A 55744-nucleotide genomic window follows, 5' to 3' on the forward strand; every position below is an offset into this window, starting at 1 on the left:
AGACGGCGAACTCGGCGAAATCCTTGTGGCCGACGATGGCGTAGTCGCGCCATTCGCCCTGGGCGACCATCCGGCCGTAGACCCGCAGGATCGGGTCCAGTTCGCGCCGGTCGAAGAAGACCGGTCCAGCCGTGGAGGGCGGCTCGTGCGGGTTCATGCTCATGGTCTGAACTTAGGCGCGACGGTCGTCAAAGCCAGAGGGGCGAAGAAATCGCGCCAGACACCAAATGGCCCTGTTTCGGTCCTTCGCCCGCCCGTTTGGACGGCGAAATATCGATCATCGGCTCGTCGGAGTTCGGAAGCGTCCGGATCCTGAACAGCCCCCCCCAGCCCCCTGGATGTTTCCATCAAGGGCTCCGGCGGCCGATGCTTCCTCCAAGCGAGCGCCCGCCTTGCCGATCCCCTCCCCCTCCCAGGCAAGGCGGGTGTTTCGCTGTCTGGAGCCAGGCTCGGGTCGGATGCGCCACGGTCGGCGCCCGACCCGAAGCCTCACCGGCCTTCAGGCCGGCAGGGGAATATCCAGTTTGACCGACGCCGTCTCGCCGTTGCGGGTGACCTCGACCTCGACCGCGCCGGCCGAACCGCGCAGGGCCTCTGCGGCCGCGCGGGCGTCGGACACGGCCTGACCGCCGACCGAGGTGATGATGTCGCCGGCCGTCAGTTCGCCCTGGGCCGCGGGCGTGCCGCCCTCGACCGCCGCCACCTGGACCGCGCCGTCGACGTCGCGCAGGGTCGCGCCATAGGCCAGGACCCGGTCGACGCCGATGTGGACGGCGCTGTTCACCGGGGTCTCGACCGGCAGGGTGGTGGTCGCCTCGTGCCCGCCACGCAGATAGACCACGTTCAGGTTCGTGCCCGGCGCGGCGATGCCGACCGTGGCGTTGACCGATCCGGCGTTGGCCACCGGCCGGCCCTGGATGCGGGTGATGACGTCGTCGTCGCGCAGGCCCGCCCGCTCGGCCGGAGAGCCGGGGGCCACGTCGGCGACCACGGCGCCGCGGACGATACCCAGCCGCATCCCGCGCGCCTTCTCGGCGTTCAGACTGGCGAAGATGGCGCCGGTCTCGCCGCGCTTGACCTCGCCCTGGGTCCGCAGCTGGTCGGCGACATACAGCATGATCCGGGTCGGCACGGCGAAGGCGATGCCGTCGTTGCCGCCGCCCATGCCGCCCGACAGGATCGAGGTGTTGATGCCGATCAGCCGGCCCCGGCTGTCCAGCAGAGGCCCGCCGGAATTGCCCGAGTTCACGGCCGCATCGGTCTGGATATAGTCCTCGACCGCATCGCCCAGGCCCGAGCGGTTCAGGCCCGAGATGACCCCCATGGTCAGGGTCTGGTCCAGGCCCAGGGGGTAGCCGACGGCGAAGGCCAGGTCGCCGGTGCGCAATGTGTCGGAATCGACGGTCTGGACCTGTTTCAGGTTCAGCGGGCGGCCGTCCGGCACGATCTTCAGCACGGCGATGTCGGTCGCCTTGTCCGCCCCGACCAGGACGGCGTCGAACAGGCGGCCGTCGGTCAGGTCGACGGTGAATTTGCGCCCGTTCTCGACCACATGGTTGTTGGTGATCAGTATGCCCTGGGCGGCGTCGACGATGACGCCCGAGCCGGAGGCGTAGGGTTTGGGATCCTCGGCGTCCGAGCTGGGGCCGCGCGACTGGCCCAGGGTCGTCACCTGGACCACGGCGGGCAGGGAGCCTTCCAGCCCCGAGGCGAAGGTGAAGACGCCGCGCCGGGCGTCATAGGGCAGGGACGTCGGGGCGGATTGCGCCAGGACCGGGCTTGCCGAGGCCAGCAGGGCGACGGCCAGAGCCATTGAAGAGACGGTCTTGGAGCGAAGCGTCATGAAGCATTCCCTTGATCGAACCCGGACCCTAGCCCGAGATTTCGCGCCTGACGATGGCGAGTTGAAACAGGGCTTGCGCGAAGTCGGTTCCCGCGTGACCATCGCGACTTCGCCCACCGGAGTTCGCCGCATGAGCCAGACCTCGATCGACCGGACCCGCGCGGGCGCGACCCCGTTCGACCGGCTGTTCCGCGACCATCCGCGCGAGGTGGGCGAGACCTATTTCCAGCATATGGCCGCCTCGGCCGCCTTCGGGTTCCGGCTGTTGCGTCTGGCCGGCGCGGCCTTCGCCCATGCGGTGGTTCCGGGGGTGCACAAGGCCACGGTCTCGACCGCCATTCGCGGCATGGCCCAGGAAATGGGCGGCCGTGCGGAGGAGGCGAAACAGACCCGGATGCGCGACGCCGGGGTCTGGGACGTGGGGCTCTAACCCCATCCGCAAAGCCCCGGTCATGCAATTGCCGGGGTTCGTGCTATATAGGCCGGCTCAATCTCATGCAGGATCGCCGCCTTGAGCATCACGCTCGACCTCTCCCGTGTCTCGAACGCGCCCCTTAAGGCCCCCGTCAACCTGTCAGGTCTGACGCGCGAAGGCCTGCGCCAGGCGCTGATCGACGCGGGCGTCTGCCCGCCCGAAAAGGCGAAGATGCGCGCCAGCCAGGTGTGGGGCTGGATTCACCACTACGGCGTCACCGACTTCGCGGCCATGAGCAATGTGGCCAAGGAGATGCAGGCGAAACTGGCCGAGCATTTCACCCTGGCCCGCCCCGAGATCGTCGAGCGTCAGGTGTCCAAGGACGGCACGCGCAAATGGCTGATCCGCACGGCGCCGGGCATCGAGATCGAGACCGTCTATATTCCTGACGTCGGCCGGGCCGGCGCCCTGTGCGTGTCCAGCCAGGTCGGCTGCACCCTGAACTGCACCTTCTGCCACACCGGCACGCAAAAGCTGGTCCGCAACCTGACCACGGCCGAGATCGTGGCCCAGGTCCAGGTGGCCCGCGACGACCTGGAGGAATGGCCGTCGCCGAAGGAAGACCGCCGCCTGTCCAACATCGTCTTCATGGGCATGGGCGAGCCGCTCTACAATCTGGATCACGTCGCCGACGCCATCGACATCATCTCGGACAACGAGGGCATCGCCCTGTCGCGTCGCCGGATCACGGTCTCGACCTCGGGCGTGGTGCCGCAGCTGCAGGCCCTGGGCGACCGGACGGCGGCCATGCTGGCCATCAGCCTGCACGCCACCAATGACGCCCTGCGCGACGTCCTGGTGCCGCTGAACAAGAAATATCCGCTGGACCAGCTGATGGCGGGCATCCGGGCCTATCCGGGCCTGTCCAATGCGCGCCGGGTGACGTTCGAATACGTCATGCTGAAGGGCGTCAACGACAGTCCGGAAGAGGCGCGGGCCCTGCTGAAGCTGATCGAGGGCATCCCGGCCAAGATCAATCTGATCCCGTTCAATCCCTGGCCGGGCGTCGAATACGAGTGCTCGGACTGGAAGACGATCGAGCGTTTCGCCGCCATCCTGAACAAGGCCGGCTACGCCAGCCCGATCCGCACCCCGCGCGGCCGCGACATCCTGGCCGCCTGCGGCCAGCTGAAGTCCGAGAGCGAGAAGATCCGCGCCAGCGCGCTCAGGAAGGCGGAGCAGGCGGCGGGGGCGGAAGCGGCTTAGACATCGTCCGGATCAGGAGCCAGCCGACCCCGCCTGCGACGACGCCTGGAAGAAGAAGCCAGGCGCCGTCCGCGAGGGGAAGGCCGAACGTATGGAAGACGTACTGGCCCGTGAGCGGGGCCAGCACCCCGCCGGCGAGACTTCCCAGCCATGGCGACCGCCAGCCGAGGTAGCTCAGCAACGCCCAGGCCGGCCATGCCACGAAGGCCATGCCGATCAGGAAGACTGGCAGGACGAAGAAGGCCAGGACAAACGGGAAAAAGGTGAGGGCGAAGGCTGCGGTCGCGGGGGTGATTTGCCCGGGATCCGCCAGTATCAGGACCACGATCGGAATCTGGAAACAGTGAACGAGTCCTCCTGAGATTCCGCCTGGAAGCAGCAGGCCGAGCGCGGTCAGGAGGGTGGGGGGCGCCCTATGCATGAGCAGCCTCGCTGAGACTGTCGCGCCGTTCCGTCATCCCCTCCGGCGTCCGCACGTTCCACGCCAGGCCCAGGCGTTCCAGCAGCTGGATGAAGCGGTAGCCCCAGTCGCTCTGGCCGGGATAGAGGCCGATCTTCGCCGAGCCGGGGTAGGCGTGGTGATTGTTGTGCCAGGCCTCGCCCATGGTCGGGATGGCGGCCCAGGGCACGTCGTGGGCCTGGACCCCGGCGTCGATCACCTGCCAGGTCTGGGGGCCGCGCCGGTGGGCCAGATGGCCGACGAACCAGTGGCCGATGACGCTGATCGAGACGCGGGCGCAGACGCCCCAGACCACGAAGCCCCAGCCGCCCATCAGCCACAGGACGGCCGCGACCGGCAGTTGCTGCAGCATCCAGGTCCGCTCCAGGAAGCGATGCACCGGATCGCGGCCGATCCGGCCCAGGTCGAAGGCGGGCGGGCGCTCCAGTTCCAGCCGGCCGTGCATCTGCCAGACCGCGTCGATCAGCATCGGCCGGCGGTGGGCCAGATAGTCGTGGCAGTCCGACTGGCGCTGGGCCCAATCGCGGATGTCGTGGGCGCGGATCATCCGGAACGGGCCGCTCATGCCGACCAGGGTGCCGAACCAGGAGAGCAGCCGTTCCAGCCACAGGGGGCAGTCGAAACTGCCGTGGATCATCCGGCGGTGGAATCCGACCGAATGGCCCAGCAACAGGGTCGTCCCGGTGGTTACGACGAAGACCGCCAGGGCGCCGGGACTGAAGGTCGCGGCCCCGAAGATCAGGGTGGTCGCCAGCATGGCGCCGTTCCACAGCGACGGGACCGGATCCCAGACGACGCGGCCTTCGACGGGGCTGCAGCCGGGCGTCTCGACCAGGTGATTCACGGCGCAGGGGTCGTGGTGATCCATATCCGTTGTCCATGTAGCTAATTAGGTAATCACTTAAACATTGAAATCTCCCACTGGCAAGCCGTTAGCAAATCGCTTAAATACCGTTCCATGCAACGCGTGTTTGAAGCCCTGTCCAGTCCGGTCCGCCGCAAGATCCTGGCCTATCTGGCCCATGCCGATCTGACGGCGGGCGAGATCGCGGCCAAGTTCGAGATCTCCAAGCCGGCTGTGTCCCAGCATCTGTCGGTGCTGGAGGTGGCGGGCCTGGTGACCAGCGAGAAGAAGGGCCAGTACGTCCATTACAGCCTGGCGCCGGACCAGCTGACCAACACCCTGAACGGCTATGTCCAGGAGGTCTGCCCGGTGGCCAAGCCGCTGAAACGCGAGAGCGCCGCCCTGGCCAAGGCGCGGGCGGACAACCTGAGCGACGGCGATCTGTAATCTTTCGTCACAAGGTGTGGCCGCGCGGCGCTTGCGGATTGGGGCGACAATCGGGCAAGGCGTCTGATCATGGACCCGTCCCTGTCCAACGTCCTGTCGAGCGCCGAGGTGCAGGCTTTCGCCTCGGGCTTCCCGGTCATGGTGATGCACCTGATCGTCACCCTGCTGCTGCTCGCGGCGGGGGCGGCCATCTATGCGATGCTGACGCCGTGGAAGGAGATCGCCCTGATCCGCGAGGGCAATCCGGCCGCCGCCGTGGCCTTCGCCGGTATCCTGGTCGGGCTGGCGATCCCGTTGGCCGTGTCCCTGTCGGTCTCGACCTCGGTGCGCGACATCGCCATCTGGGGCGTGGCGACCCTGGTGCTGCAACTGCTGGCCTTCCGGATCGTGGACCTGATGCTGCACGGCCTGCCGCAGCGGATCAAGGACGGGGAGGTCTCGGCCGCCGTGGTCCTGGTCGGGGCCAAGCTGGCCACCGCCGTCATCCTGTCCGCCGCGCTTACTGGCTGATCGGGCCGGCTGAACCCCATGCAGTTCCCCCGCCTGCCGGACTGGGCCATCTACAGCGCGGTCGCCGGCGTGCTGCTGGTCGTGTCCCTGGGGCGGCGCGAGAACGCCGACGCCCCACCCGCGCCCCCGCCGCCCGACGCCATCGAGGGCGCCCTGCTGGGGCCGATCACCCCGTTCGATTCCGCCGTCACCCTGGACGCGCCGGACACCCCCTTCACGCCCCGGTCGGGCACGGCCTTCTCCATCGCCGGACAGGGCCGCTGGGTCACCGCCCGCCATGTGGTCGAGGGCTGCAGGCGACCGGCCCTGGTGGTCGGGGGCGGTCGGGCCGTGGCCGCCGACGTGCGGCTGGCCCCCCGCGCCGATGTGGCCCTGTTGATCACCGACGGCGGACCGCCCGCCCTGCCGGTCGCGGCCGAGGCGCCGTTGCGCAAGGGCCAGCGGGCCTTCCATCCCGGCTTCCCGCAAGGCCGGGCCGGAGAGGTGACGTCGCGCCTGTTGGGGCGCGAGACGCTGAAGGTGTTCGGGCGCGGCGCCCATGACGAGCCGGTCCTGGCCTGGGCCGAGGTCGGGCGGACGAACGGTCTGGAAGGGACGCTGTCGGGCCTGTCGGGCGCGCCGGCCCTGGATTCGCGGGGGCGGGTCGTGGGGGTCACCATCGCCGAGGCGCCGCGCCGGGGGCGGATCTATACGACGGCGCCGGAATCCTTCGCCCCCGCGATCCGGGGCGAACAGAGGGCCGACGAGGCGGTGCTGGGCGAGCCGGTCACGGTCGACAACTACGGCCGGGTGGCGGACGCCCTGCGGCGGGATCTGCGCGTGGCGCAGGTGGTGTGTCTGTCGGTTTGAGTTTGGTGAGCCGTGCTAGTGCTGGTGAGCAAGGAGTGAACGAAGCCGAGGCTGCATTCCATCCTGCTCACTAGCACCAGCATTTTTCACTTCAGTCCTACTTCAGCGCGCCGCTGTTCAGGTTCAGCGCCCCGGCCTCGATGACTTCGAGGCTCGGGTGTTTGGCGCGCAGGTCGTCGAGGAACAGCGAACCGTCGCCGACGATGACCAGGCTGGCCTGGTTGACCGGCAGGTGTTCGGCGAAGGCGGCCTGGACCTGGTCCGGGGTGACGGCGCGGACGCGGCCGGCGTAGGCGGCGAGGTCGCTCATCGGCAGGTCGTAGAGGGCCAGGTTGGCGACCAGGCCGCCCAGACCGTCCACCGTCTCCAGCGACCGGCCGAAACCGCCGATCAGGGTGGCGCGACGCGGGGCCAGGTCGGCGGCCGTGGGCGTCTCGGTTCCCAGCTTGGCGATCTCGGCCAGGATCAGGTCGGCGACCTCGTCGGCGGTCTCGTTCTTGGTCTGGGTCGAGGCGGTGAAGACGCCCGCGTCGGCCCGCACGCCCAGCGAGGAGTTGGCGCCGTAGGACAGGCCGCGCTTGATGCGGATCTCCTGGTTCAGACGTGACGAGAAGCCGCCGCCCAGCAGTGTGTTGCCCAGGGTCAGGGGGAAGAAGTCGGCGTCGGTGCGCGACACGCCGCGAACGGCGGCCACGACCGCGGCCTGACCGGCGCCCGGCTGGTTCACCACGACGATGCGCGGGGCCAGGGCCTCACCGGCCGGATTGGCGGTCGCGGCCGGGGCGGCGCCGGTCGGACGCCAGTCGCCGAAGGCCTGTTGCGCCAGGGCGCGGGCGGCGGCGGGGGTGATGTCGCCCGAGAAGACCAGGGTGGCGTCCGACGGACGATAGCGGGCCGCATGGAAGGCGGCGACGTCGGCCGGGGTGATGGTCGGCACCGTCTGTTCCGTGCCCGAGCCGGGCGCGCCGTAAGGGGCGTCGCCATAGACGACGCGGCCCACGGTCATGCCGGCGATGGCGGCCGGCTGGCTGAGGGCGACGCGCAGGCCGTCCAGGGTCTGGGCCTGCTGACGCTCCAGTTCCTCGGCGGCGAAGGTCGGGTTCTTCACCAGATCGGCCATCAGGGCCACGGTGGCCGGGAAGGCGTTGACCGGGGCGTTGGCGTAGACATTGGAGAAGTCCACGCCGGCGCCGGCGCCGACCGAGGCGCCCAGCTGCTCGATCTGGGTGGCGATCTCGGGGGCCGACTTGGTCTTGGTGCCTTGCGTCAGCAGGGAGGCGGTCAGCATGGCGACCCCGGCCTTGCCCGCCGGATCGTCGGAGGTGCCGGCGTCGAAGCTGAGACGGGCCGAGACCAGGGGCAGGCTGTCGGTCGGGGCGACCAGGACGCGCAGACCGTTGTCCAGACGGAAGTCGGCCACGGTCGGGGTGGCCGGGGCCACTTCCGCGCCCGGCTGGGGCAGGGGGGTGCGCTCGGCTTCCGGCAGAAGCACGGCCGGGGTTCCGGCCGGGGCCAGGTCGGCGACCTTGACCGGCGCGTCCACGTTCATCTTCTGCACCGAGGCCGGGTTCTCGGCGTCGGCGGCCAGGAAGCGGATCGTCGACTGGCGCTGGGGCGTCAGATATTTGCGAGCCACGCGCTGGACGTCGGCGACGGTGACGGCCTGGATCTGGGCGATCTCGGCGTCGGCGGCTGCGGCGTCGCCGGTGTTGATCAGGGCGAAGCCGAGCGCGGTGGCGCGGTCGTCGACCGTCTCGCGGCTGCGCAGGGCGTCGGCGACCAGTTCGTTCTTGGCCTCCGACAGTTCGGCGGCGGTTACGGGCGCGTCGCGCAGCTTGGCGATCTCTTCGTTCAGGGCGGCGACGCCCTCTTCGGCCGTATGACCCTGGGCCATGATGGCCAGGGCGGTCAGATTGCCGGCCTGTTGGGCGAAGTCGGGGCTGGAGCCGATCTGGGCGGCGATCTGCTTGTCATAGACGAGCGAGCGATAGAGGCGGCTCGATTCGCCGGTCGACAGGACGCCGTCCAGCACGGTCAGGGCGGCGCGATCGGCGTCGGCGTATTTGACCGTCGGCCAGGCGATGACGGCGGCCGGAAGCGGCACGTTCGGCGCATAATAGGCGACGTCGCGCGGGCCGGTCGGCTCGGGCTCGACGACATTATTGGCCGGAATGGCCGTGGTCGGGTTCTTCAGCGGGGTGAAATACTGGTCGATCCAGCGGTCCAGCTGGGCCTGGTCGAAGTTCCCCGCCACGATCAGATAGGCGTTGTCCGGCCGGTAGTAGGTGGCGTGGAAGCGGCGCACGTCGTCCAGCGACGAGGCCTCAAGCTCCTCGATCGAGCCGATGCCGGGACGGCGATAGGGGCTGTCCTGATAGATGGTCTCGGGCACGAACAGGCCGAACAGGCGGCCGTAGGGGTTGGACAGGATGCGCTGGCGGTATTCCTCCTTCACCACGTCGCGCTCGGCGACGAAGGTCGGCTCGTCCACGACCAGGGAGCCCATCCGGTCGGCCTCGGCGAACAGCATCCGTTCCAGATGGTTGGCGGGGACGGTCTCGAAATAGGCGGTGGTGTCGTCGGCGGTGAAGGCGTTGTTCGAGCCGCCCACGTCCTCGGTCAGACGGTCGAAGGTTTCCGGCGGCAGGTTCTTCGTCGACTTGAACATCAGGTGTTCGAACAGGTGGGCGAAGCCCGAACGGCCGGCGGGATCGTCCTTGGACCCGACCTTGTACCAGACCTGGACCGTCACGTTCGAGGTGTCGGCGTCGCGCGCCGTATAGACCTCCAGCCCGTTCGGCAGCACGCGCTTGGCGAAGCCCAGCGGCGGCACGGTCACGCCCTGCGGCGCCTGTACGGCGGCGGGTGCGGCGGCGCCTTCTGCGAAGGCCGGGGCGGCGAGGCCCATCAGGATGGCCGAGGCGGCGGCCCCGATCTTGAGGCGGGCGGTCAGGCGGAATTTCATGCGGCTCTCCGAAGCCCGGAACGCCGGGCGGAGCGACCGTATCAGCCCTAGGCTGGCATGCACCTTACCGAGCTGTAATGAAGCGTTGAATCTCTCCAATGTCTTACATACCGTCTAGGTTGTCGCCCGCATCGACAATGAACGGGCGAAGAGATACTGAGCCTCACCGCATCCAGGCGGTTGTTCCCGTACGAGTTCGCGTGCCGACGCTATCCAAAGCGACGACTGTCACCGACGAAAAACGCGCGGTCTGGGTCTTTACCCTCCGAAACATGGTTACCGCTCCGGTTGTGCTTTACGGCAGCTGGCTGTCGGCGGGGCTGATCCTGGCGGCTCTGGGGCGGCCCCGGCTGGCCCTGGTCTTCTGCCTGCTGGGAATTGGCTTCGACGTCTGGGCCCAGCGGCGGGTGCGACGGTTCCAGCAGGAAGAACCGCCGACGACCGGCTGGCCCCCGTCGCTGATGATCATCGTCGCCGGCCGCTTCAGCCTGGGCGTATGGGGGCCGTTGGCGGCCTGGCTGAGCGAACCGCACGCGGACGTCATGCTGGTGGTCCTGCTGATCCAGGCCTGGTCGATCTGCGTCGCCCTGATGCAGTTCAGCTCGGCGCCGCGCCTGTTGTGGCTGGCCGCCGCACCCATTTTCGCGACGGTCCTGGTGGTCATCTATCCGTCGCTGATCGGCCCGCACGGCCCGGCCGTGGCCGGGGCGGTGGTCCTGCTGGCGCTGATCCTGGCCATCATCGCCCGCGCCACCGACACCCTGTGGCACGAGCTGTTCGCCGCGGATCAGCGCAACCAGGCCCTGCTGACCGAGGTCCAGGCCGCCCGCGACGAGGCCCTGGCCGAGCGCGACGCCGCGCGGTGGGCGCGACGGGAGGCGGACGAGGCCAATGCGGCCAAGTCCCGTTTCCTGGCCAATATGAGCCACGAGATCCGCACGCCCCTGAACGGGGTCATCGGCATGGCCCAGGTCATGGCCGGCGACGATCTGGAGGAGCGGCAGAGGAGCCGGCTGTCGATCGTCCAGAGGTCGGCCGAGACCCTGCTGGACCTGATCAACCAGATCCTGGACCTGTCGCGGATCGAGGCCGGGCGGCTGGACGTCGTGCTGCAGCCCATCGACGCCGACGCCCTGGTCGAGGAGGTGTCGGCGACCCTGCGTCCCCTGGCCGAGAGCAAGGGGCTGGGCTTCCGTCTGGACACGCCGGGCCTGGGCTGGGTCGGCGCCGATCCGGTGCGCCTGCGCCAGATCCTGTTCAACCTGCTGTCCAATGCGATCAAGTTCACCAACGACGGCGAGGTGGCCCTGACCGTCGCCCGCGCGGACGAGGGCGTGGTCTTCACCGTGTCGGACACCGGGCGGGGCATCCCGGCCGACCAGATCGACAAACTGTTCCTGCGCTTCGCCCAGATCGAGGCCGAGGCCGACGACCGCCGCGACGGGGCCGGCCTGGGCCTGTCCATCGTCGCCGCCCTGGTCAAGCTGCTGGGCGGCCGGATCTCGGTCGAGAGCGAGCAGGGCGCGGGCGCGCGCTTCATCGTCGTCCTGCCCCTGGCCCCCGTCGAGGCGGTGGAGGCCGAAGACGGCGTCGAGGCGGAGGGCGGAGCGGCGCACGGATTGCGTGTCCTGGTCGCCGAGGACCATCCGGTCAATCAGCAGGTCATCCGCGAACTGCTGCGCCAGGTCGGTCTGGAAATCGAGATCGTCGACGACGGCCAGGCGGCGGTGGAGGCGGTCCAGGCCCATCCCTGGGACCTGATCCTGATGGACGTTCAGATGCCCCGGATGGACGGCCCGACCGCGACCCGCGCCATCCGCGCCCGCGAGGCGCAGGAGAGCCTGGCCCGCGTGCCGATCATCGCCCTGACCGCCAATACGATGGTGGATCAGATCGACGACTATCTGGCCGCCGGCATGGACGCGGTGGTCGGCAAGCCGATCGACCTGCGCGTCCTGCTGAGCGCCATCGGCGACGTCATGGCGGACAATGCGGCGGAAGAGTCCTAGCGGCCGAACACCTCGACGCCGATCTCGCCGCCCGAGGTCAGCCAGGCGCGCTTCATGCCCTGGCTGTTGAAGGGGCTGGCGATATCGCCGCCGGCGTCCAGGGCGATCAGGCCGCCGTCGCCGCCCATTGCGCCGATCTCGTCGATCACGGCCTGGGTGGCCTCGGCCAGGGTCTGGCCGGCCTTCACGCGCCAGGCCACCTGGGCGGTGGCGGCGACGCGGATGAAATATTCGCCCTGGCCCGTGCCCGAGGCGGCGACCCGGCCGTCGGCCCAGGTGCCCGCTGCGGGGATCGGGGTGTCGCCGGCGCGACCCGGCATCTTGCCGAAGACCCCCGCCGTCGAGGTGGCGGCGGCGAGACGGCCCTGGGCGTCCAGAACGCAGCAGCCGACGGTGCCGTGGCTCAGCGTGCCGGGCGGATGATTGTCCTCGCCCTGACCGGCGCCGGTGAACCAGGCGGTCTCGTCGGCGATCGGCTCCAGCCCCTGGTCGTGGGCGAACAGGGCCGCGCCCTCGCCGACCAGAAGCACGTGGGGGGTGCGGTCCATCACCGCGCGGGCGGCGACGACCGGATTGCGGAAGCCCTGCAGCGCGGCGACGGCGCCGGCGCGCCGGGTCGCGCCGTCCATGATGCTGGCGTCCAGCTCATAGGCGCCGGCCAGATTGGGCGAGGCGCCCTTGCCGGCGACATAGAGGCCGGAATCCTCGAGCAGGACGACGGCGGCCGTGGCCACGTCCAGGGCGCTGTCGCCCGCGTCCAGCCGCGCCTTCATGGCCTCGACCACCTCGCGCATATGCACGACCTCGGCGTCATAGTTGCGTTCGCGCCGGGCCCCGGCGCCGCCGTGGAGGATGAGGGCGGTCATGTCTGTCTTCCTGCCTTGAGCTGGAGGCTTGTGTTTCGCCTCTTTCAAACGGGCGTGGCGCTCTTTAGCGTCGCGATGAAGGCCGCGCCATGACGGTCATGCGGAATATGGAAACGGCCCTAGTCGCCGGGTGCGGCGGGCCAGAGGGAAGAGGATTCTTATGCGCGCTGTTCTGTCCAAGTCCGCCGGCGGCTCCGAAACCCTGGTCGTCGAGGAGGTTCTGGATCCCACGCCCAAGCCCGGCGAGGTGATCATCGAGGTCAAGGCGGTGGGGATCAACTATCCCGACACATTGATCATCGAGGACAAATACCAGTTCCGGCCGGAGCGCCCCTTCGCCCCCGGCGCCGAGGTCGCCGGCGTGGTCGAGGCGGTGGGCGAGGGGGTGAAGGGGGTGTTCAAGGGCGACCGGGTCATCGCCGTGCCCGGCTGGGGCGGTCTGGTCGAAAGATTGGCTGTGAAGGCCGAGACCCTGATCCCCATTCCCGACGCCATGAGCTTCGTGGAGGCGGCGGCCTTCGTCATGACCTATGGCACCAGCTATTACGCCCTGAAGGACCGGGCGCGGCTGCAGCCGGGCGAGACGCTTCTGGTGCTGGGCGCGGCCGGGGGCGTGGGCGCCGCCGCCGTCGAACTGGGCAAGGCCATGGGGGCCAGGGTGGTCGCCGCCGCCTCGACCAACGCCAAGGTCGAGTTCGCCCTGGACCTGGGGGCCGACAACGGCCTGATCTATCCGTCCGGCGCCCTGGACAAGGCGGGGCAGAAGGAGCTGTCGGGCGAGTTCAAACTGGCGACCGGCCGCGACGGGGCCGACGTGGTCTATGACGCGGTCGGCGGCGATTATTGCGATCCGGCGCTCAGGGCCATGGACTGGAACGGGCGGTATCTGGTGGTCGGTTTTCCGGCCGGGATTCCGTCCCTGCCGCTGAACCTGACCCTGCTGAAATCGGTGTCGGTGATCGGCGTCTTCTGGGGCGCGGCCGTGGCGCGCGATCCCAAGGGGCACGCGGCGAACATGGCCGAGCTGATGCATTTCTACGCCGAGGGCAGGATCAAGCCGCGCGTGTCGAAGACCTTCCCGCTGGAGAAGGCGGGGGAGGCGATCAAGGCGCTGGGCGACCGTCAGGCCCTGGGCAAGATCGTGGTGACGGTCGGGGATTGAGGACATGGACCCTCCCCCGCTTGCGGGGGAGGTGGCCCGTCGTTCGCGAAGCGAACCAGGGTCGGCGGGGGAGGTTTCGCGACGCTCCCCCCATCGTCAGGTGTGTCGCTGCGCGCCACGGCCTGACACTTCCCCCGCAAGCGGGGGAAGGTCGGTCATTTCGCCTTCAGCCGCTCCACCGCCTCTTCGGCCTGGTCGCGGTGGCGGCGTTTGATATTGGCGCCGAGCGTCGCGATCAGGGCGGCGATGACCGCCGCGTCGTCGGTGTAGCCGATGCCGGCGAAGAGGTCGGGAATGGCGTCGATGGGCATGACGAAATAGGCCAGGCCGGCGAAGATCATCCCCTTGGCGGGCAGGGGCGTCTGCGGATCGCGGGCGGCGTACCAGGCCGCCAGGGCCTGATCGGCGAAGGGGATGCGGGCGGCGGTGCGCTGGATCTTGGGCCAGAAGCCCCTGGAGACCCGCACCTCGTTCACCTTCACCACCGCAGGGACCAGGGCCTTGCGGGGATCCAGGGCGTCGTCGGGCGAGATGGGTTTGGCTTTGCCGGGCATGGCGGCTAAATCCTCAATCGAAACTCAGGTTCAACTGAAACACAGGAACGACAGGGATGAAACTCGATAACAGCATCGCCGCAGTGGTCACAGGCGGCGCCTCGGGCCTGGGCGAGGGCACGGCCCGCGCCATCGCCGCCACCGGCGCCAAGGTCGCCCTGTTCGACCTGAACGAGGAGCGGGGCGAGGAAGTCGCCAAGGAGATCGGTGGCGTCTTCTGCAAGGTCGACGTCACCGACGACGCCTCGGTCGCCGCCGCCTTCGAGAAAGCCCGCGCCGCCCACGGGCAGGAGCGGCTGACCGTCAACTGCGCCGGCATCGCCACCGGCCAGAAGACCGTGTCGCGCAAGAAGGACACCGGCGAGATCCGCGCCCACGACATGGCCGGGTTCGAACGCACCGTGCGGGTCAATCTGTTCGGCACCTTCCGCGTCCTGTCGCAGTCGGCGGCCGGCATGGTGACCCTGGAGCCGATGGCGGACGGCGAGCGCGGTCTGATCGTCAACACGGCTTCCGTCGCGGCCCAGGACGGCCAGATCGGCCAGGCGGCCTATTCGGCCTCCAAGGGCGGGGTCTATGCGATGACCCTGCCGATCGCCCGCGACCTGGCCCAGGAGGGGGTGCGCTGCAACACCATCCTGCCCGGCATCATGTGGACGCCGATGATGGCCGGCATGGACCAGAAGGTGCAGGACAGTCTGGCCGCCGCCATTCCCTTCCCCAGCCGTCTGGGCACGCCGGCCGACTATGCGTCGCTGGTGCTGGAGCTGGCCCGCAACGTCTATATCAACGGCGAATGCATCCGTCTGGACGGGGCGATCAGACTGGCGCCGCGCTGACGCGCGGAAGGGCGTCAGGTTGGCGACGCGGTCGCTCGCTGCCTGAGCGCGAGGGCGCTCGAGCGGCGGCCGTTCGGCGGTTTTCGGGGCTCAAGCAGCACGAAGTGCGGCAGCCCCAAAAAAAGGGGTTGCGGCCTGCCGCAACCCTCCGCTATACGCCCCCTCCTCGACGGGGAGCGCACCTAGCTCCTACGGAGTGCGGGCGTAGCTCAGTGGTAGAGCACAACCTTGCCAAGGTTGGGGTCGAGAGTTCGAATCTCTTCGCCCGCTCCAGTCGAGAACACGAAACGGCCCGTCGGAAACGACGGGCCGTTTGTCGTTTCGGGCCTGAAATAAACCCTGGAACCTCGACCCCGTGGATGGGATTTGCTTGGCTGTTCCGACACCAGACTGTCCCTTCCGAAGAGGCCGCCCGTGATCCTTCTCCGCCGTTCCGCTCTCGCCCTGACTGTCGCCGCCGCAGTCGCCTCGACCCTGTCGGCCTGCGCCTACAACGAAGCTCTCGGCCGCAGCCAGTTCCTGCTGGTGGACAACGCCGCCCTGGCGCAGCAGTCGACGGCGGCCTGGCGCGACGCCATCGCCAAGCCGGGGGTGATCACCACCGGCGCCCAGGTGGATCGCATCCGCCGCGTCGGCGACCGTCTGGTTCAGGCGGCGGGTCTGGGCGGCCGGACCTGGGACTACGCCGTCTTCACCGAGGACAGCCCCAACGCCTTCGTCCTGCCGTCAGGTCAGATCGGCGTGACCACCAGCCTGCTGGCCCTGGTCAAGAACGACGACCAGCTGGCCAGCGTCATCGGCCACGAGATCGGCCATGTCGTCGCCAACCACGCCGCCGAGCGCGCCTCCAACCAGACCGTGACCAGCGTCGGTCTGGCGGCCGTGGGCGGGGCCGCCGGCCGCTATGGCGAGGCGGTCAACGCCTATGGCGGTCTGGCCGCCCAGTACGGCCTGCTGCTGCCCTATTCGCGGCGCGACGAGCTGGAGGCCGACCGTCTGGGCGTCGACTATATGCAGGGGGCGGGCTTCAGGCCCTCGGAGGCCGTGGCCTTGTGGCGGCTGATGGCCGCTCAGCGTCAGACCAGCATTCCGCAGTTCGCCTCGACCCACCCGTCGGACGCCACGCGGATCGATGCGCTGCAGCAGTATATCGCCAGCCGCGGCTGGAACTGATCAGATCCGGATGTCGAGATAGGAGCCGGGGCGCATGATCCTCGGCTCCTCGCGCTGCGGCGCGGCGGGCGGCGAGGCGGCCGGTCGGGCGGGCGTCGCGGTGCGGATGGTCGACATGACGGCGGCCGCAGGCGCCTGAGCCGGAGCGGGCGTGGCGGCGGCGCTCTGGTCCAGGGCTGCACGGAAGAAGGCGGCCTGCGCATTGCGCGCGCTCGGCAGGTTCAGGCCCTGCGAGGGCTGGGGAAGCGGCAAACCGGTGCGAATCACGCTCATGCCCGTATGGTTAACGCATCCTGTCGAAAAAAGGTTAACGCCGATTAGCGGGCTGTGGGCGGCGTTCGAGAAGGGGCCTGCATCGAGGCGACCAAACGCGCGATGTCGGCGTCGTTGAGCAGCGGCCCGGACTGTTTGGCGGTGATCCGGCCCATGGCGTCGACGGCGAAGGTCTCCGGCACGCCCGAGATGCCCAGATCCAGCCCGGCGCGGCCCTCGCGGTCCACCAGCACCATGGCGAAGGGGTCGCCCATCTCGTCCAGGAAGGCGCGGGTGGCCGCCGGTTCGTCCTTGTAGGCGATCCCGACCACGGCGATCCCACGCGCCTTCAGGGCCAGGAGTTGCGGGTGTTCGATCCGGCAGGGCGCGCACCAGGAGGCGAAGACATTGACCAGCATCGGCCGGCCGACGCCGGCGGTCTTGAGGTCGAGGTTGGCGGGCCCGGCCGAGTCGCCGGCCAGCAGGGGCAGGACGGTCTCGGGAATGGGCTGGCCGACCATGGCGTCGGGCTTGAAGGCCGGATCCCGTTTCAACGACCAGCCGATGAACAGGGCCGCGAGGCCGGCGAGCGCCACCAGCGGCAGGACGGCCAGCCAGCGGTTCACTTCTCCCGCCCCATGGCGGCCTGCGCTGCTTGAGGGCGAATTTCGGGGGCGTCGGCCGTCTCGAGTTTGGCCAGTTCGCGCTTCCAGCGGCGTGAGGCGGCGACGGCCCGGACGGCTAAGGCGATCACGACGGCGGCGCTGACGCCCCAGGCGGGCCAGACGAAGGCGGCGTAGGGGCTCATGTCGAGGTCGGGCATCAGGCCTCCAGCGCCTTGCGTGCGCGCAGGCTGATCACGCGCCGGCGACGGATCTCGGTGCGGATCGCCGTCAGCCACAGGGCCAGGAACAGCACGCCATAGGCCGCCAGCATGATCAGGAAGGGCGGCAGATAGACGGGGTCCAGGCCCGAGGCGCCGGGCGTCAGGAAACTGGCGGGCTGATGCAGGGTGTTCCACCAGTCGACCGAGAATTTGACGATCGGCAGATTGACGATCCCGACCAGGCCCAGGACGGCGGCGGCGCGCGCCGCCTTCTGCTCGTCGTCGATCGAGGCCCGCAGCGCCATATAGCCGAGGTAGAAGAGGAACAGCACCAGGACGCTGGTCAGGCGCGCGTCCCACACCCACCAGGTCCCCCACATCGGCTGGCCCCATAGCGAGCCGGTGAACAGGGCCAGGGCCGTGAAGGCGGCGCCGGGCAGGGCGGCGGCGCGGGCGGCGGCGTCGGCCAGGGCGTGGCGGAAGACCAGGGCGAAGAAGCTGGAGACGCCCAGGGCGGCATAGGCGCCCAGGCCCAGGCTGGCGGCGGGCACATGGACGAACATGATCCGCACAGTGTCGCCCTGCTGATAGTCCGCGGGGACGGAGAAGCTGAGCCAGGTTCCGACCGCCAGCAATACGGCGGCCAGCGCCCAGAGCACGGGCGTCAGCGGGCCGGTGAAGGCCATGAAGCGCTGCGGGTTGGACAGGCCGAACATCGGTTCAGCGATTACGCGGCGGACGGGCGGCGGGCAAGCGGCTCCTCATCCCTGCGCGTTCCGGACGGCGGCGGCCCCGGCGAAGGCGGCGACGACGCCGGCGAACAGCACATAGGCGCACAGGAAGGCCAGGGCGGGAGCGGGCGACTGGCCCTGGGCCGCCCGCTCCAGGGCTCCGGCGCCGAAGACCACGGGCGGAATGAACAGGGGCAGGACGACCACGGCGATCAGCAGACCGCCGCGGCGCGCGCCCAGGGCCAGGGCGGCGCCCAGGGCGCCGGTGCAGGCGAAGCCCGCCCCGCCGATGGCGGCCGACAGGGCGGTCAGGGGCGCCAGATGGATCGGCTGGCCCAGGGCCAGGGCGGCGACGGGGGCGGTCAGGGCCAGGGGCAGGCCGACGGCGATCCACTGGGCCAGGGCCTTGATCAGGACGACCGATTCCAGCGGCAGATGACCCAGGGCCAGCAGGTCCAGAGCCCCGTCCTCCAGATCGCGTTCGAACAGGCGTTCGAGGGACAGCAGCGAGGCCAGGGCCAGGGCCAGCCAGGCGATCCCGCCCGCCACCGGCCCCAGGGTGCGCGGATCGCCGCCGACCGCCAGGGGCAGGATCGCCGTCAGACAGGCGAAGAAGCCGCAGGCCAGCAGGGGACCGCCCCCGCCGTTCCAGGCCAGGTCCAGTTCGCGCTCCAGCAGGACGCGGGTCGCGCCGCGCAGGCCGGGCGGCCGGGGTTCGGCGTCGGTCCGGCGGCTCATGTCAGGCCTCCCAGGTCCAGCGCACGGGTCGGGATGGGCAGGGGGTCGTGGACGGCGGCGACGATCAGGCCGTCGGCGTCCAGGTGGCGGCGCATCTGGTCGGCGAAGACGGCGCGCCAGCGGGCGTCCAGCGGGGCCATGGGTTCGTCCAGCAGCCACAGGGCGCGGGGCGAACCGACCAGCCGGCCCATGGCCAGACGGCGGCGCTGGCCCGCCGACAGGCGGCGGACCTCCAGATCCAGCAGGGGGTTGAGGCCGAAGGCCTCGATCGCGTGGTCGAGGCCGTACTGGGTGTGGCCCAGCCAGTCGCATTGGAAAGCCAGTTCCTCGCGCGCCGTACGACCGGTCTTCAGCCCGTCCTGATGGCCGAGGAAATGGGTCTCTCGCCCCCGCGCCAGCCGTTCGTCCAGCGGATTGCCGTCGCCGTCGTGGAAGGCGACCTCGCCCGCGTCGGGGCGGATCAGGCCGCCGATGGCGCGCAGCAGGCTGGTCTTGCCCGCGCCGTTGGCGCCGGTCAGGGCGACGGCCTCGCCCGCCTTCAGATTCAGGTCGAGGCCGGCGAACAGGCGGCGTTCGCCGCGCGAGACGCTCAGGCCGGAAATCGAGAGGGCGTGGATCATCGCGGGAACCCTCTCCCTCCCCGGCGCGGGGAGGGTGGCGAAGCCGGGTGGGGGCGGCGGGGCGACGCCCCGCAGGCCTGTCCAGCCGCAGGCAAATGCGACCCTGCCGGGCCGCGCCCGCCCGGTCGCTGCGCGACCACCCTCCCCGGAACGGGCAGGGAGAAGTATGTCTCTGTTTTGCGAACCTTTCTCAATGTCCGCGTCGGGCGTGTGGACTCATGGACGGTGCGCACATGCCAGACTATATCCGCGTTTGCCGCAGCAGGCTTTCGCCGCGCGCGCAGGGGTCCTGTGAGCCGCTGCGTCTGTCGCGCGAAGGCGCAACCGGATTGTCGGGCGGCGCTGACCAGAGGAACACTCCATGCCGTCGAACGACAGCTTCAAGACCCGCCAGGACCTTTCCGTCGGGCGCAAGAAATACGCCTATTACAGCCTTCCCGCCGCCGAGGAAGCCGGTCTGGCCGGTATTTCCCGCCTGCCGCGCTCGATGAAGGTGCTGCTGGAGAACCTGCTGCGCAACGAGGACGGGGTTTCCGTCACCGAAGACGACCTGAAGGCCGTCGCCGCCTGGGTCGAGAACAAGGGCTCGGTCGAGCACGAGATCGCCTTCCGTCCGGCCCGCGTCCTGATGCAGGACTTCACCGGCGTGCCCGCCGTGGTCGATCTGGCCGCCATGCGTGACGCCATGTCGGCCCTGGGCGCCGACGCCGCCAAGATCAATCCGCTGGTGCCCGTCGATCTGGTCATCGACCACTCGGTCATGGTCGACAACTTCGGCACGCCCAAGGCCTTCGGCCAGAACGTCGAGCGCGAATACGAGCGCAATATCGAGCGTTACAACTTCCTGCGCTGGGGCTCGTCGGCCTTCAACAACTTCCGCGTCGTGCCCCCCGGCACCGGCATCTGCCACCAGGTGAACCTGGAGAACCTGGCCCAGACCGTCTGGACCCTGGACGAAGGCAAGAAGACGGTCGCCTATCCCGACACCGTCGTCGGCACCGACTCGCACACCACCATGATCAACGGCCTGGCCGTTCTGGGCTGGGGCGTGGGCGGCATCGAGGCCGAGGCGGCCATGCTGGGCCAGCCGATCCCGATGCTGATCCCGGAAGTCATCGGCTTCAAGCTGACCGGTTCGATGCCGGAAGGCACGACGGCCACCGACCTGGTGCTGACCGTCACCCAGATGTTGCGCAAGAAGGGCGTGGTCGGCAAGTTCGTCGAATTCTTCGGCGACGCCCTGCCGAACATGACCATCGAGGACCAGGCCACCATCGCCAACATGGCCCCGGAATACGGCGCCACCTGCGGCTTCTTCCCGGTCTCGGCCGCCACCATCGGCTATCTGACCGCCACGGGCCGCGACAAGGCGCGCGTCGCCCTGGTCGAAGCCTATGCCAAGGCGCAGGGCCTGTGGATCGACGAGACCTCGGAAGATCCGGTCTTCACCGACGTGCTGGAACTGGACATCTCGACCGTCGTGCCGTCGCTGGCCGGTCCGAAGCGTCCGCAGGACCGCGTCGAACTGACCACCGCCGCCCCGGCCTTCGAAACCGCCCTGACCGAGATCTTCAGCCGTCCGTCCGATGCGCCGCGCGCCGACGTGGAAGGCCAGAAGTTCACCGTCGGCGACGGCGACGTGGTCATTGCGGCCATCACCTCCTGCACCAACACCTCCAACCCGTCGGTGCTGATCGCCGCCGGTCTGGTGGCGCGCAAGGCCAACGCCCTGGGCCTGAAGGCCAAGCCCTGGGTCAAGACCTCGCTGGCCCCCGGTTCGCAGGTGGTCACCGACTATCTGACCGACGCCGGCCTGCAGAAGGATCTGGACGCCCTGGGCTTCAACCTGGTCGGCTACGGCTGCACCACCTGCATCGGCAACTCGGGCCCGCTGGATCCGGCGATCTCGAAGACGATCAACGACAACGCCCTGGTCGCCACCTCGGTCCTGTCGGGCAACCGTAACTTCGAAGGTCGCGTGAACCCGGACGTCCAGGCCAATTATCTGGCCTCGCCGCCGCTGGTCGTGGCCTACGCCATCGCCGGCTCGATGCGGATCGACATCACCAAGGATCCGATCGGTCAGGACAAGAAGGGCAAGGACGTCTTCCTGAAGGACATCTGGCCGACCAGCCAGGAAATCGCCGACATCCAGAAGAAGTCGGTCACCCCGGCCATGTTCGCCAAACGCTACAAGGACGTGTTCAAGGGCGACAAGCACTGGCAGGCGATCAAGGTCACGGGCGGTCAGACCTACGAATGGGACGACGCCTCGACCTATGTGGCCAACCCGCCGTACTTCGAAGGCCTGTCGATGGAACTGACCCCGGTTCAGGACATCGTGGAAGCCCGCGTCCTGGCCATCTTCGGCGACTCGATCACCACCGACCACATCAGCCCGGCCGGTTCGATCAAGAAGACCTCGCCCGCCGGCGTCTATCTGACGAACCACGGCGTCGAGGCGGCCGAGTTCAACAGCTACGGCGCCCGTCGCGGCAACCATGAAGTCATGATGCGCGGCACCTTCGCCAACATCCGCATCAAGAACAAGATCACGCCCGAGATCGAAGGCGGCGTGACCAAACACTTCCCGTCGGGCGACACCATGTCGATCTACGACGCCGCCATGCGCTACCAGTCGGAAGGGCGTCCTCTGGTCGTCTTCGCCGGCAAGGAATACGGCACCGGCTCGTCGCGCGACTGGGCGGCGAAGGGCACGAACCTGCTGGGCGTCCGCGCGGTCATCGCCGAGAGCTTCGAGCGTATCCACCGGTCCAACCTGGTCGGCATGGGCGTGGTGCCGCTGCAGTTCAAGCAGGACGGCTGGCAGAAGCTGGGCCTGACCGGCGAGGAGATCGTCACCATCCGCGGCCTGACCGACGCCAATGTCGGCAAGCTGAAGCCGCGCCAGGACCTGTGGGTCGAGCTGTTCCGCCCGTCGGACGGCAAGATGGCCCGCTTCCCGGTGCGCTGCCGCATCGATAACCAGACCGAGCTGGACTATCTGCTGGCCGGCGGCGTCATGCCCTACGTCCTGCGCAACCTGGCCCGCGGCCCGGAAGCCGAGGCGCCGATCGCCGCCGAATAAGGCGACGGACAATTGAAATGAAAGAGGGCCGGCGGAGCGATCCGCCGGCCCTTTTTGCTTGGCCGATCGTCGGCGGTGTCGGTCAGTCGGCGCTGACGACCACCAGCTTGCGGTTGACGAACTCCTTGATGCCGACGTCGCCCAGTTCGCGGCCGAAGCCGGACCGCTTGACGCCGCCGAACGGCAGTTCGGGCATGGAGGTCGTGGTGATGTTGATGAAGACCATGCCGGTCTCGATCCGCGAGGCCAGTTTGCGGGCGCGCGCCGTGTCGCCCGCGAAGATGGAGCCGCCCAGGCCGAAGCGGGAATCGTTGGCCAGCTCCACCACGGCGTCGTCGTCCTCGACCACGAAGACCTGGGCCACCGGACCGAAGAACTCCTGATAGAAGGCCGGATTGTCGCGGGCGACGCCGGTCAGGACGGTGGGCTCGTAGAAGAAGCCGGTGCGGTCGGCGGGCTTGCCGCCGATAACGGCCTGGGCGCCGTGCTTGATCGCCTCGTCCACCTGTTTCGTCAGGGTCTTCAGCGCGTCCTCGGACGACAGCGGCCCCAGGACGGTGGCCTGGTCCAGCGGGTCGCCCATGACGGCGGACTTCATGCCGTCGACGAAACCGGCGGTGAAGGCGTCGGCGACCGACTTCTGGACGATGAACCGCTTGGAGCCGGTGCAGACCTGCCCGGCGTTGGACAGGCGGCCTTCGACCCCGGCCGCGACGGCCTTGTCGATGTCGGCGTCGTCCAGCACCACGAAGACGTCGCTGCCGCCCAGTTCGAGCGTGGACTTCTTCAGCATTTCGGAGGCGCGCGCCGAGACCTTGGCGCCCGCACCCTCCGATCCGGTCAGGGCCACGCCCTGGATACGGTCGTCTCCGATCAGTTCGGCGACCTTGTCCGAGGAGATGTAGAGGTTGGCGACCAAGCCTTCGGGCGCGCCGGCCTGTTCGACCAGTTCGGCGAAGCGGGCGGCGCAACGCGGGACGATGCCCGCGTGCTTGTACAGAACGGGATTGCCGACCGCGATGGCCGGTGCGACCACCCGGATCAGCTGATAGATGGGGAAGTTCCACGGCTCGACCGCCAGCAGCACCCCGACCGGGTGGAATTCGACCCAGGCCTCGCCCAGTTCGCTGTCGATCTTCTGCGGCTTGAGGAAGTCGGCGGCCTTCTCGGCGTAATAGGCGGCGATGCCGGCGCACAGGTCGATCTCGCCCTGGCCCTGGGCCAGGGGCTTGCCCATCTCCTCGGCGATGGTGCGGGCCAGACTGTCGCGGTTTTCGGTCAGCAGGCCCGACAGGGATTTCAGCACCGCGAGACGCGGCTGGATGTCCCCTTGCGACCAGTCGGAACGAAACACGGCCTCTGCACGGGCCAAGGCCGCCTCCACCGCCGCGTCCGTATGTTCCGGGTATTCCTGAAGGGTCTGTTCAGTGAAGGGATTGAGGGTTCTGTAGGCCATCGGGCGTCCTGTCATTCGACCAGACGCGTGGGGAGGGCGCCGGTCCGTTACGTCAGGATGGCCAACGTGCGCCCTCGACGGCGGTTGCTCGATTTCGCCGGTCGACGCCGCCGCGCTCAATCCAGCTTGAACGCCTCGGCCAGCAGGCGGGCCTCGGCGGCGCGGCTGGAGCCGGCGCGCCAGGCGACCACGATCTCGCGGCGGGGGGGCGGATCGCCGGCCAGGGTCTCGAAGGCGCGGACGGCCACGGACGGATTGTCGGCCAGGCCCGCCTGGACCGCCATGCGCGGCAGAAAACTGACCCCCAGGCCGGAACCGACCATCTGGACCAGGGTGTGCAGGCTGGTGGCGGCGAAGACGTCGTCGCCGCGCGGGGCCTCTATGTCCAGGGCGGCCAGGGCGTGGTCACGCAGACAGTGGCCGTCCTCCAGCAGGATCAGATCCTCGGACTTCAGCGAGCCGGGGCGGATCGGCCCGGGGGCGGCCAGGGGATGGTCGTGCGGGGCGGCCGCCATGATCTCGTCGTCGCCGATGCGGGCGTGCTCGATGCCGGGGGCGTCATAGGGCAGGGCGATGACGGCGGCGTCGATCTGGCCCGCCTTCAGCCCGGCGATCAGACGCGGCGTCAGATCCTCGCGGATGAAGAGTTTCAGGTTCGGATAGGCGGCCTTCACCGACGGCAGCTTGTTGGGCAGCAGAAAGGGGGCGACGGTCGGGATGACGCCCAGGCGGAACCGGCCCGACAGGGGACGACCGGCGTTCTTGGCCGCCTCGACCAGATCCTCGGTGCGGGCCAGGACGTCCTCGGCCCGGCGCACGGCCTCGGCTCCGACCGCGGTCAGCAGGACGGCGCCGCGCGTCCGTTCGACGACGGGCGCGCCCAGCACCCGCTCCAGCTCCTGCACTCCGGCGCTGAGGGCCGGTTGGCTGACGTGGGCTGCTTCGGCGGCGCGGGAGAAGCTGCCGTGTTCGGCCAGAAGCTTCAGATACTGGAGTTGACGCAGGGTGGGGAGCATCCGCGACAAATAGACTGAACCTATCGAAGGATCAAAGATAATCGATTGGCATTATCAAACGGGCAGGCGCTGAATGGCCGCGTCCTCAGAAAGGTTTTCCCATGTCCGACGCCCAGAACCCCAAGAATGGGACTCCCCCGACCCTGACCACCACGGCCGGCGCGCCGGTGGCGGACAACCAGAACAGTCTGACGGCCGGACCCCGCGGCCCGGTGCTGTTGCAGGACTGGCAACTGTTGGAGAAGCTGGCCCACCAGAACCGCGAGCGGATCCCCGAGCGGGTCGTCCACGCCAAGGGCTGGGGCGCGCACGGGACGTTGCGGATCACCGGCGACCTGTCGAAATACACTCGCGCCAAGGTGCTGCAGCCGGGCGCCGAGACGCCGATGCTGGCGCGCTTCTCGACCGTGGCCGGCGAGATGGGGGCGGCGGATCACGAGCGCGACGTGCGCGGCTTCTCGCTGAAATTCTACACCGAGGAAGGCAACTGGGACCTGGTGGGCAACAACACACCAGTCTTCTTCGTGCGCGACCCGCTGAAATTTCCGGACTTCATCCATACCCAGAAGCGCCACCCCAGGACCAATCTGCGCAGCCCCACGGCCATGTGGGACTTCTGGTCGCAAAGCCCCGAGAGCCTGCATCAGGTGACCATCCTGTTCTCGGATCGCGGTCTGCCGATCACGCCGATGCACATGAACGGCTATGGCAGCCACACCTTCAGCCTGATCAATGACGCGGGCGAGCGGCACTGGGTCAAGTTCCACTTCAAGACCCGTCAGGGGCACAGACACTACACCAACGCCCAGGGCGAACAGGTGATCGGCCAGTCACGCGAGGGCTATCAGGAGGCCCTGTTCGGGGCCATCGAGAACGGCCTGTTCCCCCAGTGGACGGTGCAGGTCCAGATCATGAGCGAGGCCGAGGCGGAGCGGACGACCTACAACCCGTTCGACCTGACCAAAGTCTGGCCGCACGCCGACTTCCCGCCCGTCGAGATCGGGGTGCTGGAGCTGAACCGGAACGCCGACAACTATTTCGCCGAGATCGAACAGGCGGCCTTCAGCCCGTCGAACGTGGTGCCCGGCATCGGTCACTCGCCGGACAAGATGCTGCAGGCGCGGGTGTTTTCCTACGCCGACGCCCACCGCTATCGTCTGGGCACCCATTACGAGGCCCTGCCGGTGAATGCGCCCAAATGCCCGGTGCATCACTATCACAAGGACGGGGCGATGCGGTTCTTCGCCAACAATCCGAACCCGGACGCCTATTATGAGCCGAACAGCTTCGGCGGCCCGGCCCAGGCGCCCGAATATCGCGAGCCGCCGCTGAAGATCGACGGCGACGCCGACCGCTGGAACCATCGCGAGGGCAATGACGACTACGGCCAGCCGCGCGCCCTGTTCGAGCTGTTCGACGCGGGCGAGCGTCAGCGGCTGTTCGCCAACATGGCCGCCGCCATGCAGGGGGTGCCGGACTTCATCCTTGAGCGGCAGTTCGCCCATCTGGACAGGGTGCATCCCGAGTATGGCGCGGGCGTCCGCGCGGCGGTCGAGGCGGGCAAGCGCAAGGCCGGCGAGGAGCCGACCGCACTGCCGATGCATCTGGAGGCGGCGCACCGTCTGGAGATCGCCGACTAGGCCCGTCCCACCATCTGGACCCTGTTGCAATAACTGATCGGGCCGGACGCCGAAAGGCGACCGGCCCGGTTGCGATTGGGGTGTCGGAGGCTCAGGTTCGACCCATGTGAACCATCCCCCGGAGAGCCCCATGTCGATCGCCGCCCTGAACGAGACCCTTCCCGCCTATGCCCGGGACATCGCGCGAAACCTGGAGGTGCTGGCCGGCGAGGACACGCTGAACGACCAGCAGAAGTGGGGCTGTTTCCTGGCCTGCGCCCATGCCGTCGGCGTCGGTCCGGTGGTGCGGGCGGTCGAGGCCGAGGCCCAGGCCCGCCTCAGCCCCGAAGTCGCCGACGCAGCCCGGACGGCGGCGGCCATCATGGGCATGAACAACATCTATTACCGCGCCCTGCACATCATGAAGAACGGGGAGTACGGCTTCATGCCGTCCAAGCTGCGGATGAGCGCCCTGAACCAGCCCGGCGTCGATCGGCTGGACTTCGAACTGTGGTCGCTGGCGGTGTCGGCGGTCAACGGCTGCGGCGCCTGCCTGGATGCGCACGAGGCGGAGTTGAAGACCCAGCGGGTTCCCGCCGCCGCAGTCCAGACCGCCCTGCGCATCGCCGCCGTGGTCAACGCCGCCAGCCGGGTGATCGCCGGCGCCGAGGCGGCGAAGGGGTGAGGGCGGACCGGGCGACCCCCGAGTAGAAGTCGTCATCCTCGCCCCTGTGGCGAGGATCCGGACGCTCAGCCGAGCGGCTTCAGCCGGATCTCGTACAATTTGGGCCAGCGCTTGCCGGTGACGAACAATCGCCGGCCGGCCGCGTCCCAGGCGATGCCGTTGGCGACGTCGTCATTGGGGTCGATCTCCGGCCCGGTCGGGACCAGGGCGGTCAGGTCGATGAAGGCCTTAACCTGGCCCGTCGCCGGATCGATGCGGGCGACGCGCGCGTCCTGCCAGAGATTGGCCAGGATCTCGCCGTCGATCCATTCAAGCTCGTTGATCTGGTCCAGCGGCCGGCCGTCGGCGGTGACCGAGATGCGTCCGGTCTCCGCCAGGGTCTCGGGGTCGAGGAAGCGGATCTGGTCGGTGCCGTCGCTCATGATCAGGCGGCGGCCGTCGGTGGTCATGCCCCAGCCCTCGCCGGGATAGGAGAAACCGCCGAGGGGGGAGAAGTCGTCCAGCTTCCAGATGAAGCCGATGTGGTTGCGCCAGGTCAGGCTGTAGAGCTTGCCGTTCAGCGCCGTCACGCCCTCGCCGAAATAGACGGTCGAAAGTTCGCGTTCGCGCACCACCTCGCCCGTCTCCAGCCGCACCTGGCGGATGAAGGACGGATAGAGGCCGGTGCTTTCGTAGAGGGCGCCGTCCTGGAAGAAGAGGCCTTCGGTGAAGGCCTCTTTGTCGTGGGGATAGTCCCGCACCACGTCAAAGCCCTGTGTCGGAACCTCGGCGAGCGCCGGGGTTCCGATCAGCAGGAGGGCGAAGAGGGCGCCCGGAAACAGACGGGAGGCGAAGCCCAAGACGTCAGACGCCCGGTTCGGCGGTTTCCCGCTTGTTCAGTTCGGCCTGGACGGCGGCCTTGCGGGCCTCCGACTTCACCGACGCATTGCGCGAGAACATGTTGAGCGCCTCCACCAGGGCCGAGAAGGCCATCGCGGCGTAGATATAGCCCTTGGGCACGTGAACGCCAAAGCCGTCGGCGATCAGCACCGCGCCGATCATCAGCAGGAAGCCCAGGGCCAGCATGACCACGGTCGGGTTCTTGTTGATGAAGTCGGCCAGGGGGTCCGAGGCCAGCAGCATGACGGTTACGGCGATGACTACGGCGGCCATCATGATCGGTACGTGATCGGTCATGCCGACGGCGGTCAGGATGGAGTCGATCGAGAAGACCAGGTCCAGCAGGATGATCTGGAAGATGGCCGAACCGACATTGCTGATGACCACCTCCGACTTGGACTTCTCCAGCAGGTCGTCGGTGTCGACGGGATCCACGGCGTGGTGGATCTCCTTGGTGGCCTTCCACAGCAGGAACAGGCCGCCGGCGATCAGGATCAGGTCGCGCCAGCTGAAGGCGGTCTCGAACGAGGGTTCGCCGTGGGCGTTCAGCGGTCCGGTCAGGCCCAGGTCGAAGACGGGCGCGGTCAGGGCGACGATGAAGCCGATCAGCGACAGCAGGGCCAGGCGCATGATCAGGGCCAGGCCGATGCCGATGCGGCGGGTCCGCTGGCGATGCTCGGGCGGCAGCTTGTTCGACAGGATGGAGATGAAGATGAGGTTGTCGATCCCGAGAACGACTTCCATCACCACCAGGGTGAGGAAGGCCGCCCAGGCGGCGGGATCGGTGAAGAGAGCGGCGATGCCGTCCATGGTGGTCCAGTCCTTGAATGAGGCCTTTTCGCGTAGCGGGGTCCCCGTCCGCCAGCAAGCGGACGGCCAGAGGCCCATGGTCGCACCCCCCGGCAACGCTTGCGCGGGGAAATGGCTGCGACAGTCATGCGACCTTGGTGGCGCTCACGGAATGTTGCGAGCGGCAAAACCCCGTGCTATCAGGCGCCCGGCTTGAAGGGGGCGTATTCACGAATACGGCCTCTGTCGTGCTTTCCGCAAGCATTTCAAGCTTTTGACCGTTGTGATCCTCGCAATCGGTCGCGACCCTGACACAACGACCTCGGACCCTAATCAGTGGCTGATGATTTCAGAACGACGGAAGTCGGCGATCGCTACGCACAAGCGCTGTTTGATCTGGCGCTGGAGACGGGCCGTCTGGACGCCGTTCGCGCCGATGTCGTCTCGCTGAAGGCCGCCTGGACCGAGAGCGCGGACCTGCGCCGTCTCGCGACCTCGCCGGTCATTTCGGCAGAGGATCAGGTCAAGGGTCTGGTCGCCATCGCCGCCAAGGCCAAGTTCGAGAAGACCACGACCAACTTCCTGGGCCTGCTGGGTCAGAACCACCGCGCCGGCGATCTGCCGGCCGTGATCGCCGGTTTCGAGGCCCGCTACGCCAAACACGTCGGCGTCGTCGCCGCCGAGGTCGTCTCGGCCCAGCCGCTGGACGCCAAGCAGCTGGCCGCGATCAAGGCCCAACTGAACAAGAGCCTGGGCAAGGCGCCGGAACTGACCACGCGGGTCGATCCGGCCATCCTGGGCGGCCTGAAGGTCAAGGTCGGCTCGAAACTGTTCGACGCCTCGCTGAAGACCAAGCTCGACCAGATGAAGTTCGCCCTCAAGCGGGCCTAAAGCCCGCCCCGCAAGATTGTAGCGCGCCTGATCGGCGCACCCGAAAAGACTGAAGAACAGAGAGCCCGTCATGGACATCCGCGCCGCTGAAATCTCGGCCATCCTCAAGTCGCAGATCGCCAACTTCGGCGTCGAAGCCGACGTTTCCGACGTCGGCAGCGTGCTGTCGGTCGGCGACGGCATCGCCCGCATCCACGGTCTGGACAATGTCCAGGCCGGTGAAATGGTCGAGTTCACCAAGGCCGGCGTGAAGGGCATGGCCCTGAACCTAGAACGCGACAACGTGGGCGCCGTGATCTTCGGCGCCGACGCCGCCATCGCCGAGGGCGACGACGTGCGCCGCCTGGGCGAGATCGTGGACGTGCCGGTCGGCAAGGGTCTGCTGGGCCGCGTCGTCAACCCGCTGGGCGAGCCGATCGACGGCAAGGGCCCGATCGAGTTCACCGAGCGTCGCCGCGTCGACGTCAAGGCGCCGGGCATCATCCCCCGCAAGTCGGTTCACGAGCCGATGCAGACCGGCCTGAAGGCCATCGACACCCTGATCCCCGTCGGCCGCGGCCAGCGCGAGCTGATCATCGGCGACCGTCAGGTCGGCAAGACGGCCGTCGCCGTCGACACCATCCTGAACCAGAAGAACGTCAACAAGACCGACGACGAGAGCGCCAAGCTCTACTGCATCTACGTCGCCATCGGTCAGAAGCGTTCGACCGTGGCCCAGATCGTCAAGACCCTCGAAGAGTCGGGCGCGCTGGAATACACCATCGTCGTCGCCGCCACGGCCTCGGAACCGGCCCCGCTGCAGTTCCTGGCCCCGTTCGCCGGCACCGCCATGGGCGAGTTCTTCCGCGACAACGGCATGCACGCCCTGATCGTCTATGACGATCTGTCCAAGCAGGCCGTCGCCTATCGCCAGATGTCCCTGCTGCTGCGCCGCCCGCCGGGCCGTGAAGCCTATCCGGGCGACGTCTTCTACCTGCACTCGCGCCTGCTGGAGCGTTCGGCCAAGCTGAACGGCGACTACGGCTCGGGTTCGATGACCGCCCTGCCGATCATCGAGACCCAGGCCAACGACGTCTCGGCCTATATTCCGACCAATGTGATCTCGATCACCGACGGCCAGATCTTCCTGGAATCGGACCTCTTCTATCAGGGCATCCGTCCGGCCGTGAACGTCGGCATCTCGGTGTCGCGCGTCGGCTCCTCGGCCCAGACCAAGGCGATGAAGAAGGTCGCCGGCACCATCAAGGGCGAGCTGGCCCAGTATCGTGAAATGGCCGCCTTCGCCAAGTTCGGCTCGGACCTGGACGTCTCGACCCAGAAGCTGCTGGCCCGCGGCGCCCGCCTGACCGAGCTGCTGAAGCAGCCGCAATATTCGCCGCTGGCGATGGAAGAGCAGGTCGTCTCGGTCTACGCCGGCACGCGCGGCTATATCGACGGCATCGCCGTCGGCGACGTCGGCCGGTTCGAGAAGGAACTGCTGGCCCGCATCCACGCGAACCACGCCTCGCTGCTGGAAGGCATCCGCACCAAGAAGGACCTGACCTCGGATCTCGAAGCCGAGCTGAAGGACATCCTGGCCGCCTTCGTCAAGACCTTCGCCTGAACCCCGCCGGATAGCTGAGAGAGTAGCGCCGGATGGCCAGCCTCAAGGAAATGCGCAATCGGATCGGAAGCGTGAAAGCCACGCAGAAGATCACGAAAGCCATGCAGATGGTCGCCGCGGCCAAGCTGAAACGCGCCCAGGACCAGGCCGAAAGCGCCCGGCCCTATGCGCAGAAGATGGCCTCGGTCATCGCCAATCTGGCCGCCGGCGTCTCGGGCGCCGACGCGCCCCGTCTGCTGGCCGGCACCGGTCAGGATCAGCGTCACCTGATCGTGGTGGCGACGGCGGACAAGGGTCTGGCTGGCGGTTTTTCGACCAATGTCATCCGCGCCGCGCGCGAGCGGATCAACAGCCTGATCGCGTCCGGCAAGGACGTGAAGATCATCGCCGTCGGCCGCAAGTCGCGCGACCAGCTGTCGCGCCTGTACGGCGACAAGGTGATCCACACCTTCGAACTGAGCGCCCAGAAGACCGTTGGTCTGCCTCTGGCCCAGCCGGTCGCCGAGATGATCGCCACGGCGTTCGAGGACGGTCAGGCCGATGTGGTCACCCTGTTCTACAGCCAGTTCAAGTCGGTGATCCAACAGGTCCCGACCGGCAAGCAGCTGATCCCGGCCGTGGTCGAGGGCGACGCCCAGCCGATCGACCTGAACGGCGCGGTCTATGAATACGAGCCCTCGGAAGAGGAAATCCTCGAGACCCTGCTGCCGCGCAACCTGACGACCCAGATCCTGGCCGCCCTCTACGAGAACCAGGCGGGCTTCTTCGGTTCGCAGATGGCCGCGATGGACAACGCCACGCGCAACGCCGGCGACCTCATCAACGCCCTGACGCTGCAATACAACCGCAAGCGCCAAGCCCAGATCACCACCGAACTGATCGAGATCATCGCCGGCGCCGAAGCCCTCTGATCCCGACCGAACAGACATTCCGATACGGACCCCAGCCATGACCGACACCGTCGCCAAGAAACCCGCCGCCAAGAAGCCGGCCGCCCCCAAGGCCCCGGCCGCCGCCAAGAAGCCCGCCGCCGCCCGCGCGCCCAAGACCGCTGCGCCGGTCGACGCCGCCGCCACGGGCAAGATCGCCCAGGTCATCGGCGCCGTGGTCGACGTCGAGTTCACCGGCCACCTGCCGGCGATCCTGAACGCCCTGAACACCCAGAACATCGACCAGAAGACGGGCGAGCCCTTCACTTTGGTTCTGGAAGTCGCCCAGCACCTGGGTGAGAACATGGTCCGCACCATCGCCATGGACACGACCGAAGGCCTGACGCGCGGTCAGCCGGTCATCGACACCGGTTCGTCGATCCAGACCCCGGTCGGCCCGGGCGTGCTGGGCCGCATCATGAACGTCGTCGGCCAGCCGATCGACGAAGCCGGTCCGATCCAGACGACCGAATATCGCCCGATCCACCGCGAGGCCCCGACCTTCGAGGAACAGACCAACTCGTCGGAAATCCTGGTCACGGGCATCAAGGTGATCGACCTGATCTGCCCCTACACCAAGGGCGGCAAGACGGGCCTGTTCGGCGGCGCCGGCGTCGGCAAGACCGTCACCATGCAGGAACTGATCAACAACATCGCCAAGGCTTACGGCGGTTATTCGGTTCTGGCCGGCGTGGGCGAGCGCACCCGCGAAGGCAACGACCTGTATCACGAGATGATCGAGTCGAACGTGAACGTCGACCCGGCCAAGAACGGCGGCTCGACCGAGGGCTCCAAATGCGCCCTGGTCTACGGCCAGATGAACGAGCCTCCCGGCGCCCGCGCCCGCGTCGCCCTGACCGGCCTGGCCCAGGCCGAGTATTTCCGCGACGAGGAAGGCAAGGACGTCCTGCTGTTCGTCGACAACATCTTCCGCTTCACCCAGGCCGGTTCGGAAGTGTCGGCTCTGCTGGGCCGCATCCCGTCGGCCGTGGGCTATCAGCCGACCCTGGCCACCGAGATGGGCAACCTGCAGGAGCGGATCACCTCGACCAAGAAGGGCTCGATCACCTCGGTCCAGGCCATTTACGTCCCCGCCGACGACCCCACCGACCCGGCCCCGGCCGCGTCCTTCGCCCACCTGGACGCGACGACCATGCTGTCGCGTGACATCGCCGCCCAGGCCATCTTCCCCGCCGTCGATCCGCTGGACTCGACCTCGCGGATCATGGACCCGCTGGTCATCGGCGAGGAGCACTACCAGGTCGCCCGTTCGGTCCAGGAAGTGCTGCAGCAGTACAAGGGCCTGAAGGACATCATCGCCATCCTGGGCATGGACGAGCTGTCGGAAGAGGACAAGCTGGTCGTCTCGCGCGCCCGCAAGATCCAGCGCTTCCTGTCGCAGCCCTTCTTCGTGGCCGAACAGTTCACCAACGCGCCGGGCAAGTTCGTCGAACTGGCCGACACGATCCGCTCGTTTAAGGGCATCGTCGCCGGTGAATACGACCACCTGCCGGAAGCCGCCTTCTACATGGTCGGCGCCATCGAAGAGGCCGTCGCCAAGGCCGAGAAGATGGCTTCGGAAGCCTGATCATGGCCGGCAAGCTGAACTTCTCCCTCGTCTCGCCGGAACGCGAGGTCTTTTCGGGCCTCGTGGACCAGGTGGACGCGCCGGGCGTCGAGGGCGACTTCGGCGTCCTGCCGGACCACGCCCCCTTCATGACCGCCCTGCGCGAGGGCCTGGTGACCGTCTACAACGGCGGCGCCAAGACCCAGTATGACGTCAAGGGCGGCTTCGCCGACGTCAACGGCGAAGGCCTGACCATCCTGGCCGAACAGGCGACCGAGGTCGTCGCGGCCTGATCCTTCGCGGGATCGAAACGATCAGAGGCCCCGTGCTCCGGCGCGGGGCCTTTTTCTTTGACCCTCTCCCGCTTGCGGGAGAGGCGGCCCGGCGTTCGCGAAGCGAACCAGGGTCGGAGAGGGGAGTGTCAGATCGCGAAACTCCCCCCATCGTCTGGCGTCTCGCTGCGCTCGACGGCCTGACACTTCCCCCGCAAGCGGGGGAAGGTCTATGAGGCTTGCCATGACCGACGCCATCGACATCCAAGGTTCCTGCGACCCGCGCTTCGCTGCGGTGAAGGACGCCTTCGCCGCCAATTTCACCGAGGCGCCCGAGGGGCTGAACGAGCAGGCGGCGCGGTTCAGCGTGCTGGTCGAGGGGGAGGCGGTCGTGGACCTGTGGGCGGGTCATGCGGACACCGGCCGGACCGTTCCCTTCACCGACACGACCCTGACCCCGGTCTTCTCGACCGGCAAGGCGGTGATGGCCCTGCTGATCGCCACGGCGGTCGAGGCGGGCGAGCTGGACTATGAGCAGACCGTCGCCTCCCTGTGGCCCGAGTTCGGGGCGGCGGGGAAGCAGGACGTGACCGTAGCCCAGCTGATGAGCCACCAGTCGGGCCTGCCGGGCTTCGACGAGGCCGCCGATCCGGCCATCTGGTTCGACGCCCCCGCCGTTCTGGCGCGGCTGGCGGCCCAGGCGCCGATGTGGGAACCGGGCACGGCCTCGGGCTATCATCCGGTCACGGTCGGCTATCTGGCCAATGAGGTGTTCCGCCGGGCGACGGGGCGGACCATGGGCCAGGCCCTGCGCGAAGATTTCGCCGATCTGGACCTGTGGATCGGCCTGCCCGAGAGCGAGCACGGGCGGGTGGCGCAGATGAGGAAGCCCTCGGCCGCGCCGAACCTGGGGACCATCGATCGGATCAAACAGGCGGCCTTCCTGGATCGCGGCTCGGCGCCGGGCGGGCGCGGCTCGACCGAATGGCGCAAGATGGAGATCCCGTCCGCAAACATGCACGCGACCGCCTTGGGGCTGGCGCGGATGCTGGGCGTGGTCGCCAACGGCGGGGCTCTGGAGGGCCGGTCGGTGCTGTCGAGCGGCGTGCTGGAGCAGTTGACGCGCGAGCGGATCCACGGGCCGGACAAGGTGCTGCCCTATACGATCAGCTGGGCGGCGGGCCTGATGCGGAACGAAGGGCTGGAGGTGTTCGGGCCGGGCGAGTCCTGGGGCCACTACGGCTGGGGCGGGTCGATGGCCATGGCCGATCCGTCGAAGCGGCTGTCGGCCGCCTATGTGATGAACCGCCAGTCGCCGCACATCATCGGCGACCCGCGTCCCCGGCGGCTGCTGGCGGCCCTGTACGCGGCGCTGTGACCTAGGCGGGTTCCGACGCCGCCACCGCCCGGCGGGCGGCGCGGGAGCGGAAGACGGCGCCCAGGGCGAAGACCCCGGCGCCGGCCCAGATGAAGACGAAGGACAGGGCGCGCAGGGCGGTCATCGGCTCGCCCGAGGCCACGCCGATGGCGAACTGCAGCGTCGGGGCCAGGAACTGGACGAAGCCGATGGTCGACAGGGGCAGGCGGCGCGCCGACCAGGCGAACAGGGCCAGCGGCAGGACCGTCGCCGGGCCGCTGGAAATGGCCCAGAGCCAGTGGACGGGATCATCGAAGCCGACCGTCTGGCCCATCTGACTGGCCCAGATCAGGAAGGCCGCGCCGAAGGGCAGCAGCAGCAGACATTCGACGAACAGGCCGGTCTGGGCGTCGGCGGGCACCCGCTTGCGGATCACCCCATAGGCGGCGAAGCTGAGGGCCAGGATCAGGGACAGCCAGGGCGGACGACCCAGGGCCACGGTCTGCAGGATCACCCCGACGACGGCGAGACCTATGGCCGCCCAGCCCCAGCGGTCGATCTTCTCCCGGAACAGCACCATGCCCGCCGCCATGTTGAGCAGGGGGTTGATATAGTAGCCGAGGCTGGCCTCCAGCGTGTGGTGGGTGGTGGTGGCCCAGACGTAGATGCCCCAGTTGATGGCGATCATGGCCGTCGACAGGGCCAGCCAGCCCAGGATCCGGGGCGTCAGCAGGACGCGCCGCGCCTGACCCACCTGACCCGCCAGGATCACCAGGCCGCCGGCGAACAGGACCGACCACAGGGCGCGGTGGGCCAGGATCTCGGGCGCGGTGAAGCCGACGCCGTTCATGGCCATGAACAGCAGGGGCATGAAGCCCCACAGGCCGTAGCAGGCGATGGCGGTGGCGACGGCGCGCTTGTCGGCGGACAGGGCGGGGGAGGTCATCCGTGTGGCCTTGCTTTCCTTCATCATCCTCCGGCAAGCCGCGCAGCGGCGAAGACCGGGGAATGACGAAGGAAGAAGCGGGTTAAACCGTGATCGACCGATACCCGGACGACGACTTGATCACGCCCGTCTCGTCCAGCAGCTGCGCGATCTGGATGGCGTTCAGGGCCGCGCCCTTGCGCAGGTTGTCGGAGACGACCCACAGGTTCAGGCCGTTCTCGAGGGTCGGATCCTTGCGGATGCGGCTGACATAGACGGCGTGTTCGCCGGCGGCGTCGACGGGGGTGATATAGCCGTCGTGTTCCTGCTTATCGATCACCAGGACGCCCGGCGCCTCGCGCAGGATGGCGCGGGCCTCGTCCGGGGCGATGGGGCGGTCGAACTCGATGTTCACGGCCTCGGAATGGCCGACGAAGACCGGCACGCGGACGCAGGTGACCGTGACCTGGATGTTCGGGTCCAGCATCTTGTGGGTCTCGTCCGACATCTTCTGCTCCTCGTCGGTCGAGCCGTCCTCGAGGAAGGAACCGATGAAGGGGATGACGTTGAAGGCGATCTGTTTGGGGAATTTCTTCGGACGCGCGTCGCCCAGGCCGTAGATGGCCTTGGTCTGGTTCCACAGCTCGTCCATGCCTTCCTTGCCGGCGCCGGACACCGACTGATAGGTCGAAACCACCACCCGCTTGATCCTGGCCGCGTCGTGCAGCGGCTTCAGCGCCGTGACCAGCTGGATGGTCGAGCAGTTCGGGTTGGCGATGATGTTCTTCTTGGTGGCGTCCTTGATGGCGTCCGGGTTCACTTCCGGCACGATCAGCGGCACGTCGGCGTCCTTGCGGAAGGCCGAGGAATTGTCGATCACGATGGGACCGGCCTTGCCGATCTTTTCCGACCATTCCTTGGACACGGCGCCGCCGGCGGACATCAGGACGATGTCGACCTTGGAGAAGTCGAACTGTTCGATGTCCTGGCATTTGATGGTCTTGTCGCCGAACGAGACCTCGACCCCCTTGGACTTGCGCGAGGCGATGGCGTGGATCTCGTCGACGGGGAATTCGACTTCCTCGAGGATGTTCAGCATTTCGCGGCCCACATTGCCCGTGGCCCCGACGATCGCGACGCGATAACCCATGTTTCTTGTCCTTCGGACGCGCTGTCGCTGGGCCCGTGGGGTCGAGCGGCTTGAGCGCATTGTGGTGATGGCCTGCAAATAGGCGTTCGGAGCCGCGAAGCAATCGCTTTTCGCTGAGCTGCGCTTTAAGCAGGCCTCCCATGACCTCCCGTATCCGCAACGCCTACGATATCCGCGTGGAAGAGGGCGTGCTGACGCCCGATCCAGCCCAGGCCGCCGTCATTACGGCGCTGGAACGGCTGGAGACCGATCTGGCCAAAAAGCCCGGCCTGTTCGGCAAGCCGGCCGAGGTGAAGGGGATCTATCTGTACGGCCCGCCGGGACGCGGCAAGTCGATGCTGATGGACCTGTTCTATTCGGCCACGCCCGAGCCGCGAAAGGCGCGCGCCCACTTCCACGCCTTCATGGCCCGGATCCATGACCTGGTGCGCCAGTGGCGGGAAGGGGACGCCAAGACGCGGAAGGCCGTGTTCGGGACGCACAAGGGCGACGATCCGATCCCGCCCATCGCCCAGCTGATCGCCTCGGAGGCGCGGCTGCTGTGCTTCGACGAACTGCAGGTCACCGACATCGCCGACGCCATGATCCTGGGGCGGCTGTTCGAGGCCCTGTTCGACCTGCGGGTGGTGCTGGCCGTGACGTCCAACCGGGCGCCGGAGGACCTCTACAAGAACGGCATCAACCGCCAGCTCTTCCTGCCCTTCATCGACATTCTGCGGACACGCTGCGCCGTGGTGGAGACGGAAGGGGCGCGCGACTGGCGGCTGGACCGGATGACCTCGGCCCAGGTCTGGCACACGCCCGACGACCGCGAGGGGTTCGAGAGCCTGTGGCGCGAGTTGAAGGGCGGAGAGCCGGAGGAGCCAGCCCATCTGACCGTGCTGGGCCGCGACGTGGTGGTGGAGCGGACTGTCGGTTCGATGGCGCGGGCGACCTTTGCGGAACTGTGCAGCAGGCCGCTGGGGCCGCAGGACTATCTGGCCATCGCCCAGAGGTTCCACACCCTGTTCCTGGAGGATGTGCCGATCCTGAGCTCGGCCAACCACCACGAGGCGCGGCGCCTGGTGACCCTGGTGGACGCCTTGTACGAGGCCAAGACCAAGCTGATCGTCCTGGCGGCCGCGAAACCGGAGGCCCTCTATACCGAGGGGGTGGGGGCGTTCGAGTTCGAACGGACCGTGTCCCGGTTCAACGAGATGCAGAGCAAGGACTGGCTGGCGCACGTTCGGGATTGAGACGAAAGACCCTCTCCCGCGAAGCGGGGGAGGTGGCCCGTAGATCGGCGCAGCCGATCCAGGGTCGGAGGGGGAGGTTTCGCGAAACTCCCCCCATCGTCAGGCGTCTCGCTTCGCTCGACGGCCTGACACTTCCCCCGCAAGCGGGGGAAGGTCTGTGAAGGGCAAAGAAAAAGGCCGCGGATCGATCCGCGGCCTTTCTCATTCGATCTGACGCTTGGCTTAGGCCAGCGAGCTGTCGATGTCCTTGCAGGCCTGCAGCAGGCCCTGGACCGAGGCGACCGACTTTTCGAACATCGCCTTTTCCTCGTCGTTGGTGGTGAATTCGATCACCTTCTCGACGCCGCCGGCGCCGATCAGGGCCGGGACGCCGACGTAGAGGTCCGACAGGCCGTATTCGCCCGACAGCCAGACGGCGCAGGGCAGGACGCGCTTCTGGTCCAGCAGATAGGACTTGGCCATGGCGATGGCCGATTCAGCGGGGGCGTAGAAGGCCGAGCCGGTCTTCAGCAGGGCCACGATCTCGCCGCCGCCCTTGCGGGTGCGGTCGACGATGGCGTCCAGATCGGCTTGCGACAGGAAGCCGGCGGCGACGGCGTCCGGCAGCGGCAGGCCGCCCACGGTCGAGTGCCGCACCATCGGCACCATGTCGTCGCCGTGACCGCCCAGGGTCCAGGCGTGGATGTCCTGCACCGAGACGCCGGTCTTTTCAGCCAGGAAGTAGGCGAAGCGGGCCGAGTCCAGCACGCCGGCCATGCCGACGACCTTCTCCTTGGGCAGGCCCGAGAACTTCTGCAGGGCCCAGACCATGGCGTCGAGCGGGTTGGTGATGCAGATGACGAAGGCGTTCGGGGCGTGGGCCTTGATGCCCTCGCCGACGGCCTTCATGACCTTCAGGTTGATGCCGATCAGGTCGTCGCGGCTCATGCCCGGCTTGCGCGGCACGCCGGCGGTGACGATGCAGACATCGGCGCCCGCGATGTCGGCGTAGTCGTTGGCGCCCTTCAGGGCCACGTCCTGGCCTAAGACGGCCGAGGCCTCGGCGATGTCCAGGGCCTTACCCTGCGGCGTGCCTTCGGCGATGTCGAACAGGATCACGTCGCCCAGGGCTTCGCGCGCGGCCACATGGGCCAGGGTTCCGCCGATCATGCCGGCGCCGATAAGGGCGATCTTCGCGCGAGCCATGGAGTTCTCCGTCTATTGCGTGTGCGAAAGGGGATTAATCGTGGCGGCGGTCTAGACCCGCAAAGGCCGCGCTGCAAGGCTGGCCGACGTTCGTTCAGGAGCCCGCATGACCGACTTTCGTCCAGACCCCGCCTTCGCCGCCGGATCCATCGCCGCCGCCGAATGGCCGCTGTGTCACGTGCGGCTGCAGGACGATGCGCGGTTCCCGTGGCTGATCCTGATTCCGCGCGTCACGGGGGCGGTGGAGCTGGAGGATCTGAGCCTCGAACAACGGGCGATGCTGATGGAGGAGACGGTGCGGGCGGGGGCGCTGGTGCGGCGGTTGGGCGAGGTCGAGAAGCTGAACGTCGGGGCGATCGGCAATGTGACCGCCCAGCTGCACCTCCATGTGGTGGGCCGCCGCCGCGACGACGGCCTGTGGCCCGATCCGGTCTGGGGGCGGGGACCGGCGGTCCCCTATGCGGTCGAGGTCAGGGCGAGGCTGCTGGCGATCCTTGCGGGAGGATGAATTCCTTCTGTCCTTCCCTCCCTTCTTGTTCTGGAATTTCAGAGACAAGGCCGAGAACCTCCTGTCTTCGGCGGGCGGGTCTTCCAATCAGATGATGTCCAGCGGGGTTTCCCGCGTCGGGGGCGGGAAGGCCTGATCGAGGCGTTCCAGATCCTCAAGATCGAACTGGACCTCCAGGGCGTCGGCGTTGGCCTCGACGTGTTCGACCGAACTGGCCTTGGGAATGGCGATGACGCCATCGTGGCGCAGGACGGCGGCCAGGGCGATCTGGGCCGGGTCGGCCGAGTGGCGGTTGGCCAGGTCCAGGATCAGCGGATGTTCCAGCAGGCCGCCGCGCCCCAGGGGCGAATAGGCCATCATCGGCATGTCGCGGGCCTGCATCCAGGGCAGGAGGTCGAACTCCACCCCGCGCGAACCCAGGTTGTAGAGCAGCTGGTTGGCGGCGCAGTCCTGGCCGCCCTCGATCTCCTCCAGCCGCTGCATGGCGCGAAGATCCAGGTTGGACACGCCCCAGCGGGCGATCATCCCCTCGTCGACCAGTTCCTGGAAGGCGGCGACCGTCTCCTCCAGCGGGACGTGGCCTTCCCAGTGCAGCAGATAGAGGTCCAGCCGATCGGTCCCCAGTCGTTCCAGCGACTTCTCGCAGGCCAGCATCATCTTCATCTCGGAGGCGTTGTCGGGCCTGACCTTGGAGACCAGGAAGACCTCGTCGCGACGGCCGGCGATGACCTCGCCCACCAGGCGTTCGGAACGGCCGTCGCCATAGATCTCGGCCGTGTCGATCAGGGTCAGGCCCAGGTCGATGCCGCGCGCCAGGGTCTGCTGTTCCTCGTCGCGCCAGGCGGGGTCGTCGCCCAGCTCCCAGGCGCCTTGGCCGAGGGCGGGAACGGTCGTACCGTCGGAGAAGGTGACGAGGCGGGTCATATCCGTCCTGACCTGTAATGAGCGGCGCGAACGCCGCCGCGAGGGGTGGAAGTGGGAGGTTGCGATGCGCACCCGGCTTATCAAGACCGACGGGCTTGTCCAACAGGTGCTGGAGGCCGGATACGCCCTGGCTAACGCGCCTCTGGTCCTGCTGATCCATGGCTTCCCCGAACTGGGGATCAGCTGGCGGGCCCAGGTCGAGGCCCTGTCGGCGGCGGGATTCCATGTCGTGGCCCCGGACATGCGCGGTTATGGCGGCACGGACAAGCCCCGGGACGCGGCGGCCTATTCGATCCTGCATCTGGTCGGGGACATGGTCGATCTGGTCCGGGCGCTGGGCAAGACCGATTGCGTCGTCGTCGGTCACGACTGGGGCGCGCCGGTCGCCTGGCACTGCGCCCTGCTGAGGCCCGACCTGTTCACGGCCGTGGCCGGGCTGTCGGTGCCGTTCCAGCCGCGCCGGACCAAGGGGCCGCCCACGGCCGCCATGGCGGCGATCGCGAAACGCGCCGGTCTGGGCGAGCTCTATATCAACCGGTTCCAGGCGGCGGACGCCCATGCGGCGCTGGAGGCCGATCCGGCGACGACCCTGCGCAAGCTGTTCTTCGCCTATGACGGGGCGACGCCGGCGGCGAAACGGTCGACGGGCTTCATGCCGCAAGGCGTCAGCCTGCTGGACAGTATCGACGACGGCGCGACGGTCCCGCCGTGGATGAGCGCGGCGCATTTCGACGAATATGTGGAGGCCTTCGCCGCCGGCGGATTCGACGGGCCGCTGAACTGGTACCGGGCGGTGGACCTCAACTGGACTCTGACGGGGTTCCTGCAGGACCAGAGGATCCGGCGACCGGCCCTGTTCATCGTCGGCGAGGACGATCCGGTGCGCCATTACGCCGGGCCGGCGGAGGCGGGGCTGAAGGACTGGGCTCCGAACCTGGTCCGGTCGGTGGTCGTGCCCGGGGCGGGCCACTGGATCCAGCAGGAGCGGGCGGAGGAGGTGAACGGCCTGTTGCTGGACTTCCTGGCCACCGCAGGGCGGTTGGCGCGTTAGGGTTAAAGGAAGGAACGGCGCTTACAGTCCGCCTTCTCCCAGGCGGGTCTCCACGCCCCGCCGCCTATGGGTTCCGGAGACCGGGCGTCCGTGTTCAAGTCGTTGCTTCCAGATCGTCCCGGCACGGAGCCGCTGGCCCAGGCCTTCCGCGCCTGCCGGACCCATTTCGTCTGGGCGGCGGTGTTCAGCGCCCTGGTCAATCTGCTGTACCTGGCGCCGACCCTCTACATGCTGCAGGTCTATGACCGGGTGGTGCCGACCGGCGGCCTGACCACCCTGGCGCTGATGACGGTGGTGGCGGTCTTCGCCCTGGCCTGTCTGGCGATGCTGGACTGGTTGCGGGGGCGGCTGCTGTTGCGCGCCGGCCTGAGGCTGGACCGGCTGCTGTCCGGGCGGATCCTGGCGCGGGTGGTGGATATCCAGGCCCGCGCGACGGGACAGGCGCCGGGCAGCCAGGCGTTGAGGGAGTTCGACAATGTGCGGACGGCCGTGTCCGGACCGGGCGCCCTGGCCCTGTTCGACGCGCCGTGGACGCCGCTGTATCTGGCCTGCTGTTTTCTGCTGCATCCGGCGATCGGCCTGCTGACCCTGGTCGGCGGCCTGATCCTGTTCGGCCTGGCCTGGATGAACGAGCGCGACAGCCGGCCCCGGCTGGCCAAGGCCATACAATCCAACGCCGCCGCCTATGCCGCCCAGGAGAGCGTCGCCGGCCAGGCCGAGGTGGTGCGGGCCCTGGGCATGCGCGGATCCAGCATCGCGCGTCAGATCGACCAGAGGCGCGGCGCCGTGGCCCAGCAGGCCGACGCGCAGCTGGCCGGGGGCCGATATACGGGCGTGATCAAATTCGTGCGGCTGGTGCTGCAGTCGTTCGCCCTGGGCCTGGCCGCCTATCTGGTGGTGAAGGGCGACATCTCGTCCGGCTCGATCATCGCCGCCTCCGTGCTGCTGAGCCGGGCGGTGGCGCCGGTCGAACTTCTGGTCGGGGCCTGGCCGGGGCTGGTCCAGGCGCGCGCCAGCTGGAAGACCCTGACCGACCTGTTCGCCCAGACCGCCAGCCAGGACAGGGCGCGCACCGCCCTGCCGGCGCCGCAGGGGCGGTTGCGGCTGGAGGGGGTGACGGTGCGCCTGCCCGACACCGAGGCGCCGCAGTTGCGCCACGCCGTCCTGGCGCTGGAGCCGGGCCAGACCCTGGGCGTCATCGGCGCCAGCGGCTCGGGCAAGACCACCCTGGCGCGGGTCATCGCCGGCGCCCTGGTCCCGACCGCGGGCGTGGCGCGTCTGGACGGGGCCGAGTATGCGGCCCGGGACGGCGACGAACTGGCGCGTTTCATCGGTTATATGCCGCAGGTTCCCAGCCTGTTCGCCGGGTCGATCAAGGACAATATCTCGCGCTTCTCGGCCGCGACCGGCGTCGATCCGACCGAGATCGACCGGAGCGCGGTCGCCGCCGCCGTGGCCGCAGGCGCGCATGAGATGATCCTGCGCCTGCCCCACGGCTATGACACCGAACTCGGTCCCTATGGCGCGGGGGTCTCGGCCGGCCAGGCCCAGCGCATCGCCCTGGCCCGCGCGCTTTACGGCGATCCGCGCCTGCTGGTGCTGGATGAGCCGAACTCCAATCTGGATCAGGAGGGCGAGACGGCCCTGATGACCGCCATAATGGACGCCGCCTCGCGCGGCGCGGCGGTGGTCGTGGTCGCCCACAGGGCCGGGGTCCTGGGCCGGGTCGACCGATTGCTGGTGATGCGCGACGGCGCCGTCCAGTTGGAGGGGCCGCGCGAGGAGGTCCTGACGCGAATGCGCGACGCGGCGCCCCAGATCGCCCCGACCGCCCAGACCGGAAAGGCCGCGCGATGAGCCTCGCCCAAACGACTCGGACGGAAGCGACGGATTCGCCCCGTCGCGAACTGATGCTCGGCGGCGTCGTCATCGTCGCCTTCTTCGTGCTGTTCCTGGGCTGGGCGGCGTTCGCGCCGCTGGACGCGGGGGCCTTCGCCCAGGGCCAGGTGGCGGTGTCCGGCAATCGTCAGGCGGTGCAGCACCGCGACGGCGGCGTGGTCAGCGACCTGAAGGTGGCCGAGGGCGACCGCGTGAGGCAGGGTCAGGTGCTGGTCGAGCTGAACGCCGGCGAACTGAGGGCCAGCGAACGGGGCGCGACGGGTCAGGTGTTCGCGCTTCTGGCCCAGCGTTCGCGCCTGATCGCCGAACGCGACCGCCTGCCTCTCCTGCCCGTGCCGCCGGAATTCGCCGATCTGTCCGATGCGGACAGGGCGCTGGCCGACGAGGCCATGCGGCTTCAGCGGCTGCAGTATTCGGCGCGCGGCGCCGGGCGGTCGACCGAGACCGGGGTGCTGAACCAGCGGATCGGGCAGTTGCGGGACCAGATGGACGGCTACGAGCGCCAGATCGAGGCCAACACCACCCAGCAGCGGCTGATCGCCGATGAGCTGGAGGGGCTCAGGTCGCTGGCGGCCCGGGGTTATGCGCCGATGACGCGGGTCCGGGCCCTGGAACGCACCGCCGCCGCCCTGGAAGGCGAACAGGGCGCCCTGCGCGCCCAGGTCGCCAGCACGCGTGAACAGATCGGCGAGACCCGGCTGCAGACCCTGGGCGTCTCCACCAGGATGAACGAGGACGTCGCCGAACAGCTGAGGCAGGTCGAGGTGCAGCTGAACGACCTGCGTCCCCGCATGGTGGAGCTGCGCGACCAGCTGGCGCGGGCCGAAATCCGCAGCCCGGCGACGGGCCAGGTGGTCGGCCTGACGGTCTTCACCCGGGGCGGGGTGATCCAGCCGGGCCAGACCCTGATGGAGGTGGTGCCGGACGAGGCCTCGCAGGTGATCATCGCCCAGGTCGATCCGGCCGACATCGACAATCTGCGCGTCGGGCTGGACACCGAGGTCAAATTCCCCGGCCTGCGCGAACGCAATCCGCCGATCGTCCACGGCCGGGTCACCCGTATCTCGGCCGACAGTTTCACCGACGAGGCGACCGGCCGCAGCCATTTCCGCGCCGAGGTGGTGGTGCCGCCGACGGAGCTGGAGAAACTGGGACGGGCGGCGCGCAGCATCCGTTCGGGCATGCCGGTGCAGGTGGTCATACTGACGCGCAAGCGCACGGCCCTGTCGTATCTGTTCGAACCCCTGACGCAGAGCCTTTGGCGGTCCGGGGCCGAGCAGTAGGTTCTCAGCCGACCAGGATCAGCCGGCCAGGATCAGGCGGCCTGGGCCGTCTCGAGCTGGTCGCGGACGTCTGCGACGATCTCCAGGCTGCGGATACGGGCGGCGTTGTCGAAGGCCATGCCGGTGACCATCAGTTCGTCGACCCCGGTCAGGGCGATGAAGTCGGCCAGCTGCGTCTTGACCGTCTCCGGTCCGCCGATGGCGGAATAGAGCAGGCGGCTGCGGGCACTTTCGATCTGCTGCGGCGTCAGGACGCTGGTGATGTCGTCCACCGGCGGGGGCAGTTTGCCGGGCTTGCCGGTCGAGAGACGGGCGAAGCTCTGCTGCATCGAGGTCGACAGGCGCACCCCGGCCTCGTCCGTGTCGGCGGCGAAGACATTGATCGCGGCCATGGCGTGGGGCTTGGCCAGCCGGTCCGAGGGGGTGAAGCTGCGGCGGTACAGGGCCAGGGCCTCGAGCAGGAGTTCGGGCGCGAAATGGCTGGCGAAGGCGTAGGGCAGGCCCAGCTGGCCGGCCAGCTGGGCGCTGAACAGGCTGGAGCCCAGCAGCCAGACCGGCACGCGCAGGCCTGCGCCGGGGACGGCGCGCACCTGCTGATGCTCGGCGGCGGGCTCGAACCACTGGATCAGTTCGACCACGTCGCGCGGGAACTGGTCGGCGCCCTCGAAATAGCGACGCAGGGCGCGGGCCGTGGCGCCGTCCGTGCCGGGCGCGCGACCCAGGCCGACGTCGATGCGGCCGGGGAACAGGGTCTCGAGCGTGCCGAACTGTTCGGCGACGACCAGGGGGGCGTGGTTGGGCAGCATGACCCCGCCCGAGCCGACGCGGATCCGTTCGGTCCCCGCCGCCACATGACCGATGACGATCGAGGTCGCCGCGCTGGCGATGCCGGGCATGTTGTGGTGTTCGGCCAGCCAGAACCGCTCGTAGCCGAGGCGGTCGGCGGCCTGGGCGAAGGACAGGGTCTCGTCGAGGGCGCGGCGGGCGTCGCCGCCTTCGACGATGGGCGACAGGTCGAGGACTGAGAAGGGGATCATTCGCCCTAGATCGGGGCTGGCCGGTCGCTTTCAAGGGGAACCGCAACCGTGTCGGCGACTTTGACTCCTTTGAACCCGGAGACTGCGCCCAGGAGGCCGCCATGACCGACGCCACATCCAAGACCGACCCCGAGTGCGAAGACGCCCGCGAAGCCGCGGACATGGGCGAGAAGCCCGATCTGGGCCACAGGGCCGACGCCCTGATCGAGGCGCTGGACGGGACCGATTCCGGATCGGACACCCGCGCGGGCTCGCTGCGCGGCGGATCGGCCAGCGGTTCGGACGACGATCCGGACTCGCAGGCGATCAATGACGCCCTGGCCGACGAGGGTCGGGCCTCGGCCGATCCCGATTCGCCCTCGGATGCGGACCCCGATGCGGTCGAGGGATCGGGCCGCCGTTTCGACGGTTCGGGCGGCGATCCGGCGGAAGGCGCGCGCCAAGACTGAACGCGACGCCTTGCTGCCGCCGCATCCATGCGCCACGGTTGCGCTTCGACCATGGGTCCAAGGGACGATTCCCCGATGATACGCCGTCTGGCGGCCTCGGCCGCCTTAGTTACGTTCTGCCTTGCGGGTTGCGGAGACCGGTCGAAGACCGAAGAGACGCCCCCGCCCGAGGCCGCAGTCGCCGCGCCCAGCGAGAAGATCGCCCCGCCGCAAACCCCGGCGGAGGCGGCGCCTCCGGTCGAGGCGAGCGAAGTCGTCCTGCCCGCCGCGCCCGGCGCCCCGACCTATGCCGCCCTCTATCCGGGGGCCGCCCTGGACCAGCCGGCGACGACCGCCGCCGGTCCGGACGGGGAAGGCGGGCTGGTGACCTTCCGCACCGACGCCACGCCGGACGAGGTGGTGGCCTTCTATCGCGACCGCGCCGAACAGGCCGGCCTGACGACGGTCATGGGCATGAACCAGGGCGACGCCCGCGCCTATGGAGCGGCCGGCGGAAACGCCGGTTCGACCAATCTTCAGGTCGTCGCCGCTCCGGGCGAGGCCGGAGAGACCTCGGTGCAGCTGAGCTGGAGCGCCGGCCTGTGAGGCCGGTCGCCGCTCTGGTCGCGGCGACCCTGATCGCGCCCCTGGCCGTCGGGGCCTGTGCGCCGGCCGCGCGGCCTTCGTCCCATCCCGTCTTCATCGCCACGGACACGGGCTATCTGCAGCCCGGCGATCTGGCGCGGCTGGCCGAGGCGGTTCCGCCCGCGCCCGCCGAGGGCTCGGCCCAGGCCCTGGCGGACAGGGCGGCCTCGGCGCGGTTCGCGGCGCTGGAGGACACGGATCGCTGGCTGCTGGCGACCTCGCACGCCGAACTGCGCCCGCCCCTGGCCCTGCAGCATTTCGACTGCGCCCTTGGCGTGCGGCTGGGATCGGCCGAGACGCCGGTGCTGGACCGGATGGCGGCCCGGGCCTTCCATGACGCCAACGCCGTGGCCGAACAGGTCAAGGCCAGGGCCTTCCGCGCCCGGCCGGTCGGAGACGACCCGGACCGCCGCGCCTGCCAGACCCTGACCCCGGCCGGACGGGCCAGCGCCTCCTATCCGTCCGGCAGCGCGGCCGTCGGAACGGCCTATGCCGAGACCCTGGCCCTGATCCAGCCCGAACGGGCGGACGCGGTGCGGCGGATCGGCCACGAGATCGGCGTCAGCCGCCTGGTCTGCGCCATGCATTATCCCGGCGACGTGGCGGCGGGCGAGGCGGTCGGCCGTGCGGTCATGGCCGAGATCGCCGCCACCCCGACCTTCCAGGCCGAGGCCGACGAGGCCCGCCGCGAGATCGAGGCGGCGCGGGCGACCGGACGGACCAATCCCGGCTGCGCGGCGGAACGCGCGGCCCTGGCGATCGCCCTGCCCTGACATGCTGGGCGTCCTGCTCCTGCTGGCGACGGCGCAGGCGGGGGACCCGCCCGCCGCGCGCGCCTGCACCCCGGCCGAGATCCGCGACCTGACCACCCCGTCCGACCAGGCCTATCGGCTGGCGTGCCGCGCCGACCTGACGGGCGGGATGGTGCGGCGGCGCATCCTGATCGAGGGGGCGGAGGCGTCCGGCGCGGGAATCGACTGCGGCGGCGGCGTGATCCGCCCGCCGGGCGAGCCGACCTCGCAGGCGCCGACGGTGGCCGTCTGGTCCCGCCGCGAAACCGGGGCGGAGGGAGAGGCCTGGAGCCGACCGGTCGGCGCGTTCGTGCGGAACTGCACCGTGTTCGGAAACGTGCGGATCTGGGGCATGGGAGCGGGCGGCTCGATGCGCGACCTGCTGGCCTCGTCGCGGACCGCTGGCCACACGATCGCGGCCCAGAACGCCGCCCCGCTGGGGACCGTGCTGGAGCGGGTGCGGTTCGAGGGGGTTGGGACCATTCCTCTCTATGTCGGTCCCGGCGTGACGAGGACGACGGTGACGCGGTCGCGGTTCTCGGGGCGGTCGGTGTCGGCGGCCGTCTATCTGGACGCCGAGAGCGCGGGCGCCCTGATCCAGGACAACGACTTCACCATTCGCACCGGTCGCGAACAGATCGCCGTGGACGGGTCCGGCGCCAACCGCATCCTCGGCAACCGCTTCGCCCTGGGCGGTCGGGGCGGGGTCTTCCTGTACCGCAACTGCGGCGAGGACGGGGTGATCCGCCATCAGACCCCGTCCTATAATCAGATTACGGACAATGTGTTCGCCGGGGCGGGCTGGCTGCGTCCCCGGACGGTGGTCGTCGGGGCGCGGGAGGGAAACCGCAACTACTGCGGCGACGACGCCGGCTATCCGTTCGGCTCCAGCCTGGACGACGGCGACGGGGCGACCGGCAATCTGGTGACGCGGAACCGGACCCGGCGATAGGTCTCGCACTTGCGAAAAGACCGCGTCTCGGCCCTATTGCCGGGATGACGCCTCGGGGGATGCATCGGATGAGACTGGCCCTGCTTCTGACGTCCCTGGCGCTGGCCCTGGGACTGGCCGTGCTGACGACCCAGACGCCGAGGCCGCAGCCCGCCGGCCTCGCCGCGACCGGTTTTTCGGCCGAAAGGGCCATGACCGATGTGCGCCGCATCGCCCGCGCGCCTCATCCGGTCGGTTCGACCGAACACGGGCTGGTCCAGGCCTATCTGCAGGGGCGGATGACGCAGCTGGGGCTGAATCCGACCCTGCAGGCGGGCGCCCTGTCGCCGGCCGCCGTGGGCCGGATCGCGGATCGGGGCGAAAGCGTGGACGGTCTGTCGGTGGTCAATCTGGTCGGCGTCCTGCCGGGGCGGAACCCCCGCCTGCCGGCGGTGGTGTTGATGGCCCATTACGACAGCGTGCCGGGCTCGCCCGGCGCCGCCGACGACGCCAGCGGGGTGGCGGCCATCCTGGAGGCCGTGCGGGCGATCAAGGCGCGCGGTCCGGCCGACCGGACCCTGGTCGTGCTGCTGACGGACGGAGAAGAGCTGAACCTGGACGGGGCGCGGGCCTTCTTCAGCGAACACCCCTTGCGTGACCGGGTCGGGGCCGTGGTCAATCTGGAGGCGCGGGGCGGCGGCGGCCGGGCCATGATGTTCGAGACCGGGCCGGGCAACGCCGAGACCATCGACCTGTATGCGCGGGCGATGCGCGACGCCGACGGCGGGCCGGCCAGCAACGCCCTGGCCATCTTCGTCTATCGGCTGATGCCGAACGGGACCGACTTCTCCATCGCCGCCAACCGGGGCGTCGCCGGGGTCAATCTGGCCTTCCTCGGCCGGCCGTCCCAGTATCATTCGCCCAGTTCGACGCCGGACGCCCTGGACCAGGGCAGCCTGCAACATATCGGCTCCCAGGCGCTGGAGGCGGCCGACGCCTTCCTGCGCGCGCCGGTCCTGCCCAGGGCGACGGCCAACGCCGTCTATGCCGACGTCTTCGGCCTGGGGGTGGTGCGGCATGGGCCAGGGACGGGCTGGATCCTGCTGGGGGCGGCCGGCCTGCTGACCGCCTTCGCCGCCTGGGGGGCGCGTCATGCGACGGGCCTGACCTGGCGACAGGGGATCAAGGGCCTGACCGGCGGCCTGTGGCTGCTGGCCGCAGGCGTGGTCTTCGCCCAGGCCGTTCGGGTGTTGGCCGGGCCGGTCGGGAGCCGGAGCCAGTCGGCCGAGACCTATTATCTGCTGCTGCGCCGTCTTCCGTGGATGGAGGCGGGGGTGGGGCTGGCGATACTGGCGGTCGCCGTCGTCCTGATGGCGGGGCGGGCCCTGGTCGGGCGCAGGCTGCTGGCGGCGGCGGTGGGTGCGGCGGCCGTCCTGGCCCTGGCGCTGGGCGGCCTGGACCTAATCACGGCCGGGGCGGCGGCGGTCGCCGTGATACTGAGCCTGTGGCCGGCGGGCGAGGACGAGAGCGTCTGGGGCGGCTGGCTGCTGGGCCTGGGCCATTTCGTCTTCCTGGGCCTCGGCATGGACCGACCCGGCGCCCTGGGGCTGATCGCCCTGCTGATCGTCGTGCTGGCGCGGCCGCTGGCGCCGACGAACCCGGCCTCGGCGCGGACGCTCGCGGCGGTTGGCGCCGCGGCCCTGATCCTGGGCGGCGGGGTGGCCCTGGCGGCGCGGACGGCCGAACCGCCGGTTGCGGCGGAGATCGAAATTCCCTGATATGGGAACGAAACCTTATGGGTTTTCGCGCTAGGGTCGGTGTTCGAGCCGCACGGACCCGCCCGCTTGCATCACGCGCACCATCTGAACCTCTATCCGGTCCTGTCCCTGGCGATCGCGGTCCTGGGGGCCTGGACGGCGCTGGACCTGTTCAACCGCGCCCGCGCCCAGATCGGGACCAACCGGCTGCGCTGGATGGCGGTGGCGGCCCTGGTTCTGGGCGTCAGCATCTGGTCGATGCATTTCATCGCCATGCTGGGCTTCCATCCCGAAATGCCGGCCTCCTACGACATCGGGCTGACCATGCTGTCGCTGTTGCTGGCGGTGGTCGGATCCGGCTTCGCCTTCGTCAGCGTGGGCCGGGTCAGCGCCGGCTACAGGCGGCTGGTCGTCGGCGGGGTGCTGATGGGCCTGGCCATCGTCGGCATGCATTACGTCGGCATGGCCGCGATGCGGACCACGGCGGCCATCGGCTATCGGCCGACCCTGGTGGCCCTGTCGGTGGTGATCGCCATCGGCGCCGCCTTCGCCGCCCTGGTCGCCTCCCGCGCCGAACGGAGCCTGAAGTGGCGCGCCCTGGCGGCCGTCATCCTGGGGGCCGCCATCGCCGCCATGCATCACACCGGCATGGCCGCCGTGGTGCTGACGCCCGTGGCCCATGCGGACATGGGCGCCGGTGTTTCGCCCCTGGGCCTGGCGGCGGCGGTGGCGGCGGGATCGGTCGGTATCCTGTTCCTGGCCATGGGCGCCTCGCTGTTCGATCAGAGGACCAATGTCCTGGCGGCGGTGGACGCCGGCGGGGTCGGCTTCTGGGAGGCCCGGCTGCCGCTGCGGGCGCCGGTGCTGTCGCCACGTGCGCGGACCATATTGTCCGTTCCGCCGGACGGACGGCTGGGCCCGACCGAGATCGGCGACCGACTGTCGCCCGAGGACCGGATTCTGCACCGCGCCGCCCTGGAACAGGCCATCACCGGCGAGGCGGATTATGATCAGGAGTGGTTCCTGCCCGAGACCGGTCGCTGGATCCATCTGCGCGGACGGCTGGTGCGCAGTCGCTCGGGCCGGCCCGAGCGGATGTCCGGCGTCATCACCGACATCACCGACCGACGCGAGGCCTTCGCCGCCCTGGCCGACAGCGAACGCCAGCAGCGGGTCCTGATCAACGAACTGAACCACCGGGTGAAGAACACCCTGGCCACGGTCCAGTCCATCGCCCGCCAGACCGCGCGGCGCACGCCGGACATCAAGGCCTTCATCCCCGTGTTCGAATCCCGGCTGATCGCCCTGTCCAACACCCAGAACCTGCTGACGGCGCACAAGTGGGACGGGGTGGACCTGCGCATCCTGCTGGACCAGGAGTTCGCCCCCTACGCCGCCGAACAGGTCTGTCTGAGCGGTCCGCCGGTCGACCTGGACCCGCGCCAGGCCCTGGGCATGGGGCTGGCCTTCCACGAGATGGCGGTCAACGCCGCCAAATACGGCGCCCTGTTCAACACCACGGGCGTGGTGCGCGTCGACTGGTCCGTCGGCGACGGGCATCTGATGCTGGACTGGGTCGAGAGCGGCGGACCGTCCGTGACGCCGCCGACGCGGCGCGGCTTCGGCTCGGACCTGATCGAATCGACGGTCAATCGCTCGCTGGAAGGGACGGCGGTCCTGGCCTATCCGCCCGAGGGCTTCAGCTTCAGCCTGCGCCTGCCTCTGGGGCCTACGTCAGAAACGGACGTATAGTCTGCGTTCCCTGCATGTTCCGAAAGAGAACATCTTGTGAACCGGAACAAAACGTGTCCATAGTCGGTCTCACGAAACGGGGGCGGGTCCAGGCGGGTCTCTCCCAGGCTTAATGACGGGAATCATGGCAAGGGAGACGAAGGCAATGGCACAGGCGGCTTTGAAACTGGTGGGCAAGGACGACGGCGACAAGCAACGCGCCCTGGAGGCGGCGATCGCACAGATCGATCGCGCCTTCGGCAAGGGCTCGGTGATGAAACTGGGCAAGGCGGGCGTGGTGGCCGAGATCGAGAGCGTCTCGACCGGCTCGCTGGGCCTGGACATGGCGCTGGGCATCGGCGGCCTGCCCGTCGGGCGGGTGATCGAGGTCTTCGGTCCTGAATCCTCGGGCAAGACCACCCTGGCCCTGCACACGGTCGCGGAAGTGCAGAAGAAGGGCGGGGTCGCCGCCTTCGTCGACGCCGAACACGCGCTGGACCCGGTCTACGCCCAGAAGCTGGGCGTGAACCTGGACGACCTGCTGGTGTCCCAGCCGGATACGGGCGAACAGGCGCTGGAGATCGTCGACACCCTGGTCCGTTCGGGCGCCGTGGACATTGTGGTGGTCGACTCGGTGGCGGCCCTGACGCCGCGCGCCGAAATCGAGGGCGAGATGGGCGACAGCCTGCCGGGCCTGCAGGCGCGTCTGATGAGCCAGGCGCTGCGCAAGCTGACGGCCTCGATCTCCAAGTCGAAATGCATCGTCCTGTTCATCAACCAGATCCGTCACAAGATCGGGGTCATGTACGGCTCGCCCGAGACGACGACGGGCGGCAATGCGCTGAAATTCTACGCCTCGGTGCGTCTGGACATCCGCCGCACCGGCGCGATCAAGAACCGCGACGAGGTGGTCGGCAACACCACCCGGGTCAAGGTGGTCAAGAACAAGGTCGCCCCGCCGTTCCGCGAGGTCATCTTCGACATCATGTACGGCGAGGGCATCTCCAAGCTGGGCGAGGTCATCGACCTGGGCGTCAAGGCCGGGGTGATCGAGAAGTCGGGCAGCTGGTTCAGCTATGACTCGACCCGGATCGGCCAGGGCCGCGAGAATGTGCGCGAATTCCTGAAACAGAACCCCGACATCGCCGCCTCGATCGAAAAGGCGGTGCGGGCCTCGACCAACAAGATCGCCGACGAACTGCTGGGCACGCCCGAGCCCGACGAAGGCCAGGATCTCGAAGGCTGACGCCAAGACAGACGGCTGTGCGGCCGGGCGGACCCTGCGGGTTCGCCTCGGCTGCGGCCAAGCCGTTTCACACCCTACTCCGTCGCCCCAAGCGACCCGCCACCGACCCCGCGAAGGGCGGCGGAGCGACCCGCTCGACCTCGTGTCGGGCGGGTCTTTTTTGATTTGTTGCGCCATGCGACCTGAAGCGCGCGCTCTCTCCATCCGCTCATCCCGGCGAAAGCCGGGATGAGCGGAAAAGGAAAAGCCCCAACGCAAAACGGGCGACCCGAAGGCCGCCCGTTCCGTGGTCTGACGATTGACGCAGCCGATCAGGCGGCGGCCTTCTCCGGGGCGAACTTGCCGTAGAAGGTCTCGTTCGTGGCGGCCATATCGCGCAGCAGTTGCGGCACCTTGAACCGGTCGCCGTAGGTCGCGGCCAGGCGGTCCGCCGTCTCGACGAACTGGGCCAGGCCGATGCCGTCGATGAAGCTGATCGGACCGCCGGTCCAGGGCGCGAAGCCCCAGCCCAGAATGGCGCCCAGATCGGCCTCGCGCGGGTCGTCGATGACGCCCTCGGCCCAGCAGCGGGCGACCTCGACGGCCTGACGATACAGCAGGCGGGTCTTCAGTTCGTCGATCTGGGCGAAGGCGGTCGGCTCCTCGGGCCTGTCGATGCCCTTGGTGGTCGGCGCCAGGTCGCTCAGGCCCGGCCAGATGGTCTTGGGCTTCTGGTCATAGTCGTAGAAGCCCTTGCCGTTCTTGCGGCCGAACCGTCCGCCCTCGACCATGGTGGCGACGATCTGCTCGCCCTCGTTCGGCACATATTTGTCGCCCAGATCGGCCTTGGTCTGTTTGGCGATCTTGTAGGACAGGTCCAGGGCGACGTCGTCGTGCATCTCCAGCGGGCCGCGCGGCATTCCGGTCATCCGGCCGACATTGTCGATCAGGGCCGGACCGTAGCCCTCCTCCAGCATGGCCATGCCCTCCATCAGGAAGGTGGAGAAGCAGCGCGAGGTGTAGAAGCCGCGGCTGTCGTTGACGACGATCGGGGTCTTCTTGATCTTCAGCACATAGTCCAGCGCCTTGGCGATCGCCGCCTCGCCGGTCTTCTCGCCCAGGATGATCTCGACCAGCATCATCTTGTCGACGGGCGAGAAGAAGTGGATGCCGATGAAGTCTTCGGGACGAACCGAGGCCTCGGCCAGGCCGGTGATCGGCAGGGTCGAGGTGTTGGAGCCGAAGACGGCGCCCTCGACCAGCTGGGCCTCGGCGCGCTGGGTCACGTCGGCCTTGATCTCGCGGCTTTCGAACACCGCCTCGACCACCAGGTCCGAACCCTTGACGTGGGCGTAGTCTGTGGTCGCCGTGACCAGGGCCAGGGTGGCGTCATACTTCTCTTGCGTCATCTGACCGCGCGACAGACGCTTCTTCAGCAGTTCCTCGACATGGGCCTTGCCCTTGTCGGCGGCTTCCTGGGTCTGGTCGATCAGCACGGTCTCGATGCCGGCCATGACCT

At 68.8% G+C, this 55744-nt stretch carries 53 protein-coding genes and 1 tRNA gene (2 of these 54 cut by a window edge); 31 read left to right on the forward strand and 23 right to left on the reverse strand.

What is annotated here, in order from left to right; genetic code table 11:
- Positions 1 to 163, reverse strand: the 5' portion of a protein-coding gene (locus tag ACIQ1T_RS12550; protein ID WP_395944889.1) for a DUF2794 domain-containing protein. It extends 173 nt beyond the left edge of the window; only the first 163 of its 336 coding nucleotides appear in the window; its start codon is at positions 161 to 163; its stop codon lies off the left edge, out of view.
- A 336-nt stretch (positions 164 to 499) separates the two neighbouring features.
- Positions 500 to 1843, reverse strand: a complete 1344-nt coding sequence (locus ACIQ1T_RS12555) for a trypsin-like peptidase domain-containing protein (RefSeq protein ID WP_395944890.1) — start codon at positions 1841 to 1843, stop codon at positions 500 to 502.
- A gap of 130 nt (positions 1844 to 1973) precedes the next feature.
- Here ACIQ1T_RS12555 and ACIQ1T_RS12560 point away from each other — a divergent pair, with 130 nt between their 5' ends.
- Positions 1974 to 2273 (forward strand): DUF6356 family protein, encoded by a 300-nt coding sequence (locus tag ACIQ1T_RS12560; protein WP_395944891.1) that lies wholly within the window; start codon positions 1974 to 1976, stop codon positions 2271 to 2273.
- A gap of 81 nt (positions 2274 to 2354) precedes the next feature.
- Positions 2355 to 3524 carry a 23S rRNA (adenine(2503)-C(2))-methyltransferase RlmN gene (gene rlmN / locus ACIQ1T_RS12565; protein WP_395944892.1) on the forward strand — a complete coding sequence of 390 codons (1170 nt, stop codon included), beginning with the start codon at positions 2355 to 2357 and terminating at the stop codon, positions 3522 to 3524.
- On the opposite strand, the gene ACIQ1T_RS12570 is transcribed toward rlmN, so the two are convergent.
- Both ACIQ1T_RS12570 and ACIQ1T_RS12575 read right to left on the reverse strand, forming a co-directional pair.
- A complete protein-coding gene (locus tag ACIQ1T_RS12570) occupies positions 3484 to 3849 on the reverse strand; it encodes a hypothetical protein (RefSeq protein WP_395944893.1) in 366 nt (121 codons plus the stop codon). The two genes, rlmN and ACIQ1T_RS12570, sit on opposite strands and share 41 nt — an antisense overlap.
- A gap of 88 nt (positions 3850 to 3937) precedes the next feature.
- Positions 3938 to 4852, reverse strand: a complete 915-nt coding sequence (locus tag ACIQ1T_RS12575) for an acyl-CoA desaturase (RefSeq protein WP_395944894.1) — start codon at positions 4850 to 4852, stop codon at positions 3938 to 3940.
- A gap of 90 nt (positions 4853 to 4942) precedes the next feature.
- Between ACIQ1T_RS12575 and ACIQ1T_RS12580 the strand changes: the two genes are divergently transcribed.
- The 3 genes from ACIQ1T_RS12580 to ACIQ1T_RS12590 all read left to right on the forward strand — a co-directional run bounded on the left by ACIQ1T_RS12580 (position 4943) and on the right by ACIQ1T_RS12590 (position 6634).
- Positions 4943 to 5275, forward strand: coding sequence for a metalloregulator ArsR/SmtB family transcription factor (locus ACIQ1T_RS12580; RefSeq protein ID WP_395944895.1), 333 nt, complete (start codon positions 4943 to 4945; stop codon positions 5273 to 5275).
- A 69-nt stretch (positions 5276 to 5344) separates the two neighbouring features.
- Positions 5345 to 5785, forward strand: a complete 441-nt coding sequence (locus tag ACIQ1T_RS12585; protein ID WP_395944896.1) for a DUF350 domain-containing protein — start codon at positions 5345 to 5347, stop codon at positions 5783 to 5785.
- Positions 5786 to 5803: 18 nt separating this feature from the next.
- A complete protein-coding gene (locus ACIQ1T_RS12590) occupies positions 5804 to 6634 on the forward strand; it encodes a serine protease (protein ID WP_395944897.1) in 831 nt (276 codons plus the stop codon).
- 97 nt (positions 6635 to 6731) lie between these two features.
- Here ACIQ1T_RS12590 and ACIQ1T_RS12595 read toward each other — a convergent pair whose 3' ends face one another.
- Positions 6732 to 9599, reverse strand: a complete 2868-nt coding sequence (locus ACIQ1T_RS12595; RefSeq protein WP_395944898.1) for a M16 family metallopeptidase — start codon at positions 9597 to 9599, stop codon at positions 6732 to 6734.
- Positions 9600 to 9871: 272 nt separating this feature from the next.
- On the opposite strand from ACIQ1T_RS12595, the gene ACIQ1T_RS12600 reads away from it, so the two are divergent.
- The gene (locus ACIQ1T_RS12600; RefSeq protein WP_395944899.1) at positions 9872 to 11608 is read left to right on the forward strand and encodes an ATP-binding protein; all 1737 of its coding nucleotides are present in this window, start codon (positions 9872 to 9874) and stop codon (positions 11606 to 11608) included.
- Here ACIQ1T_RS12600 and ACIQ1T_RS12605 read toward each other — a convergent pair.
- Positions 11605 to 12474 carry an isoaspartyl peptidase/L-asparaginase family protein gene (locus ACIQ1T_RS12605; RefSeq protein WP_395944900.1) on the reverse strand — a complete coding sequence of 290 codons (870 nt, stop codon included), beginning with the start codon at positions 12472 to 12474 and terminating at the stop codon, positions 11605 to 11607. The two genes, ACIQ1T_RS12600 and ACIQ1T_RS12605, sit on opposite strands and share 4 nt — an antisense overlap.
- 160 nt (positions 12475 to 12634) lie before the next feature.
- Between ACIQ1T_RS12605 and ACIQ1T_RS12610 the strand changes: the two genes are divergently transcribed.
- Positions 12635 to 13636, forward strand: a complete 1002-nt coding sequence (locus ACIQ1T_RS12610; RefSeq protein WP_395944901.1) for an NADPH:quinone oxidoreductase family protein — start codon at positions 12635 to 12637, stop codon at positions 13634 to 13636.
- Between the two features lie 155 nt (positions 13637 to 13791).
- Here the strand turns inward: ACIQ1T_RS12610 and ACIQ1T_RS12615 are convergent, their stop codons facing one another.
- Positions 13792 to 14190: a YkvA family protein gene (locus ACIQ1T_RS12615; RefSeq protein ID WP_395944902.1), complete on the reverse strand. Its 399-nt coding sequence runs from the start codon at positions 14188 to 14190 to the stop codon at positions 13792 to 13794.
- 56 nt (positions 14191 to 14246) lie between these two features.
- Here ACIQ1T_RS12615 and ACIQ1T_RS12620 point away from each other — a divergent pair, with 56 nt between their 5' ends.
- The 3 genes from ACIQ1T_RS12620 to ACIQ1T_RS12630 all read left to right on the forward strand — a co-directional run bounded on the left by ACIQ1T_RS12620 (position 14247) and on the right by ACIQ1T_RS12630 (position 16202).
- Positions 14247 to 15029 (forward strand): SDR family NAD(P)-dependent oxidoreductase, encoded by a 783-nt coding sequence (locus ACIQ1T_RS12620; protein WP_395944903.1) that lies wholly within the window; start codon positions 14247 to 14249, stop codon positions 15027 to 15029.
- 198 nt (positions 15030 to 15227) lie between these two features.
- Positions 15228 to 15302 (forward strand) — tRNA-Gly (locus ACIQ1T_RS12625).
- Positions 15303 to 15443: 141 nt separating this feature from the next.
- A complete protein-coding gene (locus ACIQ1T_RS12630; RefSeq protein WP_395944904.1) occupies positions 15444 to 16202 on the forward strand; it encodes a M48 family metallopeptidase in 759 nt (252 codons plus the stop codon).
- On the opposite strand, the gene ACIQ1T_RS12635 is transcribed toward ACIQ1T_RS12630, so the two are convergent.
- Genes ACIQ1T_RS12635 through ccmA form a run of 6 tightly spaced genes read right to left on the reverse strand, consistent with a single transcriptional unit; the run spans position 16203 to position 19369 of the window.
- The gene (locus ACIQ1T_RS12635) at positions 16203 to 16475 is read right to left on the reverse strand and encodes a hypothetical protein (protein ID WP_395944905.1); all 273 of its coding nucleotides are present in this window, start codon (positions 16473 to 16475) and stop codon (positions 16203 to 16205) included.
- Positions 16476 to 16519: 44 nt separating this feature from the next.
- Entirely contained in the window at positions 16520 to 17080 is a 561-nt protein-coding gene (locus ACIQ1T_RS12640; protein ID WP_395944906.1) for a DsbE family thiol:disulfide interchange protein, read from the reverse strand.
- Positions 17077 to 17277 (reverse strand): heme exporter protein CcmD, encoded by a 201-nt coding sequence (ccmD, locus tag ACIQ1T_RS12645; RefSeq protein ID WP_395944907.1) that lies wholly within the window; start codon positions 17275 to 17277, stop codon positions 17077 to 17079. The genes ACIQ1T_RS12640 and ccmD overlap by 4 nt, the downstream gene beginning before the upstream one ends.
- Positions 17277 to 17996 (reverse strand): heme ABC transporter permease, encoded by a 720-nt coding sequence (locus ACIQ1T_RS12650; protein WP_395944908.1) that lies wholly within the window; start codon positions 17994 to 17996, stop codon positions 17277 to 17279. Before ACIQ1T_RS12650 ends, ccmD begins: the two co-directional genes overlap by 1 nt.
- Positions 17997 to 18041: 45 nt before the next feature.
- The gene (gene ccmB / locus ACIQ1T_RS12655) at positions 18042 to 18749 is read right to left on the reverse strand and encodes a heme exporter protein CcmB (RefSeq protein WP_395944909.1); all 708 of its coding nucleotides are present in this window, start codon (positions 18747 to 18749) and stop codon (positions 18042 to 18044) included.
- Positions 18746 to 19369, reverse strand: a complete 624-nt coding sequence (gene ccmA, locus ACIQ1T_RS12660) for a heme ABC exporter ATP-binding protein CcmA (RefSeq protein WP_395944910.1) — start codon at positions 19367 to 19369, stop codon at positions 18746 to 18748. Before ccmA ends, ccmB begins: the two co-directional genes overlap by 4 nt.
- Before the next feature lie 361 nt (positions 19370 to 19730).
- Here ccmA and acnA point away from each other — a divergent pair, with 361 nt between their 5' ends.
- A complete protein-coding gene (acnA, locus tag ACIQ1T_RS12665) occupies positions 19731 to 22457 on the forward strand; it encodes an aconitate hydratase AcnA (RefSeq protein ID WP_395944911.1) in 2727 nt (908 codons plus the stop codon).
- An 82-nt stretch (positions 22458 to 22539) separates the two neighbouring features.
- Here acnA and ACIQ1T_RS12670 read toward each other — a convergent pair whose 3' ends face one another.
- Together ACIQ1T_RS12670 and ACIQ1T_RS12675 are read right to left on the reverse strand one after the other, a co-directional pair.
- Complete coding sequence (locus ACIQ1T_RS12670) at positions 22540 to 23913, reverse strand: NAD-dependent succinate-semialdehyde dehydrogenase (RefSeq protein ID WP_395944912.1); 1374 nt, start codon at positions 23911 to 23913, stop codon at positions 22540 to 22542.
- A 116-nt stretch (positions 23914 to 24029) separates the two neighbouring features.
- Positions 24030 to 24929, reverse strand: a complete 900-nt coding sequence (locus ACIQ1T_RS12675) for a hydrogen peroxide-inducible genes activator (protein WP_395944941.1) — start codon at positions 24927 to 24929, stop codon at positions 24030 to 24032.
- A 101-nt stretch (positions 24930 to 25030) separates the two neighbouring features.
- Between ACIQ1T_RS12675 and ACIQ1T_RS12680 the strand changes: the two genes are divergently transcribed.
- On the forward strand, positions 25031 to 26569 hold the full coding sequence (locus ACIQ1T_RS12680) for a catalase (protein WP_395944913.1): 1539 nt from the start codon (positions 25031 to 25033) through the stop codon (positions 26567 to 26569).
- Positions 26570 to 26699: 130 nt separating this feature from the next.
- Positions 26700 to 27233, forward strand: a complete 534-nt coding sequence (locus tag ACIQ1T_RS12685) for a carboxymuconolactone decarboxylase family protein (RefSeq protein WP_395944914.1) — start codon at positions 26700 to 26702, stop codon at positions 27231 to 27233.
- A gap of 65 nt (positions 27234 to 27298) precedes the next feature.
- Here the strand turns inward: ACIQ1T_RS12685 and ACIQ1T_RS12690 are convergent, their stop codons facing one another.
- On the reverse strand, positions 27299 to 28072 hold the full coding sequence (locus tag ACIQ1T_RS12690) for a glutaminyl-peptide cyclotransferase (RefSeq protein ID WP_395944915.1): 774 nt from the start codon (positions 28070 to 28072) through the stop codon (positions 27299 to 27301).
- Between the two features lie 4 nt (positions 28073 to 28076).
- Positions 28077 to 28922 (reverse strand): TerC family protein, encoded by an 846-nt coding sequence (locus tag ACIQ1T_RS12695; protein WP_395944916.1) that lies wholly within the window; start codon positions 28920 to 28922, stop codon positions 28077 to 28079.
- Positions 28923 to 29237: 315 nt separating this feature from the next.
- On the opposite strand from ACIQ1T_RS12695, the gene ACIQ1T_RS12700 reads away from it, so the two are divergent.
- From ACIQ1T_RS12700 to ACIQ1T_RS12725, 6 genes are all read left to right on the forward strand, one after another.
- Positions 29238 to 29792, forward strand: a complete 555-nt coding sequence (locus tag ACIQ1T_RS12700) for a F0F1 ATP synthase subunit delta (protein ID WP_395944917.1) — start codon at positions 29238 to 29240, stop codon at positions 29790 to 29792.
- 70 nt (positions 29793 to 29862) lie between these two features.
- Positions 29863 to 31395: a F0F1 ATP synthase subunit alpha gene (gene atpA, locus ACIQ1T_RS12705; protein WP_395944918.1), complete on the forward strand. Its 1533-nt coding sequence runs from the start codon at positions 29863 to 29865 to the stop codon at positions 31393 to 31395.
- A gap of 32 nt (positions 31396 to 31427) precedes the next feature.
- Positions 31428 to 32306, forward strand: coding sequence for a F0F1 ATP synthase subunit gamma (locus ACIQ1T_RS12710; RefSeq protein WP_395944919.1), 879 nt, complete (start codon positions 31428 to 31430; stop codon positions 32304 to 32306).
- A gap of 37 nt (positions 32307 to 32343) precedes the next feature.
- Positions 32344 to 33912: a F0F1 ATP synthase subunit beta gene (gene atpD, locus ACIQ1T_RS12715; RefSeq protein ID WP_395944920.1), complete on the forward strand. Its 1569-nt coding sequence runs from the start codon at positions 32344 to 32346 to the stop codon at positions 33910 to 33912.
- 2 nt (positions 33913 to 33914) lie between these two features.
- Entirely contained in the window at positions 33915 to 34184 is a 270-nt protein-coding gene (locus ACIQ1T_RS12720) for an ATP synthase F1 subunit epsilon (RefSeq protein ID WP_201099672.1), read from the forward strand.
- 223 nt (positions 34185 to 34407) lie between these two features.
- Positions 34408 to 35541 carry a serine hydrolase domain-containing protein gene (locus tag ACIQ1T_RS12725; protein WP_395944921.1) on the forward strand — a complete coding sequence of 378 codons (1134 nt, stop codon included), beginning with the start codon at positions 34408 to 34410 and terminating at the stop codon, positions 35539 to 35541.
- Between the two features lies 1 nt (position 35542).
- Here ACIQ1T_RS12725 and rarD read toward each other — a convergent pair whose 3' ends face one another.
- Both rarD and ACIQ1T_RS12735 read right to left on the reverse strand, forming a co-directional pair.
- Positions 35543 to 36466 carry an EamA family transporter RarD gene (rarD, locus tag ACIQ1T_RS12730; protein WP_395944922.1) on the reverse strand — a complete coding sequence of 308 codons (924 nt, stop codon included), beginning with the start codon at positions 36464 to 36466 and terminating at the stop codon, positions 35543 to 35545.
- An 82-nt stretch (positions 36467 to 36548) separates the two neighbouring features.
- Positions 36549 to 37595: an aspartate-semialdehyde dehydrogenase gene (locus tag ACIQ1T_RS12735; RefSeq protein ID WP_395944923.1), complete on the reverse strand. Its 1047-nt coding sequence runs from the start codon at positions 37593 to 37595 to the stop codon at positions 36549 to 36551.
- A 140-nt stretch (positions 37596 to 37735) separates the two neighbouring features.
- On the opposite strand from ACIQ1T_RS12735, the gene zapE reads away from it, so the two are divergent.
- Positions 37736 to 38830, forward strand: coding sequence for a cell division protein ZapE (zapE, locus tag ACIQ1T_RS12740; RefSeq protein ID WP_395944924.1), 1095 nt, complete (start codon positions 37736 to 37738; stop codon positions 38828 to 38830).
- Positions 38831 to 39052: 222 nt separating this feature from the next.
- On the opposite strand, the gene mdh is transcribed toward zapE, so the two are convergent.
- Positions 39053 to 40015 (reverse strand): malate dehydrogenase, encoded by a 963-nt coding sequence (mdh, locus tag ACIQ1T_RS12745; RefSeq protein WP_395944925.1) that lies wholly within the window; start codon positions 40013 to 40015, stop codon positions 39053 to 39055.
- A 106-nt stretch (positions 40016 to 40121) separates the two neighbouring features.
- Here mdh and ACIQ1T_RS12750 point away from each other — a divergent pair, with 106 nt between their 5' ends.
- Positions 40122 to 40523, forward strand: coding sequence for an HIT domain-containing protein (locus tag ACIQ1T_RS12750; RefSeq protein ID WP_395944926.1), 402 nt, complete (start codon positions 40122 to 40124; stop codon positions 40521 to 40523).
- 87 nt (positions 40524 to 40610) lie between these two features.
- Here the strand turns inward: ACIQ1T_RS12750 and ACIQ1T_RS12755 are convergent, their stop codons facing one another.
- On the reverse strand, positions 40611 to 41447 hold the full coding sequence (locus ACIQ1T_RS12755; protein ID WP_395944927.1) for an aldo/keto reductase: 837 nt from the start codon (positions 41445 to 41447) through the stop codon (positions 40611 to 40613).
- A gap of 64 nt (positions 41448 to 41511) precedes the next feature.
- On the opposite strand from ACIQ1T_RS12755, the gene ACIQ1T_RS12760 reads away from it, so the two are divergent.
- The 3 genes from ACIQ1T_RS12760 (at position 41512) to ACIQ1T_RS12770 (ending at position 45680) form a co-directional block, all read left to right on the forward strand.
- Complete coding sequence (locus ACIQ1T_RS12760; protein ID WP_395944928.1) at positions 41512 to 42498, forward strand: alpha/beta fold hydrolase; 987 nt, start codon at positions 41512 to 41514, stop codon at positions 42496 to 42498.
- A gap of 90 nt (positions 42499 to 42588) precedes the next feature.
- Positions 42589 to 44355, forward strand: a complete 1767-nt coding sequence (locus tag ACIQ1T_RS12765) for a type I secretion system permease/ATPase (protein ID WP_395944929.1) — start codon at positions 42589 to 42591, stop codon at positions 44353 to 44355.
- A complete protein-coding gene (locus ACIQ1T_RS12770; protein WP_395944930.1) occupies positions 44352 to 45680 on the forward strand; it encodes an HlyD family type I secretion periplasmic adaptor subunit in 1329 nt (442 codons plus the stop codon). The genes ACIQ1T_RS12765 and ACIQ1T_RS12770 overlap by 4 nt, the downstream gene beginning before the upstream one ends.
- Before the next feature lie 32 nt (positions 45681 to 45712).
- Here the strand turns inward: ACIQ1T_RS12770 and ACIQ1T_RS12775 are convergent, their stop codons facing one another.
- Positions 45713 to 46717, reverse strand: coding sequence for an LLM class flavin-dependent oxidoreductase (locus ACIQ1T_RS12775; protein WP_395944931.1), 1005 nt, complete (start codon positions 46715 to 46717; stop codon positions 45713 to 45715).
- A 101-nt stretch (positions 46718 to 46818) separates the two neighbouring features.
- Here ACIQ1T_RS12775 and ACIQ1T_RS12780 point away from each other — a divergent pair, with 101 nt between their 5' ends.
- The 7 genes from ACIQ1T_RS12780 (at position 46819) to recA (ending at position 54246) form a co-directional block, all read left to right on the forward strand.
- Positions 46819 to 47166, forward strand: a complete 348-nt coding sequence (locus tag ACIQ1T_RS12780) for a ribonuclease (RefSeq protein WP_395944932.1) — start codon at positions 46819 to 46821, stop codon at positions 47164 to 47166.
- Between the two features lie 75 nt (positions 47167 to 47241).
- The gene (locus ACIQ1T_RS12785; protein WP_395944933.1) at positions 47242 to 47751 is read left to right on the forward strand and encodes a hypothetical protein; all 510 of its coding nucleotides are present in this window, start codon (positions 47242 to 47244) and stop codon (positions 47749 to 47751) included.
- Positions 47748 to 48563: a phosphatase PAP2 family protein gene (locus tag ACIQ1T_RS12790; RefSeq protein WP_395944934.1), complete on the forward strand. Its 816-nt coding sequence runs from the start codon at positions 47748 to 47750 to the stop codon at positions 48561 to 48563. The genes ACIQ1T_RS12785 and ACIQ1T_RS12790 overlap by 4 nt, the downstream gene beginning before the upstream one ends.
- A gap of 1 nt (position 48564) precedes the next feature.
- Positions 48565 to 49533, forward strand: coding sequence for a right-handed parallel beta-helix repeat-containing protein (locus ACIQ1T_RS12795; protein ID WP_395944935.1), 969 nt, complete (start codon positions 48565 to 48567; stop codon positions 49531 to 49533).
- A 68-nt stretch (positions 49534 to 49601) separates the two neighbouring features.
- A complete protein-coding gene (locus ACIQ1T_RS12800; RefSeq protein WP_395944936.1) occupies positions 49602 to 51290 on the forward strand; it encodes a M20/M25/M40 family metallo-hydrolase in 1689 nt (562 codons plus the stop codon).
- 66 nt (positions 51291 to 51356) lie between these two features.
- On the forward strand, positions 51357 to 53021 hold the full coding sequence (locus tag ACIQ1T_RS12805) for an MHYT domain-containing protein (RefSeq protein WP_395944937.1): 1665 nt from the start codon (positions 51357 to 51359) through the stop codon (positions 53019 to 53021).
- A gap of 145 nt (positions 53022 to 53166) precedes the next feature.
- Positions 53167 to 54246, forward strand: a complete 1080-nt coding sequence (gene recA / locus ACIQ1T_RS12810; RefSeq protein WP_395944938.1) for a recombinase RecA — start codon at positions 53167 to 53169, stop codon at positions 54244 to 54246.
- A 311-nt stretch (positions 54247 to 54557) separates the two neighbouring features.
- Here the strand turns inward: recA and ACIQ1T_RS12815 are convergent, their stop codons facing one another.
- Positions 54558 to 55744, reverse strand: the 3' portion of a protein-coding gene (locus ACIQ1T_RS12815) for a 3-hydroxyacyl-CoA dehydrogenase NAD-binding domain-containing protein (protein WP_395944939.1). The gene runs 1006 nt beyond the window's last position; the window shows 1187 of its 2193 coding nt (coding positions 1007–2193); the start codon falls outside the window, past its right edge; it ends in the stop codon at positions 54558 to 54560.

The sequence above is a fragment of the Brevundimonas sp. genome, from assembly GCF_044336875.1.
GTDB lineage: Bacteria > Pseudomonadota > Alphaproteobacteria > Caulobacterales > Caulobacteraceae > Brevundimonas.

Coding starts and splice junctions, on each gene's coding strand:
- ACIQ1T_RS12555 (WP_395944890.1), bottom strand. CDS start 1,843: ATGACGCTTCGCTCCAAGACCGTCTCTTCAATGGCTCTGGCCGTCGCC.
- ACIQ1T_RS12560 (WP_395944891.1), top strand. CDS start 1,974: ATGAGCCAGACCTCGATCGACCGGACCCGCGCGGGCGCGACCCCGTTC.
- ACIQ1T_RS12575 (WP_395944894.1), bottom strand. CDS start 4,852: ATGGATCACCACGACCCCTGCGCCGTGAATCACCTGGTCGAGACGCCC.
- ACIQ1T_RS12580 (WP_395944895.1), top strand. CDS start 4,943: ATGCAACGCGTGTTTGAAGCCCTGTCCAGTCCGGTCCGCCGCAAGATC.
- ACIQ1T_RS12585 (WP_395944896.1), top strand. CDS start 5,345: ATGGACCCGTCCCTGTCCAACGTCCTGTCGAGCGCCGAGGTGCAGGCT.
- ACIQ1T_RS12590 (WP_395944897.1), top strand. CDS start 5,804: ATGCAGTTCCCCCGCCTGCCGGACTGGGCCATCTACAGCGCGGTCGCC.
- ACIQ1T_RS12595 (WP_395944898.1), bottom strand. CDS start 9,599: ATGAAATTCCGCCTGACCGCCCGCCTCAAGATCGGGGCCGCCGCCTCG.
- ACIQ1T_RS12600 (WP_395944899.1), top strand. CDS start 9,872: ATGGTTACCGCTCCGGTTGTGCTTTACGGCAGCTGGCTGTCGGCGGGG.
- ACIQ1T_RS12605 (WP_395944900.1), bottom strand. CDS start 12,474: ATGACCGCCCTCATCCTCCACGGCGGCGCCGGGGCCCGGCGCGAACGC.
- ACIQ1T_RS12610 (WP_395944901.1), top strand. CDS start 12,635: ATGCGCGCTGTTCTGTCCAAGTCCGCCGGCGGCTCCGAAACCCTGGTC.
- ACIQ1T_RS12615 (WP_395944902.1), bottom strand. CDS start 14,190: ATGCCCGGCAAAGCCAAACCCATCTCGCCCGACGACGCCCTGGATCCC.
- ACIQ1T_RS12620 (WP_395944903.1), top strand. CDS start 14,247: ATGAAACTCGATAACAGCATCGCCGCAGTGGTCACAGGCGGCGCCTCG.
- ACIQ1T_RS12635 (WP_395944905.1), bottom strand. CDS start 16,475: ATGAGCGTGATTCGCACCGGTTTGCCGCTTCCCCAGCCCTCGCAGGGC.
- ccmD (WP_395944907.1), bottom strand. CDS start 17,277: ATGCCCGACCTCGACATGAGCCCCTACGCCGCCTTCGTCTGGCCCGCC.
- ACIQ1T_RS12650 (WP_395944908.1), bottom strand. CDS start 17,996: ATGTTCGGCCTGTCCAACCCGCAGCGCTTCATGGCCTTCACCGGCCCG.
- ccmB (WP_395944909.1), bottom strand. CDS start 18,749: ATGAGCCGCCGGACCGACGCCGAACCCCGGCCGCCCGGCCTGCGCGGC.
- ccmA (WP_395944910.1), bottom strand. CDS start 19,369: ATGATCCACGCCCTCTCGATTTCCGGCCTGAGCGTCTCGCGCGGCGAA.
- acnA (WP_395944911.1), top strand. CDS start 19,731: ATGCCGTCGAACGACAGCTTCAAGACCCGCCAGGACCTTTCCGTCGGG.
- ACIQ1T_RS12670 (WP_395944912.1), bottom strand. CDS start 23,913: ATGGCCTACAGAACCCTCAATCCCTTCACTGAACAGACCCTTCAGGAA.
- ACIQ1T_RS12675 (WP_395944941.1), bottom strand. CDS start 24,929: ATGCTCCCCACCCTGCGTCAACTCCAGTATCTGAAGCTTCTGGCCGAA.
- ACIQ1T_RS12680 (WP_395944913.1), top strand. CDS start 25,031: ATGTCCGACGCCCAGAACCCCAAGAATGGGACTCCCCCGACCCTGACC.
- ACIQ1T_RS12685 (WP_395944914.1), top strand. CDS start 26,700: ATGTCGATCGCCGCCCTGAACGAGACCCTTCCCGCCTATGCCCGGGAC.
- ACIQ1T_RS12695 (WP_395944916.1), bottom strand. CDS start 28,922: ATGGACGGCATCGCCGCTCTCTTCACCGATCCCGCCGCCTGGGCGGCC.
- atpA (WP_395944918.1), top strand. CDS start 29,863: ATGGACATCCGCGCCGCTGAAATCTCGGCCATCCTCAAGTCGCAGATC.
- ACIQ1T_RS12710 (WP_395944919.1), top strand. CDS start 31,428: ATGGCCAGCCTCAAGGAAATGCGCAATCGGATCGGAAGCGTGAAAGCC.
- atpD (WP_395944920.1), top strand. CDS start 32,344: ATGACCGACACCGTCGCCAAGAAACCCGCCGCCAAGAAGCCGGCCGCC.
- ACIQ1T_RS12720 (WP_201099672.1), top strand. CDS start 33,915: ATGGCCGGCAAGCTGAACTTCTCCCTCGTCTCGCCGGAACGCGAGGTC.
- ACIQ1T_RS12725 (WP_395944921.1), top strand. CDS start 34,408: ATGACCGACGCCATCGACATCCAAGGTTCCTGCGACCCGCGCTTCGCT.
- rarD (WP_395944922.1), bottom strand. CDS start 36,466: ATGACCTCCCCCGCCCTGTCCGCCGACAAGCGCGCCGTCGCCACCGCC.
- ACIQ1T_RS12735 (WP_395944923.1), bottom strand. CDS start 37,595: ATGGGTTATCGCGTCGCGATCGTCGGGGCCACGGGCAATGTGGGCCGC.
- zapE (WP_395944924.1), top strand. CDS start 37,736: ATGACCTCCCGTATCCGCAACGCCTACGATATCCGCGTGGAAGAGGGC.
- mdh (WP_395944925.1), bottom strand. CDS start 40,015: ATGGCTCGCGCGAAGATCGCCCTTATCGGCGCCGGCATGATCGGCGGA.
- ACIQ1T_RS12750 (WP_395944926.1), top strand. CDS start 40,122: ATGACCGACTTTCGTCCAGACCCCGCCTTCGCCGCCGGATCCATCGCC.
- ACIQ1T_RS12755 (WP_395944927.1), bottom strand. CDS start 41,447: ATGACCCGCCTCGTCACCTTCTCCGACGGTACGACCGTTCCCGCCCTC.
- ACIQ1T_RS12760 (WP_395944928.1), top strand. CDS start 41,512: ATGCGCACCCGGCTTATCAAGACCGACGGGCTTGTCCAACAGGTGCTG.
- ACIQ1T_RS12770 (WP_395944930.1), top strand. CDS start 44,352: ATGAGCCTCGCCCAAACGACTCGGACGGAAGCGACGGATTCGCCCCGT.
- ACIQ1T_RS12775 (WP_395944931.1), bottom strand. CDS start 46,717: ATGATCCCCTTCTCAGTCCTCGACCTGTCGCCCATCGTCGAAGGCGGC.
- ACIQ1T_RS12780 (WP_395944932.1), top strand. CDS start 46,819: ATGACCGACGCCACATCCAAGACCGACCCCGAGTGCGAAGACGCCCGC.
- ACIQ1T_RS12785 (WP_395944933.1), top strand. CDS start 47,242: ATGATACGCCGTCTGGCGGCCTCGGCCGCCTTAGTTACGTTCTGCCTT.
- ACIQ1T_RS12795 (WP_395944935.1), top strand. CDS start 48,565: ATGCTGGGCGTCCTGCTCCTGCTGGCGACGGCGCAGGCGGGGGACCCG.
- ACIQ1T_RS12800 (WP_395944936.1), top strand. CDS start 49,602: ATGAGACTGGCCCTGCTTCTGACGTCCCTGGCGCTGGCCCTGGGACTG.
- recA (WP_395944938.1), top strand. CDS start 53,167: ATGGCACAGGCGGCTTTGAAACTGGTGGGCAAGGACGACGGCGACAAG.